Raw genomic sequence first — 46,796 nt, forward strand, 5'->3', positions numbered from 1 at the left:
GGCGGAGCCTTCGCGTGAACCGACGAGCGCGACGCTTGGCTTCTTCAGCCAAGCGGCGTCGCCGCGCAGGGCAAGCAGCGGCGGCGGGGCGTCGAGTTGGGCGAGCAATGGCGGGTAATCAGGTTCACAAGAAGCGACAAGGCGTGCGTTGAGAGCTTCGACGCCGTCAATCTCGCGTTCGACCGCATCAGCGGTTGGCGGGGTGAGATCGGAGATGCGCGGCAGCGCGTCGAGGGCGGCGTTTGCGGTTTTGAAGCGCGCAAGCAGGCGATGGAAGGTGAGTGCGCCGACGCGTTGTGTGCGCGCGAGCCGCGCCCAAGCGATCCGCTCCGGGCGCGACAGCGTGCGGTTCATTCCGCGCTGGGCTCGGCTGGCGGCGCGGGCGACGCCGCCTCGGCGGTGACCGGGTCGTCCTTCTTCGCACCGATCTTTGGCTCCGTGCCGGCGCGCAAGCGGGCGATGTTGGCGCTGTGGCGCCAGAAGATGAGCGCGGCGAGCACGAAGGCGAAGAGGGTTTCCCACCATTGATAGCCGGCGATCAACGACATGATTGGCGCGATGGCGGCGGCGCAGAGGGCGGCGAGCGAGGAATAGCGGAAGATGGTGGCGACGGCGAGCCAAGTGACGCCCGCGACGATTCCCAAGGGCCAAATGCCGGCAAAGAGCACGCCGAAGAAGGTGGCGACGCCCTTGCCGCCTTTGAAATTAAGCCAGATTGGAAAGCAGTGGCCGATGAAGGCCGCGCCGCCGGCGATGAGGCCGATCTGCATTTGCGGTTCGTCGGTGATGCCGGCCATGCCGGCGAACCAGCGCGCGAGCAGCAGGGCGATGGCGGCCTTGCCGGCGTCGAGCAGCAGCGTGGCGAGAGCGATATCCTTGCGGCCAGTGCGCAGCACGTTGGTCGCGCCGATATTGCCGGAGCCGACATTGCGGATGTCGCCGAGGCCTGCCGCGCGGGTCAGCACAAGCCCGAACGGAATCGAGCCGAGGAGATAGCCGCCCACGGCGGCGAGAAGGAATGAGAACACCAGCACCGGAACGTCTCTAACAGGCCGGATCGCGCCTGTGGAGAGGCGACTTTGTCGGTTCGTCGCTGAACTCGGGGCGTATTGCTGAGGCCAACGTTCTCTGGGGCGTGCGGAAAGCGGCCAGCACGTTGGGCCGCGTGAAGCGGGGCTTCACACGGTTTGGGGCGGCGCAGTCGCCGGCCTGCGGCCGGCGCTGCGGGTTAGGAGCTGTCGGCGGGAATGATGGCGCAGGGGGCTGCGCTGACGATGGCGTCGGCGATGGGCGCGGCAATCACGAGATTGAAGCGCTGGCCGCGCAGCTTGCGCGCAAGGCGGGCGAGCGCCTTCTCGGGTTTCGAGAAGAGCTCGAGCACATGCAGGATGCGTTGCAGGAAGGTGCCGGCGCGCAAGCGCAGCGATTGCGCGAGCAGACGCAGATTGGGTGTGTTGGCGCGGATCCCTGGCGCGGTGTTGCGCGGCCGGCGCGCGCCGACGCGCAGGCGCGCGAGAATGGTGCAGATGAGATAGGCGTGCACGAAGCGTTCGCAGTGACGAATGGCGTTGTGCACGCGTTTGCTGCGGCGCGCATTCGCGCCGAGTTTGAAGATCAACATCAGCGCCCACACGATCCAGCCGACGAGCGCCGCCTGGTGGCGGTCTAGCTCCTGTCGGCTGATGAGGGTGGGGACGTGTTTCATGCGCGGCAGTGTGCGGCTGGGCGCGGACCGGTTGAATAGATGCGCTTGTCGTGCACCCGGCTGCGTCCCGCCCTATCTGGGCAAGCCTCTAACGTTCTTGGGTTTTCCAAGATGCCGGCTGGAAGCCGGCGGTCCGAAAGGGGTTGAATAGAGCGACGCTTATCTCGCAGAGGCGCACGCTGTTAGCGTGCGTTTAACCACGAATTCGATCTCCGAAGGGCGCGTTACAACCAATTCGCAATGCGTTTGTGGTACCGGACGATCCGAGGATTTGGTGGATGCTGAGATCGCAGAAGAACCTGCGCGTCATTCTTGCTGACGCTGCGCCGAGTGTGTTGCGCTTGCTAGCGGATGTGCTGCGCGGCGCCGGCGTGGAGCACATCACGTATGCGCGTAGTGGGCATGAATTGCTCACGCATACCTCGGATTTCTTTCCCGACGTTGTGATCACCACGTCGCGTTTGCCGGACTTGTCTGGCCTGGATTTCACGCGCCTGGTGCGTAACGGCTACAAGAAGGTGCCGCGCGACCTGCCGATCATCGTCATGACGAACACGGCGACAAAGGGTTTTCTCACAGCGGCCATGCAAGCGGGTGCTGACGAGATGCTGGTGCGGCCGTTCACTGGCGAGGCCGTGATCGAGCGCGTTGTGGCCGTACTGAAGCTGAAGCGTGAGTTCGTGGATAGTGCTGTCTATGTCGGCCCTTGCCGTCGGCGTCGGCTGCCGGAGGACTACAATGGGCCGATGCGTCGGTTCATGGATCCGATTGACGACATGCCAGGTGCGCCGCCGTGGGAGAACGAAGCGCATCGCGTCGTCGTGCGCAAATGCGTGCAGAAGATCAGCGAGTGCATGGTGGGGCTTTCGTCGCGCGATCGGCGGATGCTGCGTCAGATCTATAGCGCGGTGAAGGAAACCGAGAGTGTCGCCAACGAAGCGCGCGACGAGGCGCTCGGCGCGGCGGCGCGATCCTTGGGGCGCTATATCACCGCCGTCGGCGCCAATGGCGCGCTGGATGAGGAGACCGTGCGAACGCACATCGATGCGATGCACAGTCTAAGCGTGCTGACGAGCGCGGAGTACGAAGAGCGGCAGCGCCTCGTGGAAGGGCTGACGCGGGTGGTCGACAAGAAGCTCGGGCGCGAGGTGGATGTCGCGGCCGTGAACACCTTCCTGCTCGGCCCGAGCCGCTAGGCGCGATCGAAGCGCCAGAAGCGGCGCTTCTGCCAATCGCCGTGGCTGTCGTCGTTCTGATGCGGCCAATCGTAAATGAACCGATCTTCGAAATTGAGATCGGCGGTGAAGTGCCGGTCGAATTTGAAGCCGGCTTCCGTCCCGAGGCGTTCAACATAGAAGGGCGATGGGCGCGAGCCCATGCCGTGCAGCGATTGTTCGAGCACGGCCTTTGGTTCCGGCACCAGCAACATCTTGTGCGGATCCTGGGAGTCGCAAACCACGGTTTCCATGATCATGCTGTCGGTCATGGCAAAGCAGCGCGCCATGTGCTCGTCCACATTCTTAATGTGATAGAGCAGGCCGAAATGGATAATCAGATCGAATTTCCCGTAATGCGAGAAATCGCCTTCAAGATCGCATTGTTCGATTTGGAGGCGCGGCACATTGCGGTGCTTTAGCCGCGCGAAATTCACGGTTTCCTGGCGGCCTTCGAGGCAGATCACTTCGGCGCCGAGATCGGCGAAGAAGGCGCCGATGTCGGAGAGCGCGGAGCCCAACTCGAGCACGCGCTTACCCTTGAACCAATCCATGCCGTAGAGTTCAAGAATCTTGTTGATGCGTTTGGTGCGCCAATGCGCGTAGCTGACCGCGAAAATCGCATCCTTTCGCGTGGCCATGTAGAGAGCGACGTGGCGGTCGATCGGGGTCATGGTGGATGTGAAGACGAGTAGCTGGAAGCGCTCGAAATCGGTCGGCAGAGGCCGCAGGCTGCGGACAAGACTCCGCAGACCGTTGAAAGAACGCTTGATGCGATCCAGCATCTTTAATCCCCTCCCGGATCAAGCCCGCGCGGACCTAGGCATGGCGGCGGCGCGCAAGTCAATGCAAGGCGCGCGCCGTTAAGCCAACGCGACGGGGCGGAGAGGGTTAAGAGCCTGTGCAGCTGACGGGCGCGGCGCGGCCGACTTCCCATTGGCCGTGCGCGCCGCCGCCGCGAAAGCCATAGCGGCCGTTGGAATAATAGCCGTCGCCGGCGCGCGGCAACACCATCGCCGGCCCGCCGATGATGGCGACGCGGGCGCTGTTGGTTTCGACATCGACCATGAGCTGGGTGCCGTCGGCGCAGCGATAGGCGATCGGACCATCAACGGGGATCGGCGGCGGCGTGCCATTTGGGCCCGGATCGCCAGGACCGACCGGCGGAGACGAGGCGCAGGCGGCCAAACCGAGCATCAAAGCGCTCAATACCAATACGCGCATGTTGGCCTCCTTAAGTGGTGAACACCGGCTTGCCGCCGATGAATGTCGTTTTGACGACGCCCTGCAGCAGCTTTTCGTCGAAGGGCGAGTTCTTCGATTTGGAGCGGAGATGGTCGGCGTCGAGTTTGTAGGGCGCGCCGATGTCGATGAGGATGAGATCGGCGGGCGCGCCTTTGGCGAGGCGACCTTGCGGCAGTTTGAGGACTTCGGCGGGGCGGAGCGTCATCGCGCGAATGATGGTGTTGAGCGAGGCGTCGCCCTTGTGGTGCAGCGTGAGCGCGCCGGCGAGCAGTGTTTCGAGGCCCACGGCGCCGAAGGCGGCTTCTTCGTACGGCAGACGCTTCTCTTCGGCGGGCTGCGGGTTGTGGCCGGAGACGATCACATCGATGAGGCCAGAGCTGATCGCTTCGACGAGCGCTTTGCGGTCGTCTTCGCTGCGCAGTGGGGGGCTGAGTTTGGCGAAGGAGCGATAGCCGTCGACGTCGTTTTCGTTGAGCACGAGATGGTGGACGTTGACGGAGGCTGTGGCCTTTACGCCCTTGTCCTTGGCGCGCTTCAGCGCGGGCAGCGTGCGCGCGGCGGAGATCATATCGAGCAGCAAGCGGCCGCCGGTGATTTCCGCGAGTGTGAGATCGCGCTCGGCCATGATGCTTTCGGCGGCGTCGGGAATCCCGGGAAGCCCCAAGCGCGCGGCGAGTTCGCCCGCATGCATGACGCCGCCTTCGGCGAGATATTGATCTTCGGGGCGATTGGCGACGAGGGCGTCGAACGCGGTGGCGTAGGAGAGCGCGCGGCGCAGCACGCGGCTGGAGACGACGGGCTTGTCGCCATTGGAGAAGAGGACAGCGCCGGCTTCGGCCATGAGGCCGATCTCGGTCATGAGGTCGCCGTCGAGATGCTTGGTGAGCGCGGCGGCGGGCAGGATGTGGACGCCGCCCGAGCGATCGACGCCGCGGCGGAGCACGAAATCGACCAAGCTTTGATCGTCGATCACGGGATTGGTGTTGGGCGTCATCACCATGGTGGTGACGCCGCCCGCGGCTGCGGCGCGGCCGGCGGATTTGAACGTCTCTTTGTGCTCGGCGCCCGGCTCGCCGATGGTGACGCGCATATCGATGAGGCCGGGTGCGATGTGTGCGCCGTCGGCGTCGATGATCGTGGCGCCGTCGGGAGCGCCGGAGACATTGCCGACGTCGAGGATCGTATCGGCGAAGAGAATGGCGCCGTCTTCGACCTTGCTCTTGGCGGGGTCGATCAAGCGGGCGTTCTTGATGAGGGTAGGTTTGATCGTCACGATTTCTTCATCGCCACGTTGAGAGTTGTCGAAAACGCGATGGCGATGATGAAGGGCACCCAAATCGGCAGCGTGCCAAGGCCGGGGGCGTTGAGGGCGGCGGCGAGGTGATCATCGACCGCCCACCAGAGCAGGAACATCCACATCAGCGCGTCTCCTGATTGGAGCCGGGTTCGGCCAAAGCTTCGAGAATGGCCATGCGCACGGCCACGCCCATGCGCACCTGGGTTTCGATGAGCGAGACGGCGGAATTGTCGGCGACGATGGAATCGATTTCGACGCCGCGATTCATGGGGCCCGGGTGCATGACGAGTGCGCCGGGCTTGGCGAATTTGAGTTTGTCTTCGTCCAAGCCGTAGAACCAGAAGAATTCCCGCGCGCTGGGGAAGAAGCCGCCATCCATGCGCTCGCGCTGGACGCGCAGCATCATGACGACGTCGGCGTCTTTAATTCCGGCGCGCATGTCGTGATGCACGGTGGCGCCCCAGCGTTCGGCGCCGGGCGGCATCAGCGTGGGCGGGCCGACGAGGCGGACATTGGCGCCGAGAATGTTAAGCAGCGCCACGTTGGAGCGCGCGACGCGGCTGTGCAGCACGTCGCCGCAAATGGCGATGTTCAAGCCTTCGATCTTGCCGAGGCGTTGGCGAATGGTGAAAGCGTCGAGCAGAGCTTGCGTGGGGTGCTCGTGCTTGCCGTCTCCGGCATTGATGACGGCGCAATCGACTTTGCGTGCGAGCAGAGCGGCGGCGCCCGAAGAGCCGTGACGCACGACCAGCAGATCGGGGCGCATCGCGTTCAGTGTAGCGGCCGTGTCGATTAGCGTTTCGCCCTTGGCGACGCTTGAGCTTTTCACGCTCATGTTCACGACGTCAGCGCCCATGCGCTTGCCGGCGAGTTCGAACGAGCTTTGCGTGCGCGTGGAATTTTCGAAGAAGAGATTGATCAACGTGCGCCCGCGCAGCGTGTCGAGCTTTTTGATCTTCTGTTCGAGCAACGGCTCGAATGTTTGCGCGCGGTCGAGGAGTTGTTCGGCTTCGAAACGATTGAGGTCGCCGATCGCCAATAGATGCTTAGAGCGGAAACGGGCGGGGCTTGCGCTTGCTTCGGATGTTTTCACGCCAGTCGGTCGCTGAGCCATGCGCGCTTGTTAAGCCGTGTGGCGGACTCGGAGCAAGCGTGGCGAAGCCATGACAAACATTTTCGTTTCAGCCCTATTGCCGCCTTCGACTCCGGCTTGTATCCGTTTTGTTCTCATTTCGAGACCGGGCAGGGTTTAGGGCTGAGAGAAGGAAGCGTGTGATGAGCAAATCGCACCAAAATCGCGGTGAAGCGATGCCATTGCGGCCGGTGGGGCTGGCTTTGGCGGCTGTGGTGGCTGGCCTGGGCGCAGGTAAGGCGCAGGCTGTGGATAATACGCCGCGCGCGCCGCTGGAGCCGAGTGCGCAGGCGACGACCTACGTGGTCGATCCGACCAACCATCCGGGGTTCGAAGAGGATGCGAGCATGGTGGTGGGGCGGTCCGCGCCGGTGGCGCCGTTTGGGGAGTAGGCGCGACGCGCCCCTCCGCTTCGCTGCGCTCAGCACCTCCCCGCGAAGCGGGGAGGATGAAACTCACGGCATCGCTAGACCGATCGCTATGGGCATGGTGATGAACGAGACGATCGTGGTGGCGGTGATGATGGCGGCCATGAGTTGGGCGTCGCCGCCCATTTCGCGCGCGAGCGTGTAGCCGGCGGCGGCTGTCGGCGTTGAGCCGATGCCGACCGCGACGGCGGTGGCGAGGGGGCTCGCGCCCGTGAGCATGCACGCGGCCCACACTAGGCTTGGCGCGAGGAAAAGCCGCATGCCGCAGGCGGTGGCGACTTTGGCGGCCGAAGCGCGCAGCGCGCCAAAATCAAGGCCGGCGCCGACGCACATCAGCGCGATCGGCATCGCCGCCTGCCCAAGCAAGCTCAGCGCATCGCTGGCGTAACTCAGATCGCGGATGCCGGCGAAATTCGTGACGAGACCCACGGCGCAGGCGATGATCAAAGGATTGGCGATGATCTGATCGAGCACGGCGCGCATCGACGTCGCGCGCGCCGCGCCCCAGCGCGCCAGTACGGCGACGCAAATAATGTTGAGGATGAGCACAAGCGGGCCGAAGGCGAGGCCGATCAATTCGGGGCCTTCCGGGCCGTAGAGCGCGGGGGCGGCGGCCAGCAGCGCAAAGCCATTCCAGCGCAGGCTGCCTTGAAAGACGCTCGTGTAAGCCGGGCCGTCGCCGCGAAAGAGGAGGCGCAAGCCCAGCGCCAGTGCGGCGAGCGCGAGAAAGCCGCCCAGCACGCCGCCAAGAAAGGGCAGCGTGTCGCCGCTGGAGAAGTCCGCACCCGAGATCAGCGTGAATAGAAACGCGGGATAGAGCACGAAATAGCCAAAGCGATTGACCATGCCGAATTGTTCGGACGTGGCGATGCGCCCCGCGCGCACGGCCCAGCCGAGCGCGATGAGTATGAAGGTCGGGACAAGCGCGCCGAAGACATCGCTCACGCGCGGCGCTCCTGCATCGCGTCGAGTGCGCCTTGGAGCATGTAGGCGGCAGCCATTTTGTCGACGACTTCGCCGCGGCGCCGGCGCGAGGCGTCGCCTTCGATGAGGGTGCGGGTGACGGCGGCGGTGGAGAGGCGCTCGTCCCAGAGCAGGAGCGGGACGTCGCGTTTAGCCAGCATGTTGCGGGCGAAGGCGCGGGCGGCTTGGGCCGAGGGGCCGCTCGTGCCGTCCATGTTCAGAGGGAGCCCGATGACGAAGCCGGCGCATTGGCGGGCGTCATAGAGTTTGAGGATGGCGTCCGCGTCGGCGGAGAATTTCGTGCGGGCGATGGTGTCGAGTGACGAGGCGATCAGGAGCGTGGTGTCGCTGACGGCCACGCCGATGCGCTTCTCGCCAGGGTCCAGCCCCATGACAGCCGCGCGTGGCGGTAAGGCGGCGGCAAAGGCGGGGAGGTCGAGAAGGGGCACGAAGCAAGGCAATAAGGCAGTGGGGCAGTAGGGCAATAGGCGGTTGTGGTCGTCCCTATTGCCTTATTGCCTTATTGCCTTAATCCCCCACACCCATGTCTATCGATGAAAAAACAGTCCGTAAGGTCGCCAAGCTGGCGCGGTTGGCGCTGCCTGAGGATCGCGTCGCGCCGATGGCGGCGGAGCTCAACGGCATCATGGCCTGGATCGAGCAGCTCAACGAGGTCGATGTCGAGGGCGTCGAGCCGATGACGAGCGCGGTCGAGGGCCTGAGCCTGCCGATGCGCGAGGATGTGGTGACGGCCGGCAATGAGCCTGAGCGCGTGCTGAAGAATGCGCCGAAGTCGGAAGACGGCTTCTTCGTGGTGCCGAAGGTGGTGGAGTGAGCTTCACCATCGCCACCGAAACGCCGCTCTCGGACGACGTGCGGGCGCTGGTGCAGGCGCTGAATGCATTCACGTATGAGCTGACGCCGGCTGAGTATCGTCATCATATGACGGTCGAGCAGATGGCGCAGCCGGATACGACTTTGTTCGTGGCGCGCGATGCGGGCGGCGCGACCTTGGGCATGGGCGCGTTGCGCCGGCATGATGGCGTCGGCGAAGTGAAGCGTATGTTCGTGAAGCCGGAGGCGCGCGGCTTGGGCGTTGGCGGTGCGATCCTGGCGCGGATCGAAGATTTGGCGCGACAGGAAGGTCTGTCGCGCGTGGTGCTGGAAACCGGTTCTAATTTTGATGCGGCCAAGCGCGTCTATGAGCGCGGTGGATTTCAAACGTGCGAGCCCGTGCTCGATTATCCACCGAGCGCCTGGACGGCGTTCTATGCGAAGTCGCTCTAAGTTTTGTGTGTGATTGAATGACTGACCTGACCTCCCTCACTTTGGCCGCGGCGCTTGATGGCATGGAGAAGAAGCAATTCTCCTCCGTCGAGCTGACCGAGGCCTTCATTGGCGCGATCGATAAGGCCAATCCGCATTTGAATGCGTATGTGGTGACGACGCCGGATTTGGCGCGCGCGAGGGCGAAAGAGTCCGATGCGAAGCGTGCGGCCGGCAAGGCCGGGCCGCTTGAGGGCGCGCCGTTGGGCATCAAGGATTTGTTCTGCACCGAGGGCGTGCGGACGACGGCGTGCTCCGGCGTGCTTGGTGAATTCACGCCGACCTATGAATCGACGGTGACGGAAAATCTCTTCCGCGACGGCGCGCTGATGTTGGGCAAGCTCAACATGGACGAGTTCGCGATGGGCTCGTCGAACGAGACGTCGAAGTTTGGGGCGGTGGTGAGCCCATGGCGGCGCGGCAATGAAGACGCGAAGCTAACGCCGGGTGGTTCGTCGGGCGGTTCGGCGGCGGCCGTGAGCGCGGATTTGTGCTTGGGCGCGACGGCGACCGATACGGGGGGGTCGATCCGCCAACCGGCGGCGTTCACGGGCACGGTAGGGATTAAGCCGACCTATGGGCGTTGCTCGCGCTGGGGCATTGTCGCGTTTGCATCGTCGCTCGATCAAGCGGGGCCGATTGCGAAGACAGTCGAGGATAGTGCGATCCTACTCCAATCGATGGCGGGGCACGATCCAAAGGATTCGACCTCGCTGCCAGTGGAGACGCCGAATTTCCGCGCCGCGTGCCAGCGTTCGATTAAGGGCATGACGATTGGCGTGCCGGAAGAATATCGCGTCGACGGCATGCCGCCAGAGATCGAAGCGCTGTGGCAGCAAGGCATCGAATGGGCGAAAGACGCAGGCGCGACGATCAAGCCGATTTCGCTGAAGCACACCAAGTATGCGCTGCCGACCTATTATATCGTGGCGCCGGCCGAAGCCTCGTCGAACCTCGCGCGCTATGACGGCATGCGTTACGGCGCGCGCGTTGCGGGCAAAGACCTTGTGTCCACTTACGAGCAGACGCGCGCCTCGGGCTTCGGCAAGGAAGTGCAGCGCCGCATTCTGATCGGCACGTACGTGCTGAGCGCTGGCTATTACGATGCCTATTATCTGCGCGCACAGAAGGTGCGTCAGCGCATTGCGCAGGATTTCCGCGATGCGTTCGAGAGCGTCGATGCGATCCTGACGCCGGCGACGCCGTCAGCGGCGTTTGCGCTCGGTGAGAAGAGCGCTGATCCCGTGGCGATGTATTTGAACGACATCTTCACGGTGACCGCGAACTTGGCGGGTCTGCCGGGCTTGGCGCTGCCGGCCGCGACCGATGCGAATGGTTTGCCGCTGGGCTTGCAAGTGATCGGCAAGGCGCTCGATGAAGAGAGCGTATTCGCTGTGAGTGCGGCGCTGGAGAAGGCGGCGAACTTCCGGGCGAAGCCGGCGAAATGGTGGGCGTGATGCGTAGGACGCTCGCGGCGTTGGTTGTAGCGGCGGTCAGCGCTTTCGCAGCGCCAAGCTACGCGCAGCAAGAGCAGGATCTGAGCGGCGTCTGGATTGGGCGCGAAGTGGAAGAGCCGCGCGTGAGCGATGGCTATTTCCGCGCGGAGTTGAGGCAGGATGAAGCTGGCGTCTTGCGTGGGCCGGGCGTCGTCGATCCATGCCCGCGCTGCGCCGGCTTCATGGAATATGATCTCGCCTGGGAAGGTCGCGTGAAAGGCGACACGCTGATGCTGACGGGCACGCCGGCACGGGTGAGTGGGCGCCACACTGTGGTGCGTTTCGAGGGGCGCGCTTCGGGTGATGGTTTCGAAGGCGTGTTGAGCGGACTGCCGCGTGGCCAGGGGATGGCGATGGTCGTGGCGCGTGCGCCCGATGTTGCGGAAACGGAACGCTCCGAATCCCGCTAGCGTGGCGGCATGGCCAAACGCAAAGCATCCGCTTCGAGACCGGAACGTCGCCCGCGCGGTGAGATTGATCGCAATTTCTTCTTTGGCGACGTGTTCATCAAGACGGGTGTCGCTGTGGCGGTCGCGCTTGGATTGATCACGCTCTACACACCGTTCACGCTGATGGGCGCGATCCATGACGGCATGTGGGATTACCTGGCCGTGATGGGCGGGTTTGGCACGATCGGCATTGCGTGTTTCTTGTTTGGCCGCCACCTGCGCCGCCAAGCCACGCATTGGGATTTCGACTAATTTCGCCGCTTCCGGCGCTTGACCTTCCGCGCCCGAGAGCCGAGTTTCCCGGCTTCCAAAATTAGGAGCCGGTCGTGAACCAGGCGGAAGTGACGCGCCTCGGCGCCTATTTGAGCAGAGTTCTAGGTTCGCCGACGGCGTCGGTGAAAGCGCGCGGCGGCGATGAAGGCGATGTCTTGATCGCTGGCGCCGTGGTGGCCGAATTGATCAAGGATACGGACGAGGGCGAAACCTCGTACTCGATCAGCTTGGCGTTGCCGCGTGCGGCGGGCGCCAAGAAGAATGCGCCGATCGATGATTCCGAACGCGCGCGTCTGCAGGGCGTATTGCGCGAAAAGCTGAAGTCGGCCGATCTGCAAGTGCGCGCACGGCCGCGGAAAACGGATTCAGCTGAAGTGTATGTCGGTGAGGAATTCATTGGCACGCTCTCGGCGGATGAGGATGAAGGCTATTTCCTCACGATGTCGATCTTGGATATCGATCTCGAGGACGAGGAATAAGAAAAAGCCCCGGCGACGCCGGGGCTTTTGAGTTCAATTCGTATCATCCAACACAGTGACAACGCGCTAGCTTGAGGAAGCGGCGCGGAGACGCGCGTTACAAGACACCCAACATGGAGGCGACCAGCGGGTGGCGGACGATGTCGGCGTCGCCGAGGCGGCAGACGGCGATGTTTTTCACGCCCTCGAGCTTGTCGGCGACGGCGTGCAGGCCGGAAAGATCGGGTAGAAGATCGGTTTGCGCGGGGTCGCCGGTGACGACCATGGTGGAATTCCAACCGAGGCGCGTCAGCAGCATTTTGATTTGGCCGTAGGTGCAGTTTTGCGCTTCGTCGATGACGACGAAGGCGTTGTTGAGCGTGCGGCCGCGCATGAAGCCAACAGGCGCGATTTCGATCAGGCCTTCCGCCATCAGGGCTTTGAGGCGCTTCGGCGAGAGTCGATCTTGCAGGGCGTCGTAGAGCGGGCGGAGGTAAGGCGCGAGTTTATCTTCCATCGCACCGGGCAAGAAGCCGAGTGATTCACCGGCTTCGACGGCGGGGCGCGAGAGAACGATGCGACCGACTTTACCGCTTTCGAGCGCTTCGACGGCTTTGGTGATAGCGAGATAGGTTTTGCCGGTGCCGGCGGGGCCCAGTGCGAGGACGAGGGCGTGCGTGTCGATGGCTTCCATCAAAGCGGTTTGGCCTTTGGATTTCGGCCGGACGTTCTTGATGAAGCTTTGATCGCGTGCGCCAGCGCCTTGTGATGGGGCGTCCTGGCCTTGCCAGCCGCCGTCGAGCACTTTCAGATTCCTTGTACGTCGATCGTCACGCTGAAATTCTTCAACGTTGAGCACGCCTTGTGCGTGTCGACGCTTCGCTGGACGCTTCGCCATAGAGGTCTCCTTCCTGGAGATGGACGAAAAAGCCGCAGGCTTTTGGCCTGCGGCTGGGGAGTCGAAGAAGATGTCGGCGGTATCGATGGCCGAATTTGGGGAGTCGAAGAATCGTGCGCCGGGCGGCGGTGCTGAGCTGGTGTGCTTCCTGCGCTTCGCGCCCACGCTCTCCCCCACGTTAGGATGCTGCCGCATCCAGGAGACCGGACAATTTGGAAAATTCCAAATCGTGATGTTCTCAGGAGACGCTGATCCGGTTAACGACGTATTGCGTTCGAACGGCGTCACAAACATTTCGCACAAGCGACGAGGCGTGGCGCACAAGGAGCATATCGATGGCGATCTACGCTTTGGCCGATGCGGATCTGGAAGTTGAAGACGAGGATGCCTTCTGGGTGGCGCCGGGCGCCGTTCTGGTGGGCAAGATCATTCTGAAGCGCAACGCCTCGGTCTGGTTCGGCGCGGTTTTACGCGGCGATAACGAACCGATTCTCGTCGGCGAAAATTCAAACGTGCAGGACGGCAGCGTGTTGCACACCGATATGGGCGCGCCGCTGACGATCGGTAAGAACGTCACGATCGGCCACCAAGTGATGTTGCATGGCTGCACGATTGGCGACAATTCGCTGATCGGCATCAAGGCGACGGTGCTGAACCACGCATTGATCCCGTCGTTTTGCTTGGTGGGCGCGCATGCGCTGGTGACGGAGCGTAAGACGTTCGAGGAAGGCGCGCTGATCACCGGCGCGCCGGCGCGCGTGGCGCGCAAGCTGGAAGACGTGCAGCGCCAAGTGATCGAAGGTTCGGCGCATCATTACGTGGAGAATTGGAAGCGCTATCAGCGCGATATGAAGAAGAGCCGGTTTGAGGTTTAACTGCTCACCCGTTTACGGGGCTGTCGCGTAAGCGACTGAGGGGGCGCGGGCGCGCGCAAGCGGCTGACGGACCTACCCCCTCCGGCTCGCTTCGCTCGCCACCTCCCCCGCATGCGGGGGAGGATTAGTGATTAGCGCTTTGCTTCCGGCAGGGGGCCGTTCCAGACTTTGTTGATCTTCACGTCGGTTTCCGGGCCGAGATTGAACCAGGCGAGGCGGTCGCGGGTGGCGTCGATGACGACGAAGCGGTCGCCGCGCTCCAAGGTTTGCGACAGCGTGTTGCGGATCACGCCAACCGAGAAGCGGGTGCGCAGAATCCAGAGGCCCGGCGAGAGTTCGCAGATGTGGCCCATGCTGGTGAGCGCGGCCATGAAGCCGTCCCACGAGCCGGAGAAGATTTCGACGTGCACGAAGACGTTGGCGCCTTCGGCATTTTCATTGGCGGCGTTCTGGCGCGGTTGGGCCATCAGGCCGACGACGCGGCGCGCCTCGATCCAAGGACCGTCGGGGGCGTCGGAGACTTTGGTGGCGGGGCGCACGCGGCCTTCGGCGACGAAGTCGGAGAGTTGCGCCATGGTGTAGGGACCATAGGCTTGCCCGCGCACCTGCACCCACCATTGGCTGGTGGCGACAACGCGGATCGGCGTGGCGACCTCGGACACGGCACTGCTCCGTTTCGAAACGGCGCGCGGTAAGGCGGCGCCGACGAAACAGGGGGTGCAACCCGCGTGCCGGTTAGTGAGCGAAAGGTTAAGCGCCTTTCGGCGGACGCGGTTCGAAGTCGACGGCGAAGCCGCCCTCGATCAGCCGGGCGACGCGGCCGTGAATCGAGCCGATGCGCACCCAGGCGCCGATCAAAGGCGGGGCGCGGCCCGCGCGGACAGTGACGCCGGCCAGGGAGAAATCGAGGATTTCGCCCATGCAGGTTTGGCCGTCCTCGAACTCGATGCGCGTCATGTGGTCGGGGCGGCCCGCACCAATGGTTTTCGCCGGCTCCTCGCTCAACGCGTCGCCAAACAATTGCTTGTTCATAGCGATCGTCAGCTGCTCAGCCATTTTCTCGCGCTTGTGGGCGCTGAAATCGAAGATCACGGCGGCTTCGCCTTCGCCGCAATGGCGGGCGACCGAACCGGAGACGCGGCCAAAGCCGTCGAGATAAAGCACGACGCGATCGCCCACGCCGGGGAGGATCGGGGCGGCGATGCGGATGTCGCCGGGGGAGATGTCGGCGGTGCGGCAATCGTGCTCGCGCCCGAGCGGGTCGAGCAGGCGGCCATTGACCTCGATCGGGACGCGGCGGAAACGGCGGCGCTCGCGGATGCCGACCTGGGCGGCCGTCAGGCGGCGCGCGGCGGCGGCCAAATCAAGTTTCGGGGCGGCATTCGACATGGTCTGATGAAAGCGCGTTTAGCGTAAAGTTTGGCTTAAGGATTAAACTTGACGCCTGCGTCATCTCGTCGGAACGAGTTTGATCTGCTAGGCGTGGTCGACCAGACAAGAGCGACGCCCGGACAGGGTGCGAAGGGAGCGAGACGTGGCCGAGATCGAGGACGGGCAGAAATTCGATTATGTCATCGTCGGCGCGGGGAGCGCGGGGTGCGTGCTGGCCGCCCGGCTGAGCGAGGATCCAAGCGTCAGCGTCGCGCTGTTGGAAGCGGGCGGTAAGAACAATTCGCTGCTGGTGCGGATGCCGGCGGGCGTCGGCAATCTGATCAAGGCCAAGGGCGCCAGCAATTGGGGCTTCGAGACCGTCCCGCAGCAATTCATGAACAATCGCCGTTTGTATCAGCCGCGCGGACGCGGTTGGGGCGGATCGTCGGCGATCAACGGCATGGTCTATATTCGCGGCCACGCGCGCGATTACGACCAATGGCGCCAGATGGGCCTCAATGGTTGGGGTTATGCGGACGTGTTGCCGTATTTCAAACGCGCGCAGCATCACGAAGACGGCGCCGATTCCTTCAATGGCGAAGGTGGGCCGCTTTGGGTGTCGCGCGGGCCGCCCGGCGACCCGATCTACAAGGCGTTCATTCAAGCGGGCAAACAAGCCGGCTATCCGGTGACGCGCGATTTCAACGGCTATCAGCAAGAAGGCGTTGGCCCCTATCACCTCACCATTCGCGATGGTGAGCGCTGGAGCGCGGCGGCGGCGTATTTGAATCCGATCGTCGCTTCGCGATCGAATTTGAAAGTGATCTCGAACGCGTTCGCGGGGCGCGTGCTGTTTGAGAAGAAGACGGCCGTTGGCGTCGAATTCTCCGGCGGGCCGGGCAAGGCGACGCAGAAGGTTTACGCCAAGCGCGAAGTTTTGGTGTGCGGCGGCGCGTTCCAATCGCCGCATCTGTTGCAGCTTTCGGGCATTGGACCTGCGGATGAGCTGAAGAAGCTGGGCATTGAGGTCGTGCAGGACGCGCCGGACGTTGGCCGCAATCTGCAGGACCATTTGGACGCCTGCATCATCTACGAGATGACCAAGCCCATCTCGATGTATTCGAAAACCAAGGGCCTCAAGCAGCCGCTGATTGGTCTGCAATATTTGCTGGCCAAGCAGGGACCGGGGCGGACCAACCATTTGCACGCTGGCGCGTTCTTGAAGACGCGCGGCGAATTGGATCGCCCCGATATTCAGCTGCACGTCGTCAACGCGGTGATGATTGACCACGCCAAGGTGAAGCCAGATCGCGATGGCTTTACCGTGCACACTTGCCAGCTTCGCCCCGAGAGCAGAGGCACGGTGACGTTGGCCTCAACCAATCCGTTCGACGCGCCGCTGATCGATCCACGCTATTTGGCGGAAGAGAATGATCGCCGCACGATGCGCGACTCCGTGCGCATGGTGCGCGAGATCTGCAGCCAATCGGCGCTCGACCTCTACCGGGGCGCGGAATTCAAGCCAGGCGCGCACGTGCGTACGGATTCCGAGATTGACGCCTGGATCCGCGATAACGCCGAGACGATCTATCACCCGGTCGGCACCGTGCGCATGGGCGTGGACGACAAGGCGCCTTTGGATGAGCAATTGCGCGTGCGCGGCGTCGAGGGCCTGCGTGTCGTCGATGCGAGCGTGATGCCGACGCTGGTCGGCGGCAACACCAATGCGCCGACGATCATGATCGCGGAGAAGATCGCCGATGTGCTGCGGGGCAAGAAGCCGCTGCCTGCGCAGGATGTTCGCGTGGCCGAAGACGCCCGGGTTGCGGTGTAGTGCGCGCGGCGCGCAGTGTTGCGGCACTCGGCGCGCTGATCGGCGCGGCTGCGCTGGGGCTGCAGTATTTCCTGATCGTGCGGAATATGGGCGCGGAGGGATCGACGCTGCTTGAGGCGACGTGGCGCTATTTCGTGTATTTCACCATCCTGACGAACGCGTTCGTCACGTTGGTGATGGCGCGCGCGGCGTTGAATCCAGCCAGCCGCGAGGGGCTCAATGCGCCGCGCGTTGAGCTGATGGCGGTGACGTCGATCTTGTTCGTGTGCATCGTCTACAATCTCTTGCTGGCGTCACGCTGGGATCCGCAGGGTCTACAGAAGGTTGCCGATGTTGGCGTGCATCAGATCGTACCGGCGCTCTTCGCCTTATTTTGGCTGTTGCGCCCGCATGGCGGGCTGACATGGCGCGGGGCGTTGTTCTGTGCGCTGTGGCCGACGGCTTACACTGTGTATGCGCTGGCGCGCGGGCAGCTCGACGGCTTCTACGCGTATTATTTCATGGACCCGAGCACGATGTCTTGGGGCGCCCTGGCGCTCAATGTGGCGGGCTTGTGCGCGGCGTTCGTGGCGGGCGCGCTTGTGTTGGTGGGGGTCGATCATGTGCTGGCGAGACGGGCGCAGGCCGGGGTCGACTTGCGGGCGTCAGCGCGAGCGCCCAATTAGGCGCTCATGAACGAACCATCGATCACGCGCCCAGGTTGGCGGAAATTGCCCGCTTCAGCCATGGGCGTCGTGATGCCGTTGCTGCTCTCGATCTTTATGACGTTCATCGTCTCGGCCGTGGCGACCCTGCGCGCGATCGGGCTGGCGCCGGACTTTGTCGAGCGCTGGATGTCGGCGTGGGGGCTTTCTTGGGTGATTGCGTTCCCTGCTGTGCTGGTCGTGTTGCCGATCGTACGGAGGCTCGCCGCGCTGATCGTGGAAACGCCAAAGCCTTAGTCGTTCACGACAACCAAGCGCATGCCCTTCGGCGCCTTGGCGGCTGGCGGGTGCAGCGAGCCCAGACGCAGGCGCTGGATGGGGCGGCCGCCGAGGAAGCTCTCGCCGCCGAGCATTTGGAACATGCCGAGGAAGCGGTGGCCGAGTTGGTGGTCGACTTTGAGCGGCGTGATCAGAATTTCGGCGCCGAGCACTTTTCCGCACCCGGTCTCGGCTGTGACGCGCAGAATGCCAGGCTCGTTGGCCGCTGTGCAGGCGTTGATCAGCGCGTTCACGAGAGCGAGGTCGGGCGCGAGAAAGAAGCGCTGAAAGTCGTGCTCGCGCATGTCGCGGCCGAAGATGTCGACGAGTTCCGTGCCGAAGGTGCGGATGGGCAGACGGCCATCGCTGGTGCGCTCCAGCACGAAGAGGCGCTCAAGCACCTGATCGGCGCCGCCCTTTTTGGGCGCTTCGCCTACGCCGGCGAGCGCGCGGCCATAAGCGAGCAGCGCGCGTGTGTCTGGATGAAAAGTCTCTTCGCCAAGCATTGAGTGTCAGGTGTCGGGTGTCAGGTGTCAGGTGTCAGAAGCGGCCGCAGGCGTCTGGTGCTGATGACACCTGACACCTGAAACCTGACACCTCGCTGCAAACGCTGAGCCCAAAATCTCAGGCGAAAACCGTGCGAAGCCGGGGCGCATTCTCGTGCGGCGCGAAGCGTGGCCTTGCGCTTGCAGCCTCTGTGGCGAGGTGAAGGAGTTTTTCATCGTGAACGTATCGTTACGATACATTCTCGCCGCGATTGCCTTTGGCATTGCCGCGCTTGGATTGTTCTTACTCTAACTTGGATTGTTCTTACTCTAACACCTGCGACTTCAGAGAAACCTCGTTGGCCGTTGTCTTGGCCAGCCCCGCGCAGCGGTGCGCGGGGCTTTTACTTTGTGGGCCTCAGTGCACGTCCGGGATGTCGGTGATCTCGGCGAGTTGGCGGCCGCCGCACATGATACGGATGGCGCGATAGCTGGGGGCGATGACGGGGCCGATATAGTGCACGTCGGCGGTGATCACCGCTTGGGTGAACATGCCGCTGCGCTGTGAGGTTTCGAGAATGATCTGCTGCACGGGCTGAGCGCTGCGATCGGCGGGACCGTCGCGGACGGTGACGGTGTAGCCGGGATTGGGCAGGTCGACCTTGCCGGTGACGTGCAGCGTGGGCGTGGCGTTCGGGCCGGGCATGCGGTTGATCCAGGCCGACCAGTCGCGGCTGTCGAGCACGGCGCAGGCGGCGGAGGGCGTGGGCGGCGGCATTGGGCTCGGCTCCGGCGTGGGCGCGGGCGTTTGGCAGGCCGCAAGCAGGGCCAGCATTCCGGAAACGATCAGCGCGCGCATGGGGTGTTCTCCGGCTTTTGTCCCGCCCGCCGGCATAAAAGCCCACCACATGGCGGTTGGAAAGCAGAGCCGCGCCTTGGAACCCTGGACAAGCGCGCGCGGGCTCCCCTAATCCAGCCCCATGACTGCACTCGATATTCGTTCCGCCCGTCCCGACCAGCTTGTGTCCGGCGAGAAATCCCAATGGGAGATCATTGTCGGGCTCGAAGTGCACGCGCAGGTGACCTCGAACGCGAAGCTGTTTTCAGGCGCGAGCGCGGCCTATGGCGGCGATCCGAACGCGCACGTGTCGCTGGTGGACGCGGCGATGCCGGGCATGCTGCCGGTGATCAATAAATTCTGCGTCGAGCAGGCGATACGCACCGGGCTTGGGCTCAATGCCGAGATCCATCGCGTCAGCCGCTTCGACCGGAAGAATTATTTCTACCCGGATTTGCCGCAAGGCTATCAAATCAGCCAATTCGCCATGCCGATCGTTGGTGAAGGCGCGATCGAGGTGGAGCCGGACGGCGAAGAGCCGCTGACGATCCGCATCGAGCGCCTGCATTTGGAGCAGGACGCGGGCAAGTCGATCCACGATCTGTCGCCGACGGAAACCTACGTCGATCTCAATCGCTCGGGCGTTGCGCTGATGGAAATCGTGTCACGGCCGGATATGCGCTCGTCGAAAGAGGCGGCGGCCTATTTCAACAAGCTGCGGGCGATCGTACGTGCGCTCGGTACGTGCGACGGCAACATGGAGGAAGGCTCCATGCGTGCGGACGTGAACGTATCGGTGCGCCGGCCGGGCGAAGGCTTTGGCACGCGCTGCGAGATCAAGAATGTGAACTCGACGCGCTTCATGATGCAGGCGATTGAGTACGAAGCGCGCCGCCAGATTGAGATTCTGGAGAGCGGCGGCGTGATTGATCAAGAGACGCGCCTGTTCGATGCGAACACCGGCGAGACGCGGACGATGCGCTCGAAGGAGGACGCGCACGATTATCGCTATTTCCCGGACCCGGATCTGTTGCCGCTGGTGCTTGAGGAAAAGTGGATCGAGGACATCCGCAAATCGCTGCCGGAGCTTCCGGACGCGAAGAAGAAGCGCTTCATGAGCGAGTACGGGCTCTCGGCCTATGACGCGCGCGTGCTTTCTTCCGACATGGATGCGGCAACCTATTTCGAGACGGTGGCCAAGGGGCGCGACGCGAAGGCGGCGGCCAATTGGGTGACGCAAGAACTCGCGGGCGCGCTCAACAAGAAGGGCTTGGAGCTGGTGGACTCGCCGGTGAAGGCCGCTGATTTGGGCGCGCTGCTCGATCTGATCAAGGACGGCACCATCAACGGCAAGATCGCCAAGGAGGTGTTCGCGAAAATGGTCGAGACCGGCGAGCAGCCTGCCGCGATCGTTGAGCGCGAGGGCTTGAAGCAAGTCACCGATACGGGCGCGATCGAAAAAGCCATCGATGATCTGATCGCCGGCAATCCCGACAAGCTCGAAGACGTGAAGAAGAACCCGAAGGCGTTCGGTTGGTGGGTTGGTCAAACGATGAAGGCGACGGGCGGGAAAGCTAATCCGGGCGTTGTGAACGAGATTCTGAAGAAGAAGCTCGGCGTTTGACGTGAGCGACGCCACCGAGCGCCTGTTCTCCTACGGCACGCTGCAGCTGGAGAGTGTGCAGCGGGCGCAGTTTGGGCGGGTGCTGGAGGGCGTCGCGGACGCGTTGGTGGGCTTTCGCCGGGATATGGTGGAGATCACCGATCCCAACGTGCTGGCGAAAAGCGGCGAGCGCTTTCATCCGATCGTGTCGCGCTCGGGCAATGACGCTGATCGCGTTGCGGGCACGGTGTTTATGATCACGCCGGCCGAGCTGGCCGCGGCGGATGCGTATGAAGTCAGCGACTACGCGCGCGTGGAAGCGCCTTTGGCGTCAGGCTTGCGGGCTTGGGTGTATGTGAAGCGCGCCTAGATCGCGCGGGCGACGAGCGGGGTGTAGCGGGCCATGTGGCCGATGGCGCCGAAGGGCTGGGTGGATTCAACGCCGGCGTGGAGATGCGCTTCGAAGGCCCCGGCTTCGTATGAGGCGATGCGGTCGGCGCTCGGCATGAAGACTTGCATCAGCATGAACAGCCACAAAGAGATCATTGCGCGCCTCCTTCGTTGGAGGGCGCACCTTCGTCGCGTTTGGTTTCTGCTGCGTTAACGCAATGAAATCGCCCCGACGCCGGGGAGCATCGGGGCGATTGTTGAGATCACGTCAGTGCGTGACTATTGGCTGGCGATGATGCCCAAGATCACGCCGGTCGCGATGCCGACCAGCAAGAGCTCGCCGCGATCGTCACGCACGTAATGGTAGCCACGCGGCGGCGGGCGCAGGCGATAGTAGCGATAATCTACCGGGCGATAATGGTCGCGGTAATAGGCCGGCAGACGGTCGCCGCGGCGCCAGGCGCGATAATCATAGCGCGCGTGGTCGCGCCAATGGGCCGGCGGCGGGCCGTAATACCAGCGGCCGTTGTAGTGGTAGCCATTGTAGCGGCGGTCGTCCCAGCGATCGCGATCGTGGCGACCGTCGCGGCGGCCTTCGCGATAGGCGCGACGTTCGTCGCGGCGGTCGTCGCGGTTGTCCCAATCGTTGTTGCGATCCCAGCGATCGTCGCCGCGATGGTTGCGGTGATTGTCGCCGCGACGGTCGTGCGCGGCGGCTTCGGTGGAAATGGCAAGCGGCGCCGTAAAGGCCACCGCAAGCGCGGCTAGCGCATAGCGTTTCATAGCGAGGTCTCCTTCCTGCTTCCCATCGAACGGCCAACGTTCGAGGAAAGGTCCCTAGCTCTGTGGGGAGTGTGGCGAGCTGTGACTGAACCCGATCTGAATCCGGGTGGGAACTGGCAGTCAGCGAAGGCGCGCAAGCGCTTGGTTTTACAGGAAGGATGAGCTTGGGATGAATCTGGGCTGAATCGGCGCGGTTTCGGGTCACGCGGATGTGAGTCCAAGTATGGCGGACTACGCCGGCTCTAGCGCGGCTCGACCTGATCGCCCATGTTGTCTCCGAGCCAAAGCAAGGGGCGCCGATGACCAAGCCGATCGAACTCTATTTCTGGCCGACGCCGAATGGCTGGAAGATTTCCATCGCGCTGGAGGAGATGGGCCTCCCCTACGAATTGAAGCCGGTGAACATCGGCCGGGGCGAACAATTCGCGCCGGCCTTCCTGAAAATCTCGCCCAACAATCGCATGCCGGCGATCGTCGATCCGGACGGCCCGGGCGGCGCGCCGATCTCGGTGTTCGAGTCCGGCGCCATTCTCCAGTACCTCGGGCGCAAGGCGGGAAAATTCTATCCCAGCGATGAACGCGCGCGTCAGAAAGTGGATGAGTGGCTGTTCTGGCAGATGGCGGGCTTGGGACCGATGGCCGGGCAAGCCAGCCATTTTATCAATTACGCGCCCAAGCTGGTCGACGATCCGGCGCTCATTGAATATGGCCGCGCGCGTTACGTGAACGAGCTCAATCGGCTGTGCGGCGTGATGGAGCGGCGCTTGGAAGAGAGCGCCCATCTCGGCGGCGATGAATATTCGATCGCGGACATGGCGTCCTGGCCGTGGGCGCGCATCGTGCACAAGCTAGGTCAGACCTTCGAGGATTTCCCAAAGCTCAAAGCATGGGTCGATCAGATCTACACACGTCCCGCGGTGCAGCGCGCGCTCGCGGCCGGTGACGAGCTCAGACAAAAGCAAGAATTGAGTAAGGATCAGGTGCGCGACATGGCCAAAAGCCTGTTCGGGCAAACGTCGAGTTCGGTGAACGACGCGAAATCAAAACAAGGCTGATCGCGCTTAAGCTTATCGCAATTAAAGCATGACATTGATCCATCCCGACGGCGCGAGAAATGCACGTCGATGGGGTGGAGCGTACATCGGGCAATCCGGGGCGTTCCCAATTGATACCAAGGGAGCCGCCAAAATGGCGTTCACGGATTCTGAAATCGCGGAAGCACACGCCGCTGTGCGCGCAGCTGGTGATTGCGACAATCTTTACAAGCTCGGCCTGATCTATTCGACCGGCCCAGAGATCGACCTGGTGCAAGCGCACATGTGGTTCAATCTCGCCGCTGTGCGCGGTTCGGAGGCGGCGAAGGAATGCCGCCGCGAATTGTCGGACATGATGTCGAAGGACGAAATCGCCCAAGCCCAGCGCAGCGCGCGCGAGTGGCTGAGCGTGAAGCACCACTAAGCGTCAAGGCAGAAGGCAAGGCGCGAGCGCCTCTTGGCTCGCGCGTGCAACGTCGTGGGCGATAGCGCCTGCTGCTTTGCGTGACAGCCATGAGTGTTGTCCCTCCCTCTCGACACACGCAAAGGCGCGCGCCGCTCTTGTTTTGGCGCGAGCGCTGGATGCTGGCGTCTGTGTTCGTCGCGGTGCTCCTTGTCGGGCTGATCGCGACCTATGAGCCTGTGCTCAGCGCGCGCGCCACGCCGGCGGAGATCGTCGAAGCGATCCTGTGGGGCGTGCTGATTGCAGCACTTCTGAGTTTAGCGCTGGAGCGTGCCGGCCGCCGGCTGTGGCACGAGTTCGCCAACCGCTTTCCTGAAAAATTGCATCTGGTCGTGATGAAGCCGTGCGTCCTTGATGGCGACACGATCATCGATGCCGTCAGCGGCGTGCGCTATCGTTTCGCCAACATCGACGCGCCCGAGACGGGCGAGGGCGCCAAGTGCGCAAACGAGGCGCAGCGCGGGGAGCTTGCGCGGCTGGCTGTCGTAGCGTTGGTGAACCGCGCAAAGGCGGTCACCGTGCGCCGGACGTGGCGCTGGGATCAGTACGGCCGACGTATCGCATTCGTGTATGCGGACGGCGCTGATTTGGGTGAAGCGCTGGTCGCCAAGGGTTTCGCGCGGCCGTGGCGCGGCAAACGCGAGCGCTGGTGCGGGCCGCATGGCGGGCTTGCGCAAATCGGCAAGACACGCGCCATCCCGATTTCATGCAAGGCTTGCGGCGCTTGGAGCAAGTTCTAGCGCTATTCGGAGCGGCGGCGCTCCATCTTGACCGCGCTTAGCGTGTCGCTTCCTTGTCACCGAGCAGCGAAGGCAAGGTGCGCCACAGGATCTGCAGGTCGAGCCAGAGCGAAGCGTTCGACACGTATTCCAGATCGAGCTTCACGCGTCGACGCAGCTCCGACGGTTTTTCCACCGGCCCGCGCGAGCCGTTGACCTGCGCCCAGCCGGTGAGGCCCGGCTTCACGCGATGGCGATGCGCGTACTCAGCCACGATGTGCTGAAGATCACGCTCGGCCGTCTTCATGTTGATGGCGTGCGGACGCGGGCCGACAAGGCTCATGTCGCCGCGCAACACGTTCAGCAATTGCGGCAATTCATCGAGGCTGGTCTTGCGCAGGAAGCGGCCGAGGCGGGTGATGCGCGGGTCGGCGGCTTGGACCTGCAGCAAGGCTTTCTCTTCGGGGCGCACGCGCATGGTGCGGAACTTCAAGACGGTGAAGATGCGGTTGTTGAAGCCATGGCGCTGCTGGCGGTAGAGGATCGGGCCCTTGCTGTCGCACTTGATGGCGATGGCGATGATGAGCATTGGCAGCGCGAAGGCCGCGAGCATGGCGCCGCCGATGAGGAGGTCGGAGGCGCGCTTGACCAGGGCGCGGCGATAATTGTGCGGTCGGCCGGAGACGCACGCCACGGCCGCGCCGTTCAGGCGCTCGACGCGCCGGCCCTGGACGCCTTGAATTTGATAATCGAGCAGCAGATCGACGCGGTTCGGGATTGGACGCAAGCGTTCGATCATGGCGCGCACGCGGGTTTCGGCCTTTTGCGTCACCGTGATGATGATGCGGTCGACGTGCGGCAGGCCCTCCCAAGCGATGAGATCGTCGATGTTGCCGCCGACCGGGGCGGCGCCAAGCCGCGCGGGGACACGCGAGAGACGGTCGTCGACGACGGCGACGATGCGCATATCGCCGGCGCGTTTGGCGCGGGCGATGATGCGTTTGGCCGCTTCTGTCGCGCCGACAATGACGACGTTTTCTGAAAACACGCCCTTCTTGTGCGCGGCGTTGGCCCAGACCGCGATCGCGGCGTGTATGCCCGCCAGCAGCATGGCGGCGACAGGCAACGTGGTGGCGAGGGCGGCGGCGGCGCGCGCGTCGGGCGCGATCAGGTTGGCGATGATGATGCCGGCGATGACGCCGAGCGCGAGGCCGCCGACGGCGCCCTCGGGGCGCATGGCGGCGGGCGTGGCGCGATAGGCTTCGGTGAGCCACAGGCCGGCCTTGAGCGCGCCCGCGGACAGCAGGAAGGCGGCGGCTTCGCCCAGCGAGAGCGCGGTCAGGCCCGCGCCCACGCCCCAGAGCGCCGCAACGTGCGCGATGAGGAGGACCGCGGCCCAATCGATGATGCGCAGCGTCTGCATCGGCGTGCGCGTGCTGAGATGCGCCCCGCGTTGGGGCAGGTCGGGGAAGGCGAAGGTGGTGGGCGGGGGAACGTATTGCGGGTCGTTGGCGGGCGACGGCGGCGCCGCAGCGTCCGCGCGATAGGCCCCAGTGGCGTCCGTCCAATAGGCCTCGTCGTCGAGAGCTATCTTGAGGCCGAACAGACAGAACGCCGCCGCTTGGTCGGCGATGCGCTGCGCTTCGCGCTGTTCGCTGGTTAACGCGGCATCCACCGGCTCAAAGCGGGCCGGTGCGTGGGCCATATTGGCGCGCGGACGGCGCGTTGCGGCTGGAAACATAGGTGTTTTCGCCCTGGGGACTAAATTCTTCGGGACGGTTCGCGCAAAGCCCGCGCCAATTAACCATGTTCATGGCGCGACAAGGCGCCTTGCGGCGCAGGGGGGCGGCGGCTAAGCGTTCCGCCCCGCCGGAGACGTGGCCGAGTGGCTGAAGGCACTCCCTTGCTAAGGGAGCGTACCTTAACCGGGTACCGAGGGTTCGAATCCCTCCGTCTCCGCCAGCGGGGTGTCCGCGGGCGTACGCCGGCATCCGCCGCTGATCGAAAAACTCATTGAAATCAGAGCGTTATCAAAGAGCGGGCGCCGCGGGCGTCCGTTGACGTCGTCTGACTATCGGCCTCACGCGGTGGGTACGTGGTGGGTGGGGGAGCGGCCGTGTGGCCAAGCAGATCGGACAATTGACCGATATTTGAAGCTCCGTCAGCTTCGGACGCACGTCCGCTACGCCGACGGCCAAGGGCTCTATGTCCAGGTCACGGCCTCCAAAAAAGGTCAGCGGCCAGTTCAATCGGTCGTGGCTTGTGAGAGTTCGCCAGCACGCAATCGTCGATGCTTGGGAGCGCGTCGCGATCGGCAATGTTGCTGAGGGTGGGGCCAACGTCGCGCAATAATCCATCGTGCATTCCGTAAACCCAGCCATGCACGTGCAGTGTTTGACCCCGCGACCAGGCGTTCTCGACGGATGGGATGGCGGCCACTCGGCGCACTTGCATCTGAACATTGACCTCGCACATACGCGCCGCGCGCGCGCTCGGATCCTCCATGGCGTCAAACGTGGCGCGGTGTTTGCGGTAGAGCATGACGATCGGCTGCAACCAATGATCAACAAGGGCTGAGCGTTCCGATCCCAGCGCGCGCTCGACGCCGCCGCATCCGTAATGACCGCAAACGATCAGGCGGCCTCGTCAGGAAGAAAGATCTTGCCGGGATTCATCAGGTCGCGGGGGTCGAGGGCGCGTTTGATGTCGCGCATCAGCATGACGGCCTCGCCCAATTCATGGCGGAGCGATTCTCGTTTGCCGAGGCCCACACCGTGCTCGCCCGTACACGTTCCCTCCGCCTCGATCGCGCGCGCCACGAGACGATCATTGAAGCGCTGCGCGGTGATGCGTTCATTGGCGGATTCTGGATCGACCAAGAGGATCACGTGAAAGTTGCCGTCGCCGATGTGGCCGAGCACCGCCGCCGGAAAGGGCAGATCGGCAATGTCGCGCTTGGTGGTTTCGATGCAACGCGCAAGCTGACTTATCGGCACGCACACGTCGGTCGACCATGGGCGTGCACCGGGTCGCAGCGAAAGCGTGGCGAAGCCTGCGTTGTGGCGCGCTTTCCAGAGTTCGTTGCGTGCCTCGGTCTCGATCGCCCACTGAAAGGCGCCCCCGCCGTTTTCGTTGGCGATGGAGCGTGCGCGCTCTGCATAGTGGGCGACCTCCTCGGGTGAGCCATGGAACTCAAGAAAGAGCGTGTCCGCTTCGGCGTAGGCGGTGGAGAACGCGCGATTGACGGCGCGCATGCTCACCGCATCCAGATATTCGGCGCGCGCCAGCGGGAGGCCGCACTGCACCGCGTCGATCACTGTGGAGGCGGCGCCGAAGGGAGATTGGAAGGCGCACACGGCGGCGCTGGTTGCTTCGGGCGCCGCGTGCAGGCGTAGTGTTACGTCTGCGACGACGCCCAGCGTGCCCTCGCTGCCAACGAACAGGTGCGTCAGGTCATAGCCCGCCGAGGATTTGCGCGCGCGCCGGGCGGTGCGAATGACGCGTCCGTCCGGTGTGACCACGGTGAGCGCCATCACGTTCTCGCGCATGCCGCCATAACGCAGCGTCGTTGTGCCGGAGGCGCGCGTGGACGCCATGCCGCCGATGGTGGCGTCAGCGCCAGGATCGACCGGAAAGAAGAGCCCAGTGTGACGCAGATGTTCATTGAGCGCGATGCGCGTGAGGCCGGCCTCGACTGTGCAATCTTGATCTTCTGGACTGAGCCGCAGAACGCGCTTCATGGCGGAGACGTCCATGCATACGCCCCCGCGCGGCGCGCCCACGTGGCACTCAAGCGATGTGCCGGCGCCAAAGGGTATGATTGGCGCGCCATGATCTGCGCAGGCGCGCACGACGCGCACGATTTCGTCGAGGCTTTCGACGCTGGCCACCGCTTGCGGCGGCAGCGGCGGCAAATGCATCCCGCCGCCGGCATGCTGATCGCGGATGGCGGCGGTGGTGCTGAAGCGTGGGCCTAGCAGCTCCCGCAGTTCCGTTTGCAGCGAATCTGAGAGCGGGATCATGGAAGCATCACCTCGATGAGTGAAGGGCCTGGGGCGGCGAATCTGCGCTCTAACGCCGCGACAAGGGCCTGCGGCGAGGCTACGCGCTGCGCGGGTACGCCGAAGCCCGTCGCAATGGCGCAGAAATCGATCGATGGATTGCGCAGGTCGAAGAGCGAGTTCGCCGCGTCCGAGAGCGTGTTGACGCCGGCGCGCATCATCTCGAGCCGCAGGATGGCGTAGGCGCCATTGTTCAAGATCACGTTGGTGACGTTCAATCGCTCGCGTGCCTGCGTCCACAAGGCTTGGATCGTGTAGAGCGCGCTGCCGTCTGCTTCTAGCGCGAGCACGCGCCGGTCCGGGCAGGCGATGGCGGCGCCGGTGGCCAGCGGCAGCCCTTGGCCGATCGACCCACCCGTGAGCGTAAGCCAGTCATGCGGCGGTGCGCTGGCGCAGGCGTCGTAGCAGAAGAGGCCGGCCGTATTGGATTCGTCGCAAACAATCGCATTGTTGGGCAGCGTCGCCGCGATGCATTGCGCAAACGACATCGGATCAAGCGCGCCCTCTGAGTCTGGTTTCGGCGGCGGCTCTGCATGACGCGAGGCAAGCTCGGGCGCGTTCAGCAGATCGGCAAGCGCGAGCAACGCCGTCTCTAGATTGGCGCCGGCGGCCGCGAGTTCAATTACGCGGGCGCCGTCTGGCGCGAGACGCAAGGGCCGTCCCGGTAGTGCGAAGAACGCCACGGGATAGGCGGCGCCGGCGAGGATCACCGTCTCGATTTGTGCGAGCGTCGCTGCCGCCATTTCGCTGAGATAGGGCAAGCGCTTTAAGTCTGCACCGGCGCCCTCTCGACGTACGCGTGCGGGGAAGGTCTCGATCAGCGCCAGCGCGCCGGTTGCCGCCGCGATGCGCTGTGCTGCGTCGCAGGCGCTGGCGGTGAGGTGGCGTCCGCCCAGCAAGAGAAGGGTGCGCGGGCCAAGGGCGCGCGCCGCGCATTCCACCCACACGCCATTCCGAGGCTCAACGTCCGCTACGGGCGGAGGCAAATCCGGCTCGTCGTCGCTCCACGCTGCGTCCGCCGGCAAGATAAGTGTCGCCGGGCCTAGGCGTTTCGCGGCTGCGATCGCATCGCGTCCGAAGCGCAGCAAATCCTTCGCCGACCCAGCGGTCTCAAGCCATGCGGAAACAGGTCGCGCGATCGCGGCGATGTCGCTGGCGAGCGGTGGGTCGTTGGCGCGATGGTAGGTCGCGTGTTCGCCGACGAGTGAGACGATGGGCGTGCGCGCGCGATAGGCGTTGTGCAGATTGGCAAAGCCGTTGCCGAGGCCTGGACCTAAGTGCAGCAGCGTGAGCGCTGGCGTTTGCGTCATGCGGCCGTATCCGTCCGCCGCCCCCGTGGCAACGCCCTCGAACAAGCAAAGCGCTGGGCGAATGGAAGGTGCTGCATCGAGCGCGGCGACGAGGTGCATCTCCGAAGTGCCGGGATTGGCGAAGCAGGCGCGGACGCCTTCTTGCGCCGCCATTTCGAGCAATCTTTGCGCTGCCTTCATGTGTCTCTCCCTGGCGCTCGCTTAATGGCGCAAACTCGCCTCGACGAGGCGGCGAGCGCCTGGTGCAACGTTCATCAGACGCAAGCCCGCCGTGCGTGCAACCCGCGCAAATGGGCGTTCGTCGCTGTAGAGCTGCGCAATCGCATTGGTGGCGGCGTAAAGGGGAAGCGTGGCGCGGCGATGCCCGCGCTCATACCGTGCTAAGCCTCGCGAGTCGGCGATGTCGCGGCCCGCCCTCAACGCGCGCAGGATTTCGTCTCCGAGCGCGTAGGCGCTGCGAAGACCAAAATTGAAGCCATGCGCCGTGACAGGGTGCATACCGACGGCGGCGTCACCGATGAGAGCGAAGCGGGGCCCAACGAAGCGGCTGGCATAGACGGCGACCAACGGATAGGCGTGGCGCGTGCTTGTGAGCGCGATCTTGCCCCAGCGCGCTTGGGTGCGCCGCTCGACATCACGCGCGAAATCCACGTCAGATAGCGCCATAACGCTTTGCATGGCGTGTGCGCTGAGCGTCAGCACAAAGGAAGACTGATCGCCACGGAGCGGCAACATGGCGACCGTCTGACCGTGGCCGAACCATTCAGTGGCGACGCCGTTCTGCGGCTTGGCATGCTGTACGCGGCAAACCAGCATGGTGCGGCCGAAGTCGAGCATGTGCGCGCTGATGCCTTGGCTCTTCCTGAGCAAGGAGAAACGCGTATCGGCGGCGACGACCATTTTACCACGGATGATGGCGCCGTCCGCGAGACGCACCTGCGCGCCCTTCGCGTCAATCGCGTCAATTGTCGCCGCGCGGCCGGTGTGGAAATCGCAATTCTCTTGGCCGGCGATCGTTTGAAACAAGGCGCGCCGGATGGCGGAATTTGGCGCAAGGGCGCCAAGCGCGTTTCCGGGTTGATCAGCAAAGCTCAGCACGTAGGGCGATTGGCCGTTCAGCACCTGCGCGCGCGTAAGTGGGGCGACCTCTGCTTCCGCCAGACGCTCCCAGGCGCCAAGTTGCTTCAGGCGTGCAATCGAGGTTTGCGTGAGTGCGATTTCGCGTCCGTCATAGGCTGGCGCCGCCAGCGTGGCTTTTGACTCACCGTCGATCAAGGCGATCCGCAAGGGCGCTTGTGCGAGACGCGCCGCCAGACTCTGGCCGGCCGGCCCGGCGCCGACGATGATAAGATCATACTCATTCATGGCTTTCTCTTACCGTTCGAGGTCGCGCTGGCTTTGAGATGGCGCAAGATGATTTCACCGGGAGATTGTCACGCGGCGGCGCAGCAAGAGCGGCGCATAGACAGCGACGAACCAAACGAACGCGCCGCTCCAGGCGAATGCTGATGCGGCGAGCATGGGCGCGTACATGTCTGGGAGAAGCGGCGAGGCGACGCGCAAGGCAGCTCCCAGATTGACCAGCCAGTAGATAGCACTGATGCGTGGGGTGGCAGTGAGTGGCTGGCCAGTATGCCCCAAACTGGCGCGCGTCATGACCGCAAGCGTCATGACGCCAAAGGCACCGGCGGTTAGGGCGTGCAGCCCGCTCGCCGCAGGAACGACGCCAAGTGGCAGAATGGCTAGGCCGCTCAACAGCAAGCCCAGGCAGAGCCAGAGATAGCCCACATGCAACACGAGCACCAAGGGTTCAGCGTGCGTGCGCCAGCCTTGCCAGCGCGCAAGCCGCGCCAAATGAAGCACGCCCGCCAGTGTGAGCATGAGACCTGTAGCAAAGTGCGTCGGCATCGCCGCCCAGAGGCTAAGTGCGATGGCCGCCACGCCAAGCGCAATCGCATCAAACCGCGATGACGCTACGGGCTCGGGCGCCATACGCTGTTTGGCCATCCAATTGCGGGTGAAGCTTGGCACGATGCGTCCGCCGATCAGCGCCACCAACATCGAGACCACGCCAATGCCGATGCGCTCGCCAAGGAGCGCCAAATCAGGATCGAATGGCCGCAGATGTGAGAGCACGTTGGCGGTTGCGAGCACGCAGAGGAGCGCTAGCACCGGGATGTTACGCACATTGCGCCCAGCGATAATCTCACGCGCGATCACCAGCGCGAACACAAACAGAAACGATGCGTCGAACACAGGCGCCAGAGCGAAGTTAGGCGCCAGCATGGCGACGCGGCCCGCGCACCAGAGCGTAACCAGCCCCATGAGCGGCGCGCCCGTGACTGGCAGCCTTCCGGTCCAATTCGGCACGGCTGTCAGCAAGAAGCCGGCAATCACGCCGCTCAAATAGCCGAACACCATTTCGTGGGCGTGCCAGTCGCGATTGAAATGCTCCGCAGGCAGCCAGCCGTTAAACGCCGCCACCCAAACCGGAACCGCGATCGCCGCCCACAATGCCGCGAGCACAAAGAACGGGCGAAAGCCCATGCTGAAGAGAGCGGGCCCTTGATAAGTGCGATAGCGTTCCGCGGTGCTTGTCATCGCGTCTTAGATTGCCTTTGAATGTTGCGTGCCGGCATTGGCGTAGGCGTCAAACGCGGAGGCGACGAGCCTGCAAAACGCTCGCATATTTGTCGGCACGCGAATGATATCGCCGTTGATCTCGACCAAGCCGTCCAGTGCAAGCGGCGCGAGCGCGGTGAGGGAGGCGGTAAAGGCGGCGGCGCCGCCAAATGGCGCAAGATCGACTTCTAAGTCGCACATGAGGGATTCAATGATGGCCTCGCGGCGCGCATCGTCAGCGCTCTGCGTGTGACCGCGTACGGTCGGCAAGCGACCGGACTCCACAACCCGAGCCCACGTTCGCACTGCGGGGATGTTTTGCGCGTAGCCCTCGCGCAGGCGCGAAATCGCGGAGGGACCGAAGCCGATCAGGGCGTCCGCACTGCTTGGAACGTAGCCCTGAAAGTTGCGATGGAGCGTGCGGGCGTGCGCCGCTTTGGCCAGTGGATCGCCCGGCTTTGCGAAATGGTCCAAGCCGATGCTCTCGTAGCCGAGATCGCACAAAAGGGTGCGCGCGAGCTCCGCCTGTTCGAAGCGCGCCTCAGCATCTGGCAAGGCGTCGGCGTCGATCAGGCGCTGGCGGCGCTTGAACCAAGGCACATGGGCGTAGCCGAACAGAGCGATGCGATTGGGCGCCAAGTCTGCCGCAAGGCGGATCGTGTGGGCGACATCCTGAACGGTTTGATGGGGCAAACCATACATGAGATCGAAGCTGAGGTCCGTGATGCCCGCCCCACGGAGTATAGCGACGGCTTCAGCGACCTGCGCCTGCGGCTGAACCCGGCCCATCGCCGTTTGCACATGCGGGTTGAGGTCCTGAACGCCGAGCGAGACGCGATTAACGCCCGCTTGAATATAGGTGGTCGCCAGCGCGCGCGTGACATGACGGGGATCAAGTTCAATGGCGTGTGACAAGTTCGGCGCCAGATCGAACCAAAAATCCAGATGATGCTGCAACCGCAGAAATTCATCCGGAGAAAGGATGTTTGGCGTACCACCGCCCCAATGGATCTCGCTCACATTGTGCGAGCCGATCGCGGAGGCGACGAGATCAATCTCCGTCATCAGCGTCGTGACGAAATCGGGAATGTCGCCACCGCGCGTGAGGTAGGTATTGCAGCCGCAATACCAGCAGAGCTGCTTGCAATAGGGGATGTGCAAGTAAAGGGAGAGAGCGGCGCTCTCAGGCAAGGCGCCAAGCCAGGACTGATAGAGCGCGCCATCGACATCCGCGCTGAAATGTGGCGCGCTGGGATATGAGGTGTAACGCGGCGCTTGACGTTCCGCGTAGGGGAGGAGATGCGGATCCATGTCAGTGATCATCACGCGGGATGGCGCGGAGACGATTGACGTTGGTCAAGCGCCGATGCGGCGCAAGCGCACAGAAGTAGTCAGAGGTAGATCAAGTCGACGAGCGCGCTCTCCGGCGCCGTCGGTGCGTCCGGCGCACGTACGATCAAGGCATTGGCGCCTGCGAATACAGAGATCAGCGATGAATCCTGATTGTGTGGCGCGCGCGCCCAAAGCTGTCCGCTGGCGTCAGCTTCGACATGCGCGCGCAGATAAGTCGCGCGTGGACCATTTGCCGCCAGAGGCGTCCGGGTGCGTGCGCTTGTGGCGCGCATCGACGCCATCGGATCGCGTCCGCAAAGCTGGTCGAGGAGCGGCCGCAAGAACAAGCGGGCGCAGACAAAGGCGGACGCCGGATTGCCCGGCAGCCCGAGCACGAGCTTTTCGCCAATGCGCGCAAACCAGGTCGGCTTTCCGGGTCGCAGCGCGACCTTCTCAAACAGGAATTCCGCACCAAGCCGCCGCAAAGCAGGACGCGCGTGATCATGGTCGCCCACCGAGGCGCCGCCGACGATGATCGTAAGATCGTGAGTGTCGATGGATTGTCCGACGGACGTGGCGATTGCGCTGGCGTCGTCGCGGAACGGAGCGTGCGTGTTGGCGCCGGCGCCCCAGCTTTCGGCAAGAGCAGCGATGCCGTAACTCATGGAGTCAAAGATTTGGTCAGGCGCCGGGAGCGTGCCGGGAGGGACTATCTCATTGCCGCCGCTCAAGACAGCCACTTTCGGCGCGCGCGCGACCTGGAGCGATGCGCGCCCAGCCGCCGCCGCCAGCGCAATGGCGGCGGCGTCCATGAGACGACCGGTGCGGAGCAGTACGTCGCCGATTGCGAAATCCACACCGGCATCTCGTACGTGGCGCCCTGCTGCGCTTGGCGGCGATGTTAGCTGATCGCCGTCGCGAACAGCGTCCTCTTGGATCAGCACACAATCGGCGCCATCCGGAAGCGGCGCTCCAGTAAAGATGCGCGCGCATTCGCCGGGGTTGAGCGCGCGATCAAGTGCGCGGCCTGCGCTGGTTTCGCCGATCATGCGCAAGACGCCCGGTGTGTCTGCGGCGCGGAGGGCATAGCCGTCCATCGCCGAGGCGCGAAACGGTGGTTGGGCGCGGGCGGCGATAATATCTTCGCGGAGCGTTCGTCCGCGCGCCGATCGTAAGGAAACCTGTTCGGTCTCCACCGGATTTGCGGCGGCGAGCATGAGGGCTTGGGCTTGGGCTACGCCAATCATGATGCGTCGCGCACGTAAGAGCCGCTGGCGCCGCCGTGCTTTTCGATCAAGCCGACGCCTTCGATGACCATGCCGCGATCGATCGCCTTGAGCATGTCGTAGAGCGTGAGGCAAGCGACCGAAACCGCGGTGAGCGCTTCCATCTCAACGCCGGTTTGACCGGTTGTTCTCGCGCGGGCCGTCACAAGAAAGCCGGGCGTGGTCTCATCTGGCGCCACGTCGACCTTCAGGCTCGAAAGCGCGATGGGGTGGCAAAGCGGGATGAGGTCTGCGGTGCGTTTGCCTGCCATGACGCCGGCGATTTCGGCGATCGCGCGGACATCGCCCTTAGGCGTGTCGCCGCTGATGGCGCGCTGCAAGGTCCCGCGCGCCATGCGGATACGCCCTTGCGCGATCGCTTCGCGCGCCGTGGCGGGTTTATCGCCAACATCGACCATGCGCGCACGGCCTTCGTCATCCAAATGCGTGAGTCGCTCGCTCATCTCTATCGTTCCAACAGGCGCGGCATGATCTCGACCATGTTGCAGGGTGTGTGGCGGCTATCCAATTGCCAGCGGATGATCTTCTCCCAACCGTCGCGGCAGGCGCCGTTAGAGCCGGGGAGAGCGAAGATGAATTTTCCTTTGGCCACACCAGCGCACGCCCGCGACTGGAGCGTTGAGAGGCCGACGCCTTGATAGCTCAGCATGTGCCAGACGACTGAAAACCCATCGATCTCTTTCTCGAAGAGCGGGCGCAGCGCCTCCGGCGTGACATCGCGCCCGGTGAGGCCCGTGCCGCCTGTGGAGACGATCACATCGATGTGCGGGTCTTCGAGCCAGGCGCTCACCTGAGCGCGAATTTCACCGACATCGTCGCGCACAAACGCGCGCGCGCCTATGCGGTGTCCATCGCGCTGCGCGAGTTCGGCCAGCAACGCGCCTGAGGTGTCGCTTTCGATATCGCGTGTATCGGAAATCGTCAGGACGGCGACATGCACCGGCTTGAAGGGAAGGTTTTCATCAATGCGGCAAGCGTGCGGGCTCATGCGCCATGCTCCTGACGGCGTGCGTAATCTTCGTTTGTGGGTTCGATCCAGCGCGCGCCGTCCGGTCCAGATTCGCGTTTCCAGAGCGGCGCGTCGGTCTTGAGATAATCCATCATTTCTTCAACGGCGGCGAAGGTGTTGGCGCGATGGGCGCTCTGCGCCGCGACAAGCACTATCGCCTCACCTGCTGGGATGATTCCGACGCGGTGGATGACGAGAAGCGCATCGAGGGCGTGCTTGGTGCTTACGTGTTGGGCGAGCCGCTCGATCTCGCGTTCCGTGAAGCCAGGATAATGCTCCAGCTCAAGCGCGGTCACAGAGCTCTCGCCCGCGTGGCCCCGGCAATAGCCGACGAAGCTCGCTAATGCCCCACATTGATCGCCGCGCGCCGCAGCAAAGCGCGCGACCTCATGGGCGGGTGGGAATGGTTCGGCGGTGACGACAGCCCGGATCATGCGATAATCGCCGCCGCGGCAATGCCGAGCACGAGTCCAAGAACGCGCAGAACACCCGCGTGGTTTAAGCCTTTCAGGCTCCACGTTGTGCCGATCAAGGCGCCAATGATCGCCGCGGCGACAAGCCAAGGCAGAAAATTGGGCAGACTCGCCAACGAAGACGCGCGACCAGCAAGACCCGCCAGCGAATTTACAACGATGAAACACGCGGCGATGCCGGTGGCGCGTTGGGGATCGGCCCATCCGGCGAAGACAAGCAGCGGCGAGAGATAGACGCCGCCACCAATGCCGGTGAGCCCGGCGAGCGCGCCCAATGCGGCGCCGGCGGGGAGTGCGACGCGCGGTGATGGCGGCGCACTCGGCTTGATGGCGTCAATCTGGGGCCAGACGAGATAGCGCAATGCCGCCGCAGCGAGGGCGAACGCGAGCAGCGGGCGATAGATGTGCTCCGGCATGTCAATGCGTCCCGCAAGAAACGCGGTCGGTATGGCTGCAATTGCGAACGGCCAGAAGACGCGCCAATCAAAACGGCCGGCTCGGATGAAGCGGAATGCGCCGAGGCCGGCTACAACGATATTGAGGACAAGCGCGGCTGGTCGTACGTCGTCAGGCGCCAGGCCCGCTAACGCCATGAGCGCGATATAGGCGGAGGCGCCGCCGTGACCGACGGAGGAATAGAGGGCCGCCGCCGACGCTATAGCCAGGGCGAGATAGAGGATCATGCTCTCGCCCATGGCTCAGCCTCCGCTCAGCGGTGACATGAAGGCGATTTCACGCGCATCGCGCACGGAGGCCAGTTCGTTGAGGCAGAAGCTCTGATTGACCGCGACGCGTACGCCGCGCGCGGCGATGGCGTCACCCAGTTCGGGATCGTCCGCACTGAGAAGGGCGCGCAAATCCGTCACCGTGGCGACGGTATCGGGTATTTCCAAGTCGCGCTCGGAATAGCCGGCAACGTCGCGGAGGCGACCGAAGAACAAGATGCGCGTCATCCGCCCGTCACCGACATATGACGCTCCGTCGCCGGCGTCCGCAGACGTTCGATCTGGAAATCATGCCCCTTGGGGCGCAGAGCGATCGCGGCGTCGATCGCGGCCTGCAGTGAAACGTCGGAGGCGTCATCGCGGAGCGGCGCACGCAAGTCCGCCGATGTTTCGTGGCCGAGGCAAAGATAGAGCCGTCCCGTACAAGTCAGACGGACACGCGAACATCCCTCGCAAAAATTGTGCGTGAGTGGGGTGATGAACCCCAAGCGGCCGCCTGTTTCTTCGACGCGGACGTAGCGCGCCGGGCCGCCAGTGCGATCCGGCAAGTCGGTGAGGCGCCAATAGGAGGCGAGATCTTCGCGCACACGCGCAAGCGAGAGGAATTGGTCGGTGCGATCTTCGTCGATTTCCCCGAGCGGCATGGTTTCGATCAAGGTGATGTCGTGGCCCCGCGCGTGGGCCCATTGGATGAGGTCCGGAATTTCATGCGCGTTGTCGTGCTTAAGAGCGACAGTGTTGATCTTGACCTTCAGCCCCGCCGAGACCGCGGCTTCGATACCGCCGAGCACGTCGCTGAGGCGATCGCGCCGGGCGATGCGGGCGAATGTCCCGCGATCGAGTGAGTCGACCGACACGTTCACGCGCTCGACGCCGATGCGCGCCAAGTCTTCCGCGAAGTCAGCAAGTTGAACGCCATTCGTGGTGAGCGTGATTTCATCAAGCCCCTGGCCCAGATGACGCGATACCGCTTCAAGAAGGTCCAAGAAGCCGCGCCGAACCAAGGGCTCGCCGCCGGTAAAGCGGAGTCGTCGCACCCCACGCGCGACAAAGGCGGCGCACAGCCGATCAAGCTCCTCAATCGAAAGCAGATCCTTGCGCGGAAGAAAGCGCATGCGCTCGCTCATGCAATAGATGCAGCGCAGGTCACAACGATCCGTCACTGAAACGCGCAGATAGGAAATGGTGCGCCCGAAAGGATCGATGAGCGGCTTCATGCCGCGCGCTCCAGCGCCTCAAGTGCATCGGGCGTGTTCGCATTGGCGAAGGCGTGCACATCTCTGAAGTGGACGCGGCGGGCGCCGTGCGCGGCGAGCAGGGCGCGCACCGGTGGATGGCGCCCATCGGTCAGCTCAGCGGCGATGTACTCGGCCATCTCTACCCGCCACACCGCGCAAAGAGGATGCTCGCCAGCATCGGTCACGGCCAGCGCCGCCGGCGCATCCCCCATTGAAGCGAGCAGCAGCGGAAACAGATCGAGCGGCAGAAGGGGGGCGTCGCACGGGGCCGTGGCGAGCACTTTGAATTTGGCGGTCTTGGCCCACGCAAGCCCCGCGGCGATCCCAGCGAGCGGTCCCGCCGGCGCATCGGGTGCGTCGTGCAGAATGGTCAGCCCAAGCGCTTGGGCATGCGCGGCCGCGGCCGACTCAGTGCGCGCGCTCACGGCGCAAGCGGCGAGTACGCCGAAGCGCGTGAGCACTGCATCCATCATCAAGCGCCCGCCAAACGGCGCAACGGCCTTCTCAGCGCCGAAGCGGCTGGAGCGGCCCCCCGCCAGCAGCAGACCGCCCGTACTCAAGGTGAGAGGGCAAAGCCTATCCATGGCGCTTTGCCGCCTCCGCGCCGGGACCGGTGGTCTTGTACCATTCCGACGACCAAATCTCCGCGTCGGCATCGGCAATGATATCGCCGATGCGCGGCGCGTGGTTGTCGATTAGCGGGTCGGGTTTGGCGAGCGCTTCAAGCGCGCCGATATTGCCGAGCGACACGACCGCACCATGTACGCTCACACCATGTCGCTGCAGGGCGGCAAAGGCCCGAGAGAGGTTTTCCGGCGTCATGCCGAGCAGCGAAGCGAGCACGCGCTTCTCGTGGTGGAGGCGCACAACGCTGCCCGAGTTGTCGGCTGCACGCAGCTGCAAGAGGTAGTTGGCGAGACGCTCGGTGCTGTTGCGGAGCTTGTGGTTCTTGATGGTGCGAACTAGGCCGCGATAACATCCCGCCAGATCTCGCGAGACGGCCATGGCGAAGCGTGGATCCAGACGCATCGCGGTGCGAATCGCATCGCCGGGGATCATGAGAATCTCGCATCTGTCGAGCGTGCGCGCCGACATCAGCGCTTCCGCATCGAGAACGACGGCCGCGAGAATGAACGTGGAGACGGGGCGAAGGATCGCTAAGGTCGTCTCGCGATCATTCCAGGTTCCGTGAAGTTCGACTTGGCCGTCGAGCAACACGTAAAGAAAATCAACGGGATCGCCCTCAAGCAGCAACATCGTGTTGGCTGGAAAGCGCTGCAAGTGCGCGCCGGCAGTTGCCACGCGCAGTGTGTCCGGCGCCGCGTCCGCGAACAGTGGCAGGCCTTTCACGCGCTCGATATCGCTGGTGCGCACGCTCAACCTCCCGAGTGCAGCGTGGCAATTGATGACGCAGATCATGCAATGACGAATTGATGCAAATCAAGTCTGCGTACTTTGTCGCGTATCCTACGGACTTGGCTTGATAATTTGCCATCTCAGCGCACCACAAAGATCAAGTGACGTCGCCGCAGCGCAGAATTTATCCAACGAAGCTCGGTCCACTTGATGCACATCAAACGCTTTCCCGCAAACTTGCCGCTTTCTGCATGCGCATCGCCACACATGCAGGGGCCGAACTCATGGCGGGACAAGACGTAAAAGCGAGCGCTGGCGCGGGCGCCGCATTGTGGCTGAGCACGCTGGCTTTCACCGCGAGTTTTGCGGTCTGGACGATCTTCTCCATTATCGGTGTGAAGATCGAACAAGATTTAGGGCTCACCGAAACGCAATTTGGATTGCTGATCGGCACGCCGATCCTTACCGGTTCGATCATCCGTCTGTTTTTGGGTGTCTGGACAGACCAATATGGTGGTCGGGTCGTCTTTCCGCTGGTGATGCTGGCGGCTGCGCTGGCGACTTTCTTACTCTCGTACGCCCAAACCTACCCGCAATTCCTCATCGCCGCGCTTGGAGTGGGGATTGCCGGGGGCACGTTTGCGGTCGGCGTAACCTACGTCTCGAAATTCTATTCATCGGCCAAGCAGGGTACGGCGCTCGGCATCTTCGGCGCCGGCAATGTCGGCGCGGCGGTCACGAAATTCATCGCGCCGTTCGTGCTTCTGGCGATGGGCTGGCAAGCCGTGGCGCAGATCTGGGCCCTTGGCCTGGTGGTGATCGCCGCGCTCTTCTTCCTGTTTACGAAGGACGATCCGGACCTGGCGGCGCGGCGCGCTCAGGGCGTGAAGCCACGCAGCATGGCCGAACAATTTGCGCCGTTGAAGAACATCCAGGTGTGGCGCTTCTCACTCTATTATTTCTTTGTGTTTGGCGCGTTCGTGGCGTTGGCGCTGTGGCTGCCCCGCTATCTCGTTGGCGTCTATCATCTTGATCTGAAGACTGCCGGCATGGTGGCGGCGGCGTTTTCGGTGCCGGCGTCGCTCTTTCGTGTCTATGGCGGCATGTTGTCCGACAAAGTGGGCGCGCGTCAGGTCATGTATTGGACCTTCCTTGTCGGCATCGCGACGACGTTCCTGTTGTCGTACCCGCCGACGAGCTACGTCATCGACGGAATCCGTGGGCCGATCGCATTCCGGCTCGAGACGGGGCTCGTCGCGTTCACAGTGCTTGTGTTCGTGCTCGGCTTCTTCATGAGCCTCGGCAAGGCCGCGGTCTTCAAACACATCCCTGTCTATTATCCGAAGGACATGGGCTCGGTCGGCGGCTTGGTCGGCATGATCGGCGGCCTTGGCGGCTTCGTGCTGCCGATCGCGTTCGGTGTGCTGAACGACCTCACCGGCATATGGACCAGCTGCTTCATGCTGCTGTTCTTCATTGTTTCGGGCTCGTTGCTCTGGATGCACTTTGCGATCCGTCAGATGGAGCGCGAAGCGGTCGGCAAGCAGCTGGAGTCGTTGCCCCAATTCCCGGAAATGCAGCCGATCCACGAGCCGGCGAAACATAAGCCGACAGAACCGGGGCTCATCGCCGATTGGCGCCCGGAAGACCCGGTGTTCTGGAACGAGACGGGCCGCAAGATTGCCAGCCGCAATCTCTGGCTCTCGATCCCGTCGCTGTTCTTGTCGTTCGCCGTGTGGATGGTGTGGTCCGTGGTTGTGGCGAAGCTGCCATTGATTGGCTTCGATTACTCAACCGATCAACTCTTCTGGCTCGCGGCTCTGCCCGGTCTCTCGGGCGCGACTCTGCGCATCTTCTACTCCTTCATGGTGCCAGTGTTCGGCGGGCGGTTGTGGACCACGCTGACGACTTGGTCGTTGCTGGCGCCGGCGCTGGGCATTGGCGTCGCGGTGCAGAATCCGGAAACGCCGTACTGGATCATGCTTGGGCTTGCGCTGTTGTGCGGCCTTGGCGGAGGCAACTTCGCCAGCTCGATGTCAAACATCGGCTTCTTCTTCCCACGCAACGAGAAAGGCAACGCGCTCGCTCTGAACGCCGGGCTCGGCAATTTGGGCGTCAGCGCCATGCAATTCTTGGTGCCGCTCGCCATCACCATGGCGGTGTTCGGCGGCTTCGGCGGGGCAGGGCAAGTGACGAGCGCTGGCGACACGCTGTTCATGCAGAATGCCGGCTTCATCTGGGTGCCTTTCATTGTCGTGTCCGCGTTCATGGCGTGGTTCGGCATGAACGATCTCTCGACCGCGAAGGCGTCATTCGCCGAGCAATCGGTCATCTTCACCCGCACGCAGAATTGGATCATGTGCTGGCTCTACACCGGTACGTTCGGCTCGTTCATCGGCTTTTCAGCTGCGTTCCCATTGCTGACGGCCACCCAGTTTCCGGAGGTGAACGTGCTGCAAATCGCGTTCCTCGGTCCGCTGGTCGGCGCGTTGTCGCGTTCCCTCACTGGGTGGATCGCGGATCGCTTTGGCGGTGCGCGTGTGACTCTCGCGGTGTTCGCACTGATGATGCTGGGCACGATCGGCGTGATCTATTTCCTGGGCGCCAAGGATCAGCCAGGCGCGTTCGCGGGCTTCTTCGCCTGCTTCATGCTGCTCTTCTTCGCAAGCGGCGTGGGCAACGCATCGACGTTCCAGATGATCCCCGCGATCATGCGCAAGGAGATCGCGCGCCTGGCGCCGCAAACGCCTGCGCCGGATCAATTGAAGCAGGCGGAAAAGGAATCGGCGGCGATCACCGGATTTACTTCCGCGATCGCGGCTTACGGCGCCTTCTTCATTCCAAAGAGCTTCGGCTTCTCAATCGCCGAAACAGGAAGCGCGACGGCGGCGCTGATGGGATTCCTGATTTTCTACGTGTCCTGCCTGGCCATCACCTGGTTCGTATATGCGCGACCGGGCGGGCTTCTATTCGATATCGAAAACAAGCGCAGTGCGCCGTCCGATGCGGCGAAAGCGGCGAGCTAAGAGGGGAAGAGCATGAGCCATACGTTAGACCGTCTGACCTTCTTCAAGCGAAAAACCGAACTCTATTCCGAGGGGCATGGCGTCATGAACGATGAGGATCGTTCGTGGGAGGAGGCCTATCGACGGCGTTGGCAGCACGACAAGATCGTGCGCTCCACGCACGGCGTAAATTGCACCGGCTCATGCTCATGGAAGATTTACGTCAAGGGCGGCATCGTCACTTGGGAAACGCAGCAGACCGATTACCCCCGCACGCGGCCTGATCTTCCCAATCACGAGCCGCGCGGCTGCGCGCGCGGCGCCTCCTATTCATGGTATCTCTATTCCGGCAATCGGGTGAAGTACCCGCTCGTGCGCGGTCGTCTGCTGAAATTGTGGCGCGAGGCGCGCAAGACAAAGTCGCCAGTGCAAGCGTGGGCTTCCATCGTTGAGGACCCGAAGAAGCGCAAGCACTACACCGCACTGCGCGGTGGCGGCGGCTTGGTGCGCTCGACATGGGATGAAGTCACCGAACTCATCGGCGCCGCCAACGCTTACACCGTAAAGAAGCACGGTCCAGACCGCGTGTTCGGCTTCTCGCCGATCCCAGCGATGTCCATGATTTCGTACGCGGCTGGCGCGCGTTATCTGCAGCTGCTCGGCGGCGTCTGTGGCTCGTTCTACGATTGGTACTGCGATCTGCCGCCGGCGAGCCCGCAGACTTGGGGCGAGCAAACCGACGTGCCCGAATCGGCGGATTGGTACAATTCGGGCTTCATCCTGGTGTGGGGCTCCAACGTGCCGCAGACGCGGACGCCGGACGCGCACTTTTATACGGAGGTGCGCTACAAGGGCGCGAAGTCCGTCGTTATCTGTCCCGACTATTCGGAAGCGTCGAAATTCGCCGATCTTTGGATATCTGTGAAGCAAGGCACAGACGCCGCGCTGGCGATGGCGATGGGCCACGTCGTGCTCACCGAATTCCATCGTGATCGCGACGTGCCGTACTTCAAGGATTACGTGCGCCGCTACACGGATATGCCGCTGCTCGTGCGGCTGGTGAAGCAGGGCGATCGTTATGTGCCGGAGCGCCTGCTGCGCGCCTCCGATTTTGCTGACGGCCTTGGCCAGGCGAACAATCCGGAATGGAAAACCGTAGGCATAGATGACGCCACCGGGGCAGCTGTCGTTCCCACGGGCTCGATCGGCTTCCGCTGGGGCGAGCAGGGCAAATGGAATCTCGAGGAGAAGGACGGCAACAACGCCGACGTCAAATTGCGCGTCGGTCTTAAAGGCGCGCATGACGATATCGCCGAAGTGTTGTTCCCTTACTTCGCCAACACTGCGTCGAACGGCTTTGCCTCCACGGATCACCCCGACACGTTGATGCGCCGCGTGCCGGTGAAGCGCCTGGCGCTGAAGGACGGCGAGACGCTGGTCGCTTCCGTCTATGATCTCTTCATGGCCAATTACGGCGTCGATCAAGGCTTCGGCGGCGAACACATGCCGTCGAATTACGACGACATCGAGCCTTACACGCCAGCGTGGGCCGAGCAGGTCACCACCGTACCGCGCGACCAAATCATCGCCGTGGCGCGCGGCTTCGCCGCCAATGCCGAAAAGACTAATGGCAAGTCGATGGTGATCATCGGCGCGGCGATGAACCATTGGTACCACATGGACATGAATTATCGCGGGGTGATCAATCTCCTCGCGATGTGTGGCTGCATTGGTCAGTCCGGCGGCGGCTGGTCGCATTATGTGGGTCAAGAGAAGCTGCGCCCGCAAACCGGCTGGGCGCCGCTCGCCTTCGCACTCGACTGGATTCGGCCGCCGCGGCAGCAGAACTCCACAAGCTTCTTTTACGCGCACACCGATCAATGGCGCTACGAGACGCTCGACGTGAAGGAAATCCTCTCGCCCACGGCGCCGGAAGGCGATTGGGGTCAGACTTTTGTCGATTACAACGCCAAGGCCGAGCGCATGGGCTGGCTGCCCTCGGCGCCGGCGCTCAAGTCCAACTCGCTCGATGTGGCCAAGGCGGCGGAGAAGTCCGGCGGTGACGCGCGCGAATATGTGGCGCGTGAGCTTGCCTCGAAGCGGCTCGAAATGAGCTGCATGGACCCTGACCATCCCGACAATTGGCCGCGCAATATGTTCGTGTGGCGCTCCAATCTGCTGGGCTCCTCTGGCAAGGGCCACGAATATTTCTTGAAGCATCTGCTCGGCACGTCGAACGGCGTGCTCGGCAAGGATCTTGGCGACACCGGCCGCCGTAAGCCGGTTGATGTCACCTGGCGCGACGAGGCGCCGGAAGGAAAGCTCGATCTCCTCGTCACTATCGATTTCCGCATGTCCACGACGGCCGTTTACAGTGACATCGTGCTGCCGACGGCGACGTGGTACGAAAAGAACGATCTCAACACGTCGGACATGCACCCCTTCATCCACCCGCTGACCGCCGCCGTGGATCCAGTATGGGAGGCAAAGCCGGATTGGGAAATCTTCAAGGCGATCGCAAAGGCGTTCTCCGATGTCTGCCCCGAAGTGCTGGGCGTCGAGAAGGATGTGGTGCTCACCCCGATCCAGCACGACAGCGCCGCCGAACTGGCGCAGCCGTTTGACGTGAAGGATTGGTGGAAAGGCGAATGCGATCTGGTCCCCGGAAAGACCGGGCCACAGATCAGCATCGTCGAGCGCGACTACCCCAATCTCTATCGCCGCTTCACCGCGCTTGGCCCATTGATGACGAAGGTGGGTAATGGCGGCAAAGGCATCGGCTGGAATACCGAGCACGAGGTGGAGCTGCTGAAGCATCTCAATGGCGAGGTGCTGGATGGGCCGACCAAAGGCTTGGCGAAAATCGAAACCGAGATCGACGCTTGCGAGACCATTTTAATGCTGGCGCCAGAGACGAACGGCGAAGTCGCCGTGAAGTCCTGGGATTCGCTCGGCAAACAGACGGGCCGCGACCACACCCACCTCGCGTTGCCGAAAGAGGACGAAAAAATCCGCTTCCGCGATGTCGTCGCCCAGCCGCGCAAGATCATTTCGTCACCGATTTGGTCAGGCCTGGAGAGCGAGAAGGTTTGCTATAACGCCGGCTATACCAACGTGCATGAGCTGATCCCGTGGCGCACGCTGACGGGTCGCCAGCAGCTCTACCAGGATCACCTCTGGATGCGCGCGTTCGGCGAGCAATTATGTGTCTATAAGCCGCCGGTCGATCTGAAGACCGTCGCGCCACTGCACAACAAGCGCTCGAACGGCGAACTGGAGATCGTGCTCAATTTCATCACGCCGCACCAGAAATGGGGTATCCACTCCACCTACACCGATAATCTCCTGATGCTGACGCTCAATCGCGGTGGCCCGGTGGTTTGGATTTCCGAAAAGGATGCTCAGCGAGCCGGTATCGTCGACAACGATTGGATCGAGGTCTTCAACGCCAATGGTGCGCTCACGGCGCGCGCAGTGGTTTCACAGCGCGTGAAAGAGGGAATGACCCTCATGTACCACGCGCAAGAGAAGATCGTGAACACGCCTGGCTCCGAGCTTACCGGCCAACGCGGCGGCATCCACAATTCGGTGACGCGCACGGTGCTGAAGCCCACGCATATGATCGGCGGTTACGCGCAGCTGGCCTATGGCTTCAACTATTACGGCACGGTCGGCGCCAATCGCGACGAGTTCGTCATCATCCGCAAAATGAAGAAGGTCGATTGGCTGGAACAGCCGCTCGCCGCGAAGGAGGGCCGCTGATGAAAGTTCGTGCTCAAATCGGCATGGTGCTCAATCTCGATAAGTGCATCGGCTGTCACACCTGCTCGGTGACTTGCAAGAACGTCTGGACGAGCCGCGAAGGCGTTGAATACGCCTGGTTCAACAACGTCGAAACCAAGCCGGGTGTCGGCTATCCGCGCGAATGGGAAAACCAGAAGCGTTGGAATGGCGGCTGGGAACGGACGCGCGGCGGCAAGCTGCAGCCGAAGATGGGCCCGAAATGGCGCATCTTGGCGAAAATCTTCGCCAACCCCGATCTGCCCGAGATCGACGATTATTACGAGCCGTTCGATTTCGACTACGCGCATCTGCAAACAGCCCCGGAAATGCAGGCGTTTCCAACCGCGCGGCCGCG

General features: G+C 63.3%; 53 protein-coding genes, 1 tRNA gene and 1 pseudogene. 22 read left to right on the forward strand and 33 right to left on the reverse strand.

The features are described 5' to 3' along the window. The 3 genes from VF769_RS13590 to VF769_RS13600 form a co-directional block, all read right to left on the reverse strand. A partial coding sequence (locus VF769_RS13590) for a DNA-processing protein DprA (RefSeq protein ID WP_331008962.1) occupies positions 1–354 on the reverse strand: 354 nt, incomplete at its 3' end. After that, complete coding sequence (plsY, locus tag VF769_RS13595) at positions 351–1,031, reverse strand: glycerol-3-phosphate 1-O-acyltransferase PlsY (RefSeq protein WP_349258149.1); 681 nt, start codon at positions 1,029–1,031, stop codon at positions 351–353. The genes VF769_RS13590 and plsY, both read right to left, overlap by 4 nt. A gap of 197 nt (positions 1,032–1,228) precedes the next feature. Continuing rightward, entirely contained in the window at positions 1,229–1,705 is a 477-nt protein-coding gene (locus VF769_RS13600) for a hypothetical protein (RefSeq protein WP_331008964.1), read from the reverse strand. 278 nt (positions 1,706–1,983) lie between these two features. On the opposite strand from VF769_RS13600, the gene VF769_RS13605 reads away from it, so the two are divergent. After that, positions 1,984–2,901: a response regulator gene (locus VF769_RS13605; RefSeq protein WP_331008965.1), complete on the forward strand. Its 918-nt coding sequence runs from the start codon at positions 1,984–1,986 to the stop codon at positions 2,899–2,901. On the opposite strand, the gene VF769_RS13610 is transcribed toward VF769_RS13605, so the two are convergent. From VF769_RS13610 to VF769_RS13630, 5 genes are all read right to left on the reverse strand, one after another. Further along, on the reverse strand, positions 2,898–3,704 hold the full coding sequence (locus VF769_RS13610) for a class I SAM-dependent methyltransferase (RefSeq protein ID WP_331008966.1): 807 nt from the start codon (positions 3,702–3,704) through the stop codon (positions 2,898–2,900). The genes VF769_RS13605 and VF769_RS13610 overlap by 4 nt on opposite strands. Before the next feature lie 106 nt (positions 3,705–3,810). Beyond that, positions 3,811–4,143: a hypothetical protein gene (locus tag VF769_RS13615; RefSeq protein WP_331008967.1), complete on the reverse strand. Its 333-nt coding sequence runs from the start codon at positions 4,141–4,143 to the stop codon at positions 3,811–3,813. 10 nt (positions 4,144–4,153) lie between these two features. Beyond that, positions 4,154–5,440, reverse strand: coding sequence for a dihydroorotase (gene pyrC / locus VF769_RS13620; RefSeq protein ID WP_414731781.1), 1,287 nt, complete (start codon positions 5,438–5,440; stop codon positions 4,154–4,156). Then, the gene (locus VF769_RS13625) at positions 5,434–5,583 is read right to left on the reverse strand and encodes a hypothetical protein (RefSeq protein ID WP_331008969.1); all 150 of its coding nucleotides are present in this window, start codon (positions 5,581–5,583) and stop codon (positions 5,434–5,436) included. Before VF769_RS13625 ends, pyrC begins: the two co-directional genes overlap by 7 nt. Then, complete coding sequence (locus VF769_RS13630) at positions 5,583–6,575, reverse strand: aspartate carbamoyltransferase catalytic subunit (protein ID WP_349258147.1); 993 nt, start codon at positions 6,573–6,575, stop codon at positions 5,583–5,585. Before VF769_RS13630 ends, VF769_RS13625 begins: the two co-directional genes overlap by 1 nt. A 161-nt stretch (positions 6,576–6,736) precedes the next feature. On the opposite strand from VF769_RS13630, the gene VF769_RS13635 reads away from it, so the two are divergent. Then, on the forward strand, positions 6,737–6,985 hold the full coding sequence (locus tag VF769_RS13635) for a hypothetical protein (protein ID WP_331008971.1): 249 nt from the start codon (positions 6,737–6,739) through the stop codon (positions 6,983–6,985). Positions 6,986–7,048: 63 nt separating this feature from the next. On the opposite strand, the gene VF769_RS13640 is transcribed toward VF769_RS13635, so the two are convergent. Beyond that, positions 7,049–7,966 carry an AEC family transporter gene (locus VF769_RS13640; RefSeq protein WP_331008972.1) on the reverse strand — a complete coding sequence of 306 codons (918 nt, stop codon included), beginning with the start codon at positions 7,964–7,966 and terminating at the stop codon, positions 7,049–7,051. Continuing rightward, complete coding sequence (ruvX, locus tag VF769_RS13645) at positions 7,963–8,433, reverse strand: Holliday junction resolvase RuvX (protein ID WP_349258148.1); 471 nt, start codon at positions 8,431–8,433, stop codon at positions 7,963–7,965. The genes VF769_RS13640 and ruvX overlap by 4 nt, the downstream gene beginning before the upstream one ends. Before the next feature lie 95 nt (positions 8,434–8,528). Here ruvX and gatC point away from each other — a divergent pair, with 95 nt between their 5' ends. The 6 genes from gatC (at position 8,529) to VF769_RS13675 (ending at position 12,007) form a co-directional block, all read left to right on the forward strand. After that, positions 8,529–8,819, forward strand: coding sequence for an Asp-tRNA(Asn)/Glu-tRNA(Gln) amidotransferase subunit GatC (gene gatC, locus VF769_RS13650; protein WP_331008974.1), 291 nt, complete (start codon positions 8,529–8,531; stop codon positions 8,817–8,819). Beyond that, positions 8,816–9,271: a GNAT family N-acetyltransferase gene (locus VF769_RS13655; protein ID WP_331008975.1), complete on the forward strand. Its 456-nt coding sequence runs from the start codon at positions 8,816–8,818 to the stop codon at positions 9,269–9,271. The genes gatC and VF769_RS13655 overlap by 4 nt, the downstream gene beginning before the upstream one ends. Positions 9,272–9,288: 17 nt before the next feature. Further along, positions 9,289–10,767 (forward strand): Asp-tRNA(Asn)/Glu-tRNA(Gln) amidotransferase subunit GatA, encoded by a 1,479-nt coding sequence (gene gatA / locus VF769_RS13660; protein ID WP_331008976.1) that lies wholly within the window; start codon positions 9,289–9,291, stop codon positions 10,765–10,767. Then, a complete protein-coding gene (locus VF769_RS13665; protein WP_331008977.1) occupies positions 10,767–11,216 on the forward strand; it encodes a hypothetical protein in 450 nt (149 codons plus the stop codon). The genes gatA and VF769_RS13665 overlap by 1 nt, the downstream gene beginning before the upstream one ends. Positions 11,217–11,225: 9 nt before the next feature. Beyond that, a complete protein-coding gene (locus tag VF769_RS13670; protein WP_331008978.1) occupies positions 11,226–11,507 on the forward strand; it encodes a hypothetical protein in 282 nt (93 codons plus the stop codon). 74 nt (positions 11,508–11,581) lie between these two features. Beyond that, positions 11,582–12,007 (forward strand): DUF3126 family protein, encoded by a 426-nt coding sequence (locus tag VF769_RS13675; protein ID WP_331008979.1) that lies wholly within the window; start codon positions 11,582–11,584, stop codon positions 12,005–12,007. 97 nt (positions 12,008–12,104) lie between these two features. On the opposite strand, the gene VF769_RS13680 is transcribed toward VF769_RS13675, so the two are convergent. Continuing rightward, positions 12,105–12,884, reverse strand: a complete 780-nt coding sequence (locus VF769_RS13680; RefSeq protein ID WP_331008980.1) for a PhoH family protein — start codon at positions 12,882–12,884, stop codon at positions 12,105–12,107. 19 nt (positions 12,885–12,903) lie between these two features. Between VF769_RS13680 and VF769_RS13685 the strand changes: the two genes are divergently transcribed. Both VF769_RS13685 and VF769_RS13690 read left to right on the forward strand, forming a co-directional pair. After that, on the forward strand, positions 12,904–13,260 hold the full coding sequence (locus tag VF769_RS13685) for a hypothetical protein (RefSeq protein ID WP_331008981.1): 357 nt from the start codon (positions 12,904–12,906) through the stop codon (positions 13,258–13,260). Continuing rightward, positions 13,220–13,759 carry a gamma carbonic anhydrase family protein gene (locus VF769_RS13690; RefSeq protein ID WP_331008982.1) on the forward strand — a complete coding sequence of 180 codons (540 nt, stop codon included), beginning with the start codon at positions 13,220–13,222 and terminating at the stop codon, positions 13,757–13,759. Before VF769_RS13685 ends, VF769_RS13690 begins: the two co-directional genes overlap by 41 nt. Positions 13,760–13,890: 131 nt before the next feature. Here the strand turns inward: VF769_RS13690 and VF769_RS13695 are convergent, their stop codons facing one another. Both VF769_RS13695 and VF769_RS13700 read right to left on the reverse strand, forming a co-directional pair. Then, positions 13,891–14,421 (reverse strand): DUF4339 domain-containing protein, encoded by a 531-nt coding sequence (locus VF769_RS13695; protein ID WP_331008983.1) that lies wholly within the window; start codon positions 14,419–14,421, stop codon positions 13,891–13,893. 88 nt (positions 14,422–14,509) lie between these two features. Next, positions 14,510–15,148, reverse strand: a complete 639-nt coding sequence (locus VF769_RS13700) for a PilZ domain-containing protein (protein WP_331008984.1) — start codon at positions 15,146–15,148, stop codon at positions 14,510–14,512. A gap of 145 nt (positions 15,149–15,293) precedes the next feature. Here VF769_RS13700 and VF769_RS13705 point away from each other — a divergent pair, with 145 nt between their 5' ends. From VF769_RS13705 to VF769_RS13715, 3 genes are read left to right on the forward strand one after another with little or no spacing between them, the layout of a single operon-like run. Continuing rightward, positions 15,294–16,964, forward strand: coding sequence for a choline dehydrogenase (locus tag VF769_RS13705; protein ID WP_331008985.1), 1,671 nt, complete (start codon positions 15,294–15,296; stop codon positions 16,962–16,964). Then, on the forward strand, positions 16,964–17,629 hold the full coding sequence (locus tag VF769_RS13710) for a Pr6Pr family membrane protein (RefSeq protein WP_331008986.1): 666 nt from the start codon (positions 16,964–16,966) through the stop codon (positions 17,627–17,629). Before VF769_RS13705 ends, VF769_RS13710 begins: the two co-directional genes overlap by 1 nt. 6 nt (positions 17,630–17,635) lie before the next feature. Further along, positions 17,636–17,905, forward strand: coding sequence for a DUF2798 domain-containing protein (locus VF769_RS13715; protein WP_331008987.1), 270 nt, complete (start codon positions 17,636–17,638; stop codon positions 17,903–17,905). Here VF769_RS13715 and VF769_RS13720 read toward each other — a convergent pair. Together VF769_RS13720 and VF769_RS13725 are read right to left on the reverse strand one after the other, a co-directional pair. Beyond that, entirely contained in the window at positions 17,902–18,432 is a 531-nt protein-coding gene (locus VF769_RS13720) for a PAS domain-containing protein (RefSeq protein ID WP_331008988.1), read from the reverse strand. The two genes, VF769_RS13715 and VF769_RS13720, sit on opposite strands and share 4 nt — an antisense overlap. Positions 18,433–18,829: 397 nt before the next feature. Further along, positions 18,830–19,189 (reverse strand): hypothetical protein, encoded by a 360-nt coding sequence (locus VF769_RS13725; RefSeq protein ID WP_331008989.1) that lies wholly within the window; start codon positions 19,187–19,189, stop codon positions 18,830–18,832. A 202-nt stretch (positions 19,190–19,391) separates the two neighbouring features. Between VF769_RS13725 and gatB the strand changes: the two genes are divergently transcribed. Both gatB and VF769_RS13735 read left to right on the forward strand, forming a co-directional pair. Continuing rightward, the gene (gene gatB, locus VF769_RS13730) at positions 19,392–20,873 is read left to right on the forward strand and encodes an Asp-tRNA(Asn)/Glu-tRNA(Gln) amidotransferase subunit GatB (protein WP_331008990.1); all 1,482 of its coding nucleotides are present in this window, start codon (positions 19,392–19,394) and stop codon (positions 20,871–20,873) included. 1 nt (position 20,874) lies between these two features. Then, a complete protein-coding gene (locus VF769_RS13735) occupies positions 20,875–21,222 on the forward strand; it encodes a gamma-glutamylcyclotransferase family protein (RefSeq protein ID WP_331008991.1) in 348 nt (115 codons plus the stop codon). Here the strand turns inward: VF769_RS13735 and VF769_RS13740 are convergent. Both VF769_RS13740 and VF769_RS13745 read right to left on the reverse strand, forming a co-directional pair. Beyond that, positions 21,219–21,398 (reverse strand): hypothetical protein, encoded by a 180-nt coding sequence (locus VF769_RS13740; protein WP_331008992.1) that lies wholly within the window; start codon positions 21,396–21,398, stop codon positions 21,219–21,221. The two genes, VF769_RS13735 and VF769_RS13740, sit on opposite strands and share 4 nt — an antisense overlap. Positions 21,399–21,521: 123 nt before the next feature. Continuing rightward, entirely contained in the window at positions 21,522–22,025 is a 504-nt protein-coding gene (locus VF769_RS13745; RefSeq protein WP_331008993.1) for an RcnB family protein, read from the reverse strand. A gap of 299 nt (positions 22,026–22,324) precedes the next feature. Here VF769_RS13745 and VF769_RS13750 point away from each other — a divergent pair, with 299 nt between their 5' ends. The 3 genes from VF769_RS13750 to VF769_RS13760 all read left to right on the forward strand — a co-directional run bounded on the left by VF769_RS13750 (position 22,325) and on the right by VF769_RS13760 (position 24,262). Further along, positions 22,325–23,080 (forward strand): glutathione S-transferase family protein, encoded by a 756-nt coding sequence (locus VF769_RS13750; protein ID WP_331008994.1) that lies wholly within the window; start codon positions 22,325–22,327, stop codon positions 23,078–23,080. Positions 23,081–23,213: 133 nt separating this feature from the next. Further along, positions 23,214–23,483: a hypothetical protein gene (locus tag VF769_RS13755; RefSeq protein WP_331008995.1), complete on the forward strand. Its 270-nt coding sequence runs from the start codon at positions 23,214–23,216 to the stop codon at positions 23,481–23,483. Between the two features lie 158 nt (positions 23,484–23,641). After that, on the forward strand, positions 23,642–24,262 hold the full coding sequence (locus tag VF769_RS13760) for a thermonuclease family protein (RefSeq protein ID WP_331008996.1): 621 nt from the start codon (positions 23,642–23,644) through the stop codon (positions 24,260–24,262). 37 nt (positions 24,263–24,299) lie between these two features. Here VF769_RS13760 and VF769_RS13765 read toward each other — a convergent pair whose 3' ends face one another. Continuing rightward, positions 24,300–25,982, reverse strand: a complete 1,683-nt coding sequence (locus tag VF769_RS13765) for an exopolysaccharide biosynthesis polyprenyl glycosylphosphotransferase (protein ID WP_331008997.1) — start codon at positions 25,980–25,982, stop codon at positions 24,300–24,302. A gap of 130 nt (positions 25,983–26,112) precedes the next feature. Here VF769_RS13765 and VF769_RS13770 point away from each other — a divergent pair. Beyond that, positions 26,113–26,203: transfer RNA gene (locus tag VF769_RS13770), tRNA-Ser, on the forward strand. 252 nt (positions 26,204–26,455) lie between these two features. Here the strand turns inward: VF769_RS13770 and VF769_RS13775 are convergent. The 15 genes from VF769_RS13775 to VF769_RS13845 form a co-directional block, all read right to left on the reverse strand. Continuing rightward, on the reverse strand, positions 26,456–26,878 hold the full coding sequence (locus VF769_RS13775; protein ID WP_331009014.1) for a carbonic anhydrase: 423 nt from the start codon (positions 26,876–26,878) through the stop codon (positions 26,456–26,458). Beyond that, the gene (locus tag VF769_RS13780) at positions 26,875–28,263 is read right to left on the reverse strand and encodes an FAD-binding oxidoreductase (RefSeq protein WP_331008998.1); all 1,389 of its coding nucleotides are present in this window, start codon (positions 28,261–28,263) and stop codon (positions 26,875–26,877) included. The genes VF769_RS13775 and VF769_RS13780 overlap by 4 nt, the downstream gene beginning before the upstream one ends. Continuing rightward, the gene (locus VF769_RS13785) at positions 28,260–29,792 is read right to left on the reverse strand and encodes an acetolactate synthase large subunit (RefSeq protein ID WP_331008999.1); all 1,533 of its coding nucleotides are present in this window, start codon (positions 29,790–29,792) and stop codon (positions 28,260–28,262) included. The genes VF769_RS13780 and VF769_RS13785 overlap by 4 nt, the downstream gene beginning before the upstream one ends. A 21-nt stretch (positions 29,793–29,813) precedes the next feature. Beyond that, the gene (ubiM, locus tag VF769_RS13790; RefSeq protein WP_331009000.1) at positions 29,814–30,977 is read right to left on the reverse strand and encodes a 5-demethoxyubiquinol-8 5-hydroxylase UbiM; all 1,164 of its coding nucleotides are present in this window, start codon (positions 30,975–30,977) and stop codon (positions 29,814–29,816) included. Positions 30,978–31,031: 54 nt separating this feature from the next. Next, positions 31,032–32,213 carry an NnrS family protein gene (locus VF769_RS13795; RefSeq protein ID WP_331009001.1) on the reverse strand — a complete coding sequence of 394 codons (1,182 nt, stop codon included), beginning with the start codon at positions 32,211–32,213 and terminating at the stop codon, positions 31,032–31,034. Between the two features lie 6 nt (positions 32,214–32,219). Next, on the reverse strand, positions 32,220–33,545 hold the full coding sequence (gene hemN / locus VF769_RS13800; RefSeq protein WP_331009002.1) for an oxygen-independent coproporphyrinogen III oxidase: 1,326 nt from the start codon (positions 33,543–33,545) through the stop codon (positions 32,220–32,222). An 80-nt stretch (positions 33,546–33,625) separates the two neighbouring features. Beyond that, positions 33,626–34,813 carry a gephyrin-like molybdotransferase Glp gene (gene glp, locus VF769_RS13805; RefSeq protein ID WP_331009003.1) on the reverse strand — a complete coding sequence of 396 codons (1,188 nt, stop codon included), beginning with the start codon at positions 34,811–34,813 and terminating at the stop codon, positions 33,626–33,628. Next, on the reverse strand, positions 34,810–35,295 hold the full coding sequence (gene moaC / locus VF769_RS13810; RefSeq protein WP_331009004.1) for a cyclic pyranopterin monophosphate synthase MoaC: 486 nt from the start codon (positions 35,293–35,295) through the stop codon (positions 34,810–34,812). Before moaC ends, glp begins: the two co-directional genes overlap by 4 nt. A 2-nt stretch (positions 35,296–35,297) precedes the next feature. Then, on the reverse strand, positions 35,298–35,840 hold the full coding sequence (gene moaB / locus VF769_RS13815) for a molybdenum cofactor biosynthesis protein B (protein ID WP_331009005.1): 543 nt from the start codon (positions 35,838–35,840) through the stop codon (positions 35,298–35,300). Next, a complete protein-coding gene (locus VF769_RS13820; protein ID WP_331009006.1) occupies positions 35,837–36,295 on the reverse strand; it encodes a molybdenum cofactor biosynthesis protein MoaE in 459 nt (152 codons plus the stop codon). The genes moaB and VF769_RS13820 overlap by 4 nt, the downstream gene beginning before the upstream one ends. Then, complete coding sequence (locus VF769_RS13825) at positions 36,292–37,029, reverse strand: sulfite exporter TauE/SafE family protein (protein WP_331009007.1); 738 nt, start codon at positions 37,027–37,029, stop codon at positions 36,292–36,294. Before VF769_RS13825 ends, VF769_RS13820 begins: the two co-directional genes overlap by 4 nt. 3 nt (positions 37,030–37,032) lie before the next feature. After that, entirely contained in the window at positions 37,033–37,287 is a 255-nt protein-coding gene (locus VF769_RS13830; RefSeq protein ID WP_331009008.1) for a MoaD/ThiS family protein, read from the reverse strand. Continuing rightward, complete coding sequence (moaA, locus tag VF769_RS13835) at positions 37,284–38,276, reverse strand: GTP 3',8-cyclase MoaA (RefSeq protein ID WP_331009009.1); 993 nt, start codon at positions 38,274–38,276, stop codon at positions 37,284–37,286. Before moaA ends, VF769_RS13830 begins: the two co-directional genes overlap by 4 nt. Next, positions 38,273–38,881 (reverse strand): molybdenum cofactor guanylyltransferase, encoded by a 609-nt coding sequence (mobA, locus tag VF769_RS13840; RefSeq protein ID WP_331009010.1) that lies wholly within the window; start codon positions 38,879–38,881, stop codon positions 38,273–38,275. The genes moaA and mobA overlap by 4 nt, the downstream gene beginning before the upstream one ends. Beyond that, the gene (locus VF769_RS13845) at positions 38,874–39,671 is read right to left on the reverse strand and encodes a cyclic nucleotide-binding domain-containing protein (protein ID WP_331009011.1); all 798 of its coding nucleotides are present in this window, start codon (positions 39,669–39,671) and stop codon (positions 38,874–38,876) included. Before VF769_RS13845 ends, mobA begins: the two co-directional genes overlap by 8 nt. Positions 39,672–39,937: 266 nt before the next feature. Here VF769_RS13845 and VF769_RS13850 point away from each other — a divergent pair, with 266 nt between their 5' ends. The 3 genes and pseudogenes from VF769_RS13850 to narH all read left to right on the forward strand — a co-directional run. Next, positions 39,938–42,679: an MFS transporter gene (locus tag VF769_RS13850; RefSeq protein ID WP_331009012.1), complete on the forward strand. Its 2,742-nt coding sequence runs from the start codon at positions 39,938–39,940 to the stop codon at positions 42,677–42,679. A gap of 12 nt (positions 42,680–42,691) precedes the next feature. Next, complete coding sequence (locus VF769_RS13855; protein WP_331009013.1) at positions 42,692–46,420, forward strand: nitrate reductase subunit alpha; 3,729 nt, start codon at positions 42,692–42,694, stop codon at positions 46,418–46,420. After that, positions 46,420–46,796: pseudogene (gene narH, locus VF769_RS13860) on the forward strand (nitrate reductase subunit beta); the annotation flags it as partial. The gene VF769_RS13855 and the pseudogene narH, both read left to right, overlap by 1 nt.

The organism is Vitreimonas sp. (genome assembly GCF_036392335.1).
GTDB lineage: Bacteria > Pseudomonadota > Alphaproteobacteria > Caulobacterales > Aquidulcibacteraceae > Vitreimonas.

What these genes read in the sequence shown, in the direction of transcription:
- VF769_RS13765 (WP_331008997.1), bottom strand. Translation starts at nt 25,982, where the DNA reads ATGTTTCCAGCCGCAACGCGCCGTCCGCGCGCCAATATGGCCCACGCA.
- gatA (WP_331008976.1), top strand. Translation starts at nt 9,289, where the DNA reads ATGACTGACCTGACCTCCCTCACTTTGGCCGCGGCGCTTGATGGCATG.
- VF769_RS13725 (WP_331008989.1), bottom strand. Translation starts at nt 19,189, where the DNA reads ATGCCGCCGCCCACGCCCTCCGCCGCCTGCGCCGTGCTCGACAGCCGC.
- VF769_RS13715 (WP_331008987.1), top strand. Translation starts at nt 17,636, where the DNA reads ATGAACGAACCATCGATCACGCGCCCAGGTTGGCGGAAATTGCCCGCT.
- moaA (WP_331009009.1), bottom strand. Translation starts at nt 38,276, where the DNA reads ATGAAGCCGCTCATCGATCCTTTCGGGCGCACCATTTCCTATCTGCGC.
- gatC (WP_331008974.1), top strand. Translation starts at nt 8,529, where the DNA reads ATGTCTATCGATGAAAAAACAGTCCGTAAGGTCGCCAAGCTGGCGCGG.
- VF769_RS13685 (WP_331008981.1), top strand. Translation starts at nt 12,904, where the DNA reads ATGGACGAAAAAGCCGCAGGCTTTTGGCCTGCGGCTGGGGAGTCGAAG.
- VF769_RS13795 (WP_331009001.1), bottom strand. Translation starts at nt 32,213, where the DNA reads ATGACAAGCACCGCGGAACGCTATCGCACTTATCAAGGGCCCGCTCTC.
- VF769_RS13780 (WP_331008998.1), bottom strand. Translation starts at nt 28,263, where the DNA reads ATGATCCCGCTCTCAGATTCGCTGCAAACGGAACTGCGGGAGCTGCTA.
- VF769_RS13760 (WP_331008996.1), top strand. Translation starts at nt 23,642, where the DNA reads ATGCTGGCGTCTGTGTTCGTCGCGGTGCTCCTTGTCGGGCTGATCGCG.
- mobA (WP_331009010.1), bottom strand. Translation starts at nt 38,881, where the DNA reads ATGGATAGGCTTTGCCCTCTCACCTTGAGTACGGGCGGTCTGCTGCTG.
- VF769_RS13820 (WP_331009006.1), bottom strand. Translation starts at nt 36,295, where the DNA reads ATGATCCGGGCTGTCGTCACCGCCGAACCATTCCCACCCGCCCATGAG.
- VF769_RS13665 (WP_331008977.1), top strand. Translation starts at nt 10,767, where the DNA reads ATGCGTAGGACGCTCGCGGCGTTGGTTGTAGCGGCGGTCAGCGCTTTC.
- VF769_RS13625 (WP_331008969.1), bottom strand. Translation starts at nt 5,583, where the DNA reads ATGTGGATGTTCCTGCTCTGGTGGGCGGTCGATGATCACCTCGCCGCC.
- VF769_RS13720 (WP_331008988.1), bottom strand. Translation starts at nt 18,432, where the DNA reads ATGCTTGGCGAAGAGACTTTTCATCCAGACACACGCGCGCTGCTCGCT.
- VF769_RS13855 (WP_331009013.1), top strand. Translation starts at nt 42,692, where the DNA reads ATGAGCCATACGTTAGACCGTCTGACCTTCTTCAAGCGAAAAACCGAA.
- VF769_RS13630 (WP_349258147.1), bottom strand. Translation starts at nt 6,575, where the DNA reads ATGGCTCAGCGACCGACTGGCGTGAAAACATCCGAAGCAAGCGCAAGC.
- VF769_RS13600 (WP_331008964.1), bottom strand. Translation starts at nt 1,705, where the DNA reads ATGAAACACGTCCCCACCCTCATCAGCCGACAGGAGCTAGACCGCCAC.
- VF769_RS13610 (WP_331008966.1), bottom strand. Translation starts at nt 3,704, where the DNA reads ATGCTGGATCGCATCAAGCGTTCTTTCAACGGTCTGCGGAGTCTTGTC.
- VF769_RS13830 (WP_331009008.1), bottom strand. Translation starts at nt 37,287, where the DNA reads ATGACGCGCATCTTGTTCTTCGGTCGCCTCCGCGACGTTGCCGGCTAT.
- VF769_RS13750 (WP_331008994.1), top strand. Translation starts at nt 22,325, where the DNA reads ATGACCAAGCCGATCGAACTCTATTTCTGGCCGACGCCGAATGGCTGG.
- VF769_RS13690 (WP_331008982.1), top strand. Translation starts at nt 13,220, where the DNA reads ATGGCGATCTACGCTTTGGCCGATGCGGATCTGGAAGTTGAAGACGAG.
- VF769_RS13825 (WP_331009007.1), bottom strand. Translation starts at nt 37,029, where the DNA reads ATGGGCGAGAGCATGATCCTCTATCTCGCCCTGGCTATAGCGTCGGCG.
- VF769_RS13745 (WP_331008993.1), bottom strand. Translation starts at nt 22,025, where the DNA reads ATGAAACGCTATGCGCTAGCCGCGCTTGCGGTGGCCTTTACGGCGCCG.
- VF769_RS13635 (WP_331008971.1), top strand. Translation starts at nt 6,737, where the DNA reads ATGAGCAAATCGCACCAAAATCGCGGTGAAGCGATGCCATTGCGGCCG.
- VF769_RS13670 (WP_331008978.1), top strand. Translation starts at nt 11,226, where the DNA reads ATGGCCAAACGCAAAGCATCCGCTTCGAGACCGGAACGTCGCCCGCGC.
- glp (WP_331009003.1), bottom strand. Translation starts at nt 34,813, where the DNA reads ATGATTGGCGTAGCCCAAGCCCAAGCCCTCATGCTCGCCGCCGCAAAT.
- moaC (WP_331009004.1), bottom strand. Translation starts at nt 35,295, where the DNA reads ATGAGCGAGCGACTCACGCATTTGGATGACGAAGGCCGTGCGCGCATG.
- VF769_RS13615 (WP_331008967.1), bottom strand. Translation starts at nt 4,143, where the DNA reads ATGCGCGTATTGGTATTGAGCGCTTTGATGCTCGGTTTGGCCGCCTGC.
- ubiM (WP_331009000.1), bottom strand. Translation starts at nt 30,977, where the DNA reads ATGAATGAGTATGATCTTATCATCGTCGGCGCCGGGCCGGCCGGCCAG.
- VF769_RS13680 (WP_331008980.1), bottom strand. Translation starts at nt 12,884, where the DNA reads ATGGCGAAGCGTCCAGCGAAGCGTCGACACGCACAAGGCGTGCTCAAC.
- gatB (WP_331008990.1), top strand. Translation starts at nt 19,392, where the DNA reads ATGACTGCACTCGATATTCGTTCCGCCCGTCCCGACCAGCTTGTGTCC.
- moaB (WP_331009005.1), bottom strand. Translation starts at nt 35,840, where the DNA reads ATGAGCCCGCACGCTTGCCGCATTGATGAAAACCTTCCCTTCAAGCCG.
- VF769_RS13785 (WP_331008999.1), bottom strand. Translation starts at nt 29,792, where the DNA reads ATGAAGGCAGCGCAAAGATTGCTCGAAATGGCGGCGCAAGAAGGCGTC.
- VF769_RS13850 (WP_331009012.1), top strand. Translation starts at nt 39,938, where the DNA reads ATGGCGGGACAAGACGTAAAAGCGAGCGCTGGCGCGGGCGCCGCATTG.
- VF769_RS13755 (WP_331008995.1), top strand. Translation starts at nt 23,214, where the DNA reads ATGGCGTTCACGGATTCTGAAATCGCGGAAGCACACGCCGCTGTGCGC.
- VF769_RS13605 (WP_331008965.1), top strand. Translation starts at nt 1,984, where the DNA reads ATGCTGAGATCGCAGAAGAACCTGCGCGTCATTCTTGCTGACGCTGCG.
- VF769_RS13740 (WP_331008992.1), bottom strand. Translation starts at nt 21,398, where the DNA reads ATGATCTCTTTGTGGCTGTTCATGCTGATGCAAGTCTTCATGCCGAGC.
- hemN (WP_331009002.1), bottom strand. Translation starts at nt 33,545, where the DNA reads ATGGATCCGCATCTCCTCCCCTACGCGGAACGTCAAGCGCCGCGTTAC.
- VF769_RS13700 (WP_331008984.1), bottom strand. Translation starts at nt 15,148, where the DNA reads ATGTCGAATGCCGCCCCGAAACTTGATTTGGCCGCCGCCGCGCGCCGC.